We start from the raw sequence: 57,671 nt of genomic DNA on the forward strand, positions 1-57,671 counted from the left end.
TCAGAACATACTATAGCTTTAATGCTTGCCGTATCAAGAAATATAGTTCCAGCTGCTGTATCAACCAAAGAAGCTAAATGGGAAAGAGATAAGTTTACAGGTAATGAACTTTTTGGTAAAACTTTAGGAGTTATGGGATTTGGAAGAATAGGAAGAAAGGTTGTTCATATTGCTTTGGCTATTGGAATGAAAGTATTAGTTTATGATCCTTTTGCTACTGAAGAGATTGTACAAAAGTCTGGAGCTATTTATGAGACCTCTTTAGATGATTTTTTACCAAAACTTGATTATTTATCACTTCATATACCTAAAACTCCAGAAACTAATAATATCATAAATAAAGATAATATGAGCAAAATGAAAAATACTGCTATAATTATTAACTGTTCAAGAGGCGGACTTGTTAATGAAGAAGATTTAAAAAATGCATTGGAAAATGGAACTATAGCAGCTGCAGCAGTAGATGTTTTTGTAAATGAACCTAAAATAGAAACTTGTCCTCTAACACAGTATAAAAATAATAATTTAATACTTACTCCGCATCTTGGTGCAAGTACAAAAGAGGCTCAGATAAACGTTGCTTTAGATGTTGCTAAACAAATAAAACAGGTACTTTCTGGAGGATATACAGAATCAGCAGTTAATATACCTTCTCTTAATCCAGAGAAACTAGAACCAGTTAAAGACTACATGAAAATAGCAGAAAATGCCGGAGAGATGATAATGCAGCTTGCTAATGGTAAAATAAAATCATTAGAGATAACTGCTCAAGGAGATTTAATTGATTTAGATATTCAGCCTCTTGAAGTAGCTATACTAAAAGGTGCATTATCTTATATGTTCCAAGATGTTAATTATGTTAATGCTCCTTATCTTGCTAAGCAAAGAGGAATTGAAGTAAAAACTGTTAAATCAGAAGCTCCTTCTACATTTACTGGAATACTTAAAGTAAAATTAATTACGGATAAAGATGTAACAAGCGTATCAGTTTCATTAATAGCTAAAAATATTGCGAGAATAGTAAAACTTAATGATTATGATGTTATAATTAAGCCTCAGCCTCATATATTGGTTGTTCCTCATATAAACCAGCCTGCTATGATAGCTAAAGTTGCAACTTTGCTTTCAGCTGATGGTATTAATATTGGTTCTATGAGTGTATCAGAAAATATTAAAGGAAGTAATATGTCCATAATGGCTATAAATGTTGATAGAAGTATAGGAAATGATGTTATAACAAAAATTTCTAACATAGAAGGTGTTCATGAGCCTAAATATGTAAGACTTGCAGCAGAGTATACTTTATAAAATATAAGGATAAATAAAATGAAATTAGCAGTTTTTGATTTTGATTCTACTTTAATGGACGGAGAGACTTTAGATATCATTGCAAGAGAAACCAATTTTGCAGATAAAATTTCCGATATTACAGCAAGAGGAATGAGAGGGGAGATTGATTTCTTTGAAAGTCTTCAGATGAGAGTATCTTTGCTTAATGGAATAAAATTAGAAACTGTTAATGAAATTTGCAGTTCTCTTCCTGTAATGAACGGGGCTAAAGAAACTATTGATGAGCTTCATAAAAAAGGATATAAATGTGTATGCTTTTCTGGAGGATTCAAAAATGCTACTGTTTTATTTGCTCAAAAACTTAATTTAGATGCTGAGTTTGCAAATATTTTTCATGTAAAAGACAATGTACTTACAGGAAAAGTAGGCGGAGAGATGATGTTTTCTGACAGCAAAGGAAACATGCTTTTAACTCTTCAAAAACTTCTTAATGTTTCTTATGATGATACTTTAGTAGTTGGTGATGGGGCTAATGATTTGAGTATGTTTAAGTATGCTAAAAATAGGGCAGCTTTCTGTGCAAAAGAAGTTCTTAAAAAAGAAGCTAACATCATAATAGATAAAAAAGATTTAAGACTTATATTAGATAATATTTAATTAAAAATTAATTGTTTGACAAAAAGTTTAAAGAGGCTTAAATATTTTAAGTCTCTTTTTTATTTTTTAATTGAGATAAATATAATATATCAGATTAATCATTCTTGTTTTATAAAAAAAGGAGCTATATATAAAATAAAGCTCCTTTTAATTTTTCATTATTAATTTTTTATTAACTATATTTTAATAATTATCTTTTATCCATAGTAATAAACTCTTGAGGCTCTATAACATTTTTATATGCAGGTCTTATTATTCTTCTGTCATCGAAATTAAGCTCTTCTATTCTATGTGCACACCAGCCTACTATTCTTGACATAGCAAATAATGGAGTGTAAATCTCTTTAGGTATTCCTAGCATATCGTATATAAAACCAGAATAAAGGTCTACATTTGCACAAACTCTTTTTTTATCTCCTTTTACTTTTATAAAACATTCAACAGCTCTTTCTTCTATTAACTCTAAAAATTGAAGTTCGCATTCTTTTTTCTTTTCTTTAGCAAGCTGACGAGCTAAATCTTTTAATATAACAGCTCTAGGGTCTGATAAAGTATAAACTGCATGTCCCATACCATATATAAGCCCGCTTTTATCGTATGCTTCTTTATTTAGCATTTTAGTAAGATAATCATCTATTTCATTTTTATCTTCCCAATTATCTATTGCATCTTTTAAATGAATAAACATATCCATAACTTTTGCATTAGCTCCTCCATGCAAATCTCCTTTAAGAGATCCTATTCCAGCAGATATACTTGAATAGGTATCAGTTCTTGATGAGCTTGTAACACGTACTGTAAATGTGGAGTTGTTACCGCCGCCATGATCTGCATGAAGAATTAATAATAAATCAAGCATTCTAGCTTCTAAAGGTGTAAACTCCTGTTTAAGCATGTATAAAAAGTTTTCAGCTATAGAGTATTTAGGTTTAGGAAGTGTGATAGTTAAGTATTTTTGGTCTACACTATATTTATACATATTATAGGCATAGGCAATAACTGCTGGGAATCTTGCTATTAATTGTATAGACTGAAGCATTAAATTATCTAATGATAAATCTTCCGGATTTGGATCATGAATATACATTTCGAGAACACTTCTTGATAAAATATTCATAATATTCTGACCTTCCAAATCTATTATATTCATAATAGTTTTTTTATCCAAATACATATTTTCAGCTATGAGTTCTCTGAAAGATTGAAGTCTTTCTGCATCTGGAAGTTTTCCAGAAAGAAGAAGATAACAAACCTCTTCATAACCGAAACGTTTATTTTTTAAGATGTCTTCGGCTATATCATTTATACTATACCCTCTATAATATAGTTTTCCATCTATAGGGTATACATTGCCGTTTTCATCTTTATCATATCCTACAACATCGCCTACATTTGTAAGCCCTACAAGCACACCAGTACCGTCTTCATTTCTAAGCCCCTTTTTTACATTATATTTCTGAAAAAGTTCGCTATCAATTTTTATACGTTTGCTCGAATGGTCGTATAGTTTGTATAGTAGGTATTCTTTTTTCATAATAAACTCCTTTTGTTATTAATTTTTTAGTTTATAAAATATAATGTTTATTTTTAAATAAAATTATTTTAATATAAAAATAAATTATAATAGAGAAACTATTTTTTCTCCAAACTCTTTAGTACCAAGCGATACTCCGTCATTCATAAAGCTAGCTAAATCTTCAGTAGCATATCCGCTTTCAAAAGATCTTTCTAATGCATTTATAATTAGCTCTGAAGCCTTATTCATATTTAAATACTCTAATGCCATAACAGAAGAAAGTATCAATGAACAAGGATTAGCTTTATTTTTTCCTGCTATATCAGGTGCTGTGCCATGAGTAGCTTCAAAAATAGCATGACCTGTTTTATAATTGATATTTCCGCCCGGTGCTATTCCTATTCCTCCGACCATTGCTGCTAATTGGTCTGATATATAATCACCATTTAAGTTTAATGTAGCTATTACAGAGAAGTCTTCAGGTTTTAATAATGTGTTTTGTAGAAAAGCGTCTGTAATATTATCTTTTATTATAATTTTTCCATTTTCTTTAGCTTCTTTTAATTTTGCTTTTGCCTTATCTTCGCCTAACTCTTTTTTTATCTCGGCATACTCTTCCATAGTGAAAGTTTCATTAGCAAATTCTTTTCTTGCGAGTTCGTATCCATATTTTTTGAATCCGCCTTCAGTAAATTTCATTATATTTCCTTTATGTACTAATGTTACAGAAGGAAGTTTGTTTTCAATAGCGTATTCTATAGCAGAGCGTATAAGTCTTTTTGAACCTTCTTCTGATACTGGTTTTACTCCGAAAGATGAAGTTTCTGGAAATCTTACCTTTGTTACTCCCATTTCATTTTTTAGGAAGTTATAAAATTTTTTAGCTTCTTCTGTGCCTGTTTTCCATTCTATACCAGCATATATATCTTCTGTATTTTCTCTAAACACTACCATATTAACTTTATTAGGTTCTTTTATAGGGGAAGAAGTGCCTTTAAACCATCTTACAGGTCTTAAACATACATATAAATCTAAAGTCTGTCTAAGTGTTACATTTAAAGAACGCATACCCTCTCCAACAGGAGTAGTTAAAGGTCCTTTTATACCTATAAGATATTCCTTAAAAATATTTATAGTGTTATCAGGAAGGGGAGTGCCTAATTCTCTTTGTGCTTTATCTCCTGCAAGTACTTCTTTCCATTCAATAGATTTTTCTCCGTTATATGCCTTTTTCACAGCTTCATTTACTATCATTTGAGAAACAGGTGTGATTTCTGCTCCTACTCCGTCACCCTCTATAAAAGGTATTGTTACTTGATTTGGTACTATTAATTTACCGTTTTTCATTTCTAATTTGCTCATATAAAAATCCTATTACTTTTAATTTTTTTATTGTATAAATGAAATTGCTTTCATTATCCTATAACAACTAAATATTTATATTTATTAATAATATTTTACAATTTTTCTATTTCTTCTACACTTAATCCTGTATATTTAGAAATAGTATTGAAATCTATTTTATCATTTTTCATATTCCTTGCTGTTGTTATTTGGTTTTCTTTAATGCCTTCTTTAATGCCTTCTTCCTTTCCTAATCTTCGTTCTTCTTCAAGCATTATCTGATTTCCATATAGATATGCCTGTCTTTTATCATATTCATTCATCATTAACCTATCTTTTATGAAGTTATTATATCTTTTTTGTACTTCTTCCATTATAGGTTTTTCTTTAACCAATTCAGACATAATTGCCTCCTTATTATCTTTCATAGTAAAAAATTTAAGCCAGCAATTTAAATCAGGCTTGAGTAAATTATATTTAAACTTTTTTAACTCTATTATATGTATCTGCAAATGATCTGTAAGCAGTCTTTTATTGTTAGTATCATAAATCATATAGCATGAATGTATATTATCAAAGTCATCTAAATTGAAATCAAGTAAATTAATACTTATTACTGGGGTAAGAGCATCATATTTTTCACCATGTTTTAATAATTTACTATAATTAGAAGCCCAATAATATAGTATGCGTTCTGGAAACCTTGAATTGCCTTGTAATTGTATTTCTATAATAACAACAGTTCCATTTTGAGTAATGCATTTAACGTCTGCGATAGTTTCTTTATCTTCATAGTTCTCTTTATAATTAAGGCGACTGCCCGCCTTTGGCGACGGTGTTAAAATCTCAACACTTCTAAAAGTTTTCATACCAGAATCAAGCATTGTTGAATTAATAAAATCTAGTAATATAAGATTACTGTCTTTAGATGAGAATAGATATCTCACAAAATAATCATTTAATACATTAATATTTTTTGTTTCGCTCATAATTTCATTATATTATAATTTATTGTTCTTTTATTGTTGCTATGCTCGAAAAAGCCTATGAGACCCTCGATAATGACTTATCGAGGCAGCTTTTTCTCACTTTATTATTTTTATCTTACAAGTAAGAGTGCCTACTTGGTCGCCTACGCCTATAATCAGCAAATAAATAAATTTATTTGCTGGCTACCCAAAGGGTACCTACTAGGTCGGCTCGCTTATATTATTTCTCTAAAGCTACAATATCATCATAGCCTTTTTCTCTAGCTATATCGAATACTGTCTTCTTTTCCTTATTTACAACTGTAGTGTCTGCTCCTTTCTCTATTAAAAGTTTAACAAGCTCGGTTTTTCCATTATCAATAGCCTGAAGCAGTAAAGGATAACCATCTTCTGAAGGTGTAGGAGTATTTACATCGGCACCTTGCTCTATTAAATACTTTGCCATTAAAGTATCACTATTATAAAGAGTTCCAGCCAATAATGAGATATTTACATTTGGATAGTATTCTTCAAGTTCATATTTCATAGGAGGATCAATGCCTTTTTCAACTAAATATTTTACTATATCTAAACAGCCTGACTGAACAGCATAATTAATTAAAGGATAGCCATAATTATCAACATAATTTATATCAGCTCCATATTCAGCAAGCATTTTAAATTTTTCTAAATAACATTTTGATTCTCCAACATATCCAATTGCTTCAAATAATATAGGGGTAATTTCTTCATAGCCGTACCCTACATCTACTTCAGCACCTGCATCCAATAATTCTTTCATTATTTTTAAACTATTTTCATTTGTAGACATTACTGCTGAAAATAAAGCATCAAACTTTCCTTCTCCTCTAAAATTAACATTTGCCCCTCTTTTTATAAACTCTTTTACAAGTTCTAAATCTCCCTTTGCAGAAGCTATTTTTAATGGACTATCATTATCAACATAAGTCTGATCAACATTAGCACCGTAAGAAAGTAATTCTGTAACCATTTTTTTATCACCGTATTGTAATGCCATTATTAAACTTCTTTCTTCATGTTTCTCTTCCCAGCTTTTTAAAGATTGTGCATCTTTTACATTTTTAAGCTCATTAAAAGCCTCCAAATCCCATTCTGGCACTTCAGTATCAGTATTAATTTCTCCAGTATTATTATATTCAACATATTCATCATTATTAGATATTTCTGTATTATTGGTATTAACGGCATTAGTATTTGTGGTTACTTCTGTATTATCAGTTTTTTTAGAATTACAGCTTATTATACTGATTAATATTAAAGCCATTATAATTATTTTTTTCATAAAACACTCCTTAATCATTATTTTTTATTATAATATCACAACTAAATATAAAAGTAAATAAAATACTAATTTCTTATTGCTGCTAGCGATAAACTTATTATTATATATAAAAAATCTAGCTTTAAAATCTCTATCAGCTTTTAGCTGATAGACGCTCGATTTTTTATTTTTAATATAGCTGACAACTAAAGTTATCAGCTGCTCGATTTTTTATTTATTGCTGCTATGCTCGAAAAAGCCTATGAGACCCTCGATAATGACTTATCGAGTCGGCTTTTTTCTTATTTATATATTAAAAAATCTCGCTTATAAAGAGCTAATAACTTCCTTCGTCAGTTATTAGCTGCTCGATTTTTTAATTTTTATTATTTCTCTAAAGCCGCAATCTCATCATAGCCTTGTTCTTTAGCTAAATCAAAAATTGTTTTTCCGTCTTTATCAACAACAGAAGTATCTGCACCTTTCTCTATCAAAAGTTTAAGAAGTTCAATATTTTCAGCTCTAAGAGCAATAAATATTAAAGGTAAACCAGAAACACTATCAGTTTGAGTATTAATATCAGCACCTTGTTCTATTAAATATTCTGCTATTTCTGTAGTTTTATTTCCTACTGCAGCATTAAGTAATGAATAACTTTTACCTGAATATGAATAACCATTGGTATATGTCATAGCAGGGTCAGCACCTTGAGAAACTAAATATTTTACTATATCAATACATTCTTGAGAAATAGCATAAGCAATTACAGGACCGTACTCAAAATTTGAATAATTTATATCTGCTCCATGTTCAGTAAGAAGTTTAACCTTTTCTAAATTGCATCTTTTTATAGCAGGATATAATATATTATCTTCATTTTCTTCTTTAGTACCATAAATAATATCAGTGTCTGCTCCTGCATTTAATAATTCCTTTACTACTTCCAAATGATAATTTTTTTCAGACTCTACAGCAGAATATAAAGCGTCTATATTTGCTTGATATTCTTCTCTAAAATTAACATCAGCACCTTGTTTGATAAGTTCTTTTACAAGTTTCAAATATCCCTTTTCTGAAGCTAATTTTAAAGGAGTCCTATTATCATCTTTCATATTTACATCAGCACCATAAGATATTAATTCAATAGCCTTTTCTTCTGTAGGAAATTTATCAATAGCAAATACTAAAGAAGATTTACTCGGATTTTTTGACTGCCATTCATCGAAAGATTTTTTATCTTTTATAGAATCAATTTCATTAAATAATTTTTCTTCATCTTCTAACATTGTAGTTTTATATATATCCCACATATCATTAGAAGCATATCCCTGATAGATTTCATTATTATTATTTAATTTATTTTCATTATTTACTTCTGAATTATTTGTATTTTCACTTTTACCAGATCCGCAGCTTATTATATTTATTATACTGATTAATATTAAAGCTGTTATAATTACTTTTTTCATTTAATTACCCCTTAATCATTATTTTTTATTATAATATCACAACTAAATATAAAAGTAAAGAAAATACTAATTACCACTATATCGTATATAACAAATCAATTAAAAATGTGTTGTTAATAAAAAACAGCTGACAATTGCTCGATTTTTTAATTTTTATTATTTTTCTAAAGCTAATATATCATCATAGCCTTGTTCTTTAGCTAAATCAAAAATTGTTTTTCCGTCTTTATCAACAACAGAAGTATTTGCACCTTTCTCTATCAAAAGTTTTACGAGTGATGTATTTCCATTTTCAATAGCAGCTAATATTAAATTTACAGCTTCTTTGCTATTATCTTTATAATTTGAAGTCATACCATTTTCCATATAATTATCAATAATAGCTTTAGTATTTACATCAGCACCTTTATCTATTAAATATTCTGCTATTTTTGTATCATTATTATTAACTGCAGCAGCTAATAAAGAAAATGGTATATTTCTATAATCTGTATATTTCATTGTAGGATCAATGCCTTTTTCAACTAAATATTTCACTATATCAAAACGTTCTCGTCTAATAGCATCAACAATCAAAGGCTCTCCTCTATCATTAACTTTGTTTATATTAGCACCATTTTCTACAAGTGTTTTAAATATTTCAAAATTATTATAATATAAACTTCTATCTAATATAGTAAAACTGCCTTCTTCAGGATCTGAATAAACAATATTAGGATTTGCTCCAGAATTTAGTAGAACTTTAACTAATTCTAAACTATTATTAGCATTAACAGCATAAAATAAAGAATCTGCAGATGTATTATCTTTTGCATTAACATCAGCATTATGCTTTATAAGTTCTATAGCTAATTTTACATATCCGTTAAGTGAGGCATTCATTAAAGGAGTAAGCCCTCTAAAATCTTTTTGATTAACATCAGCACCATAAGATATTAACTCAATAGCTTTTTCTTCTGTAGGATAATAATCAATAGCAAACGTTATAGGTGTTTGATCTGTATATTTTGACTGCCATTCATCTAAAGAGGCTTTATCTTTTATAAGATTAAAATCTGCAATAGCTTGTGCATATTCTTCAACTGATGAAGCACTATAATAAATATTAGCGGCATATCCTTCATACTCTTTTGTATTGGTTTCTAGTGCATTGGTATTAATTACAGAAGTTAATTTAGTATTGGTTTCTGCATTATTTGTATTAACGGCATTAGTATTTGCAGTTACTTCTGTATTATCAGTTTTTTTAGAATTACAGCTTATTATATTTATTATACTAATTAATATTAAAGCCATTATAATTATTTTTTTCATAAAATGATCCCAATTTTTATATTACTAATTATAGTAAAACATTTTTGCTTTGTCAATTTTTTAATATAGTCTATAAATAACTTACTATGTTTTATAAACTGACATTTAAGATATGCCATAATTTAATTAACTCTATAAATTAGACTTAATTTTTCATTAAAGTATTCAAAGCCCCGCCGTTTTTAAACCATTCAATCTGTGCTTCATTGTATGTATGCATAACCTCAAATGTATCTTCGCTTCCGTCTTTATGAATAAGTTTAACAGTTAAGTTTTGTTTAGGCTTAAAATTATCAAGTCCTAATATAGTTATTTTGTCTTTTTCCTGTATTTTATTATAATCATCTTTATCTTTAAAAGTTATGGCAAGCATACCTTGTTTTTTTAAGTTTGTTTCATGTATCCTAGCAAAACTTTTAGCAAGTACAGCCTTAACATTCAAAAATCTAGGCTCCATTGCAGCATGTTCCCTGCTTGAACCTTCTCCATAATTTTCTTCTGCTACTACTACTGAGGATATATTTTTTTGCTTGTATTCTTTTGCTGTTTTTGAAACTTCTTCATAATTGTTATTTAATTGATTGAATACAGAGTTTGTTTTGTCATTAAAGAAATTAACAGCTCCCATAAGCATGTTGTCTGATATATTTTCTAAATGTCCTCTGAATTTTAGCCAAGGTCCAGCCATTGATATATGATCTGTAGTGCATTTACCTTTAACTTTTATGAGTAGGGGCATATTATTAAAATCATTAATATTGAATTTATCAAAAGGTTTTAATAATTGTAAGCGTTTAGAATCTTTATCTATTACAATTTCAATTTTTGGGTCTGGATTATTTTGTCTTTTTTTATTTTCTGTGTTTAATCCATTTTTTGGCAAAGCTATTCCTATAGGGGCATCGAGTTTAACTTCTTTTCCTTCTTCATTTATAAGAGTATCTTTAAGTGGATTAAATCTCAAATCTCCTGCTATACTCAAAGCCATTACAGTTTCTGGAGAAGCAACGAATGCATGAGTATTAGGATTGCCATCTGCACGTTTTGCAAAGTTTCTATTAAATGATGTTACTATAGAATTTGCTCTTGTATTATCTTTTTCTTGTCTGTTCCATTGTCCTATACAAGGTCCGCAGGCATTAGTCATTATAACAGCATCTATTTTTTTGAAGTCATCTATTATGCCGTCTCTTAATGCAGCATTATATGACGCTTCAGAACCGGGATTAATAATTATTTTTGATTTTACTTTTAATTTTTTATCTATAACCTGACGTGCTATTGAAGCAGCTTTACTTAAATCATGATAGGAAGAATTTGTACAAGAACCTATTAAACCAACTTCCATAGCAGTAGGGTATTTATTTTCTTCCACTTTTTTTGCAAACTCACTTATAGTGCATGCAGCATCCGGAGTAAATGGTCCGTTTAAGTATGGTTCTAATTCGGATAAATTAATTTCTATTATTTTATCATAATATTTTTCTGGATTATCATACACTTCTTTATCAGCTTTTAAGTTGTCAATATTTTCTTCTGCAAGTTTTGCAACTTCTTCGCGTCCTGTAGCAATCAAATATTCTTTTATATTATTATCATAAGGAAATATTGAAGTAGTAGCTCCCACTTCAGCACCCATATTGCATATAGAAGCCTTTCCAGCAGCGGATAGGGTAGAAGCACCTTCTCCGAAATATTCTATAATAGAATTAGTTCCGCCTTTTACTGTTAAAATGCCTGCCAATTTTAATATAACATCTTTAGCACTAGCCCAGCCGTTTAAAGAACCTGTTAATTTTACTCCTATTATATTAGGTATTTTTAATTCCCATTCCATACCAGTCATAACGTCCACTGCATCAGCTCCTCCCACACCTATGGCAAGCATTCCAAGTCCTCCAGCATTTGGAGTATGAGAGTCTGTACCTATCATCATACCAGCAGGAAAAGCGTAATTTTCTAGCACTATTTGATGTATTATACCAGAACCTGCTTCCCAAAAACCAAGTCCGTATTTTTTTGCAACGCTTTCCAAAAAATTATAAACTTCTTTATTTATATTAAGTGCATTTTTCAAATCTTCTTCAGCACCTTTGCATGCTTCTATTAAGTGATCGCAGTGTATTGTAGCAGGTACGGCAGAAGATGTTTTTCCAGCATTCATAAACTGAAGAAGTGCCATTTGAGCTGTAGCGTCTTGCATTGCAACTCTGTCTGGTTTGAAATCTGCATAGTCTTCTGCTCTTTTAAAATCTTTTATACTTTTTTCATCGTATAAATGAGCGTATAATATTTTTTCTGATAATGTTAATGCTCTGTTTAATTTTTGTTTTACATTATTAACTTTATGAGAATAGTTTGAATAAAAATTTCTTATCATTTCAATATCGTAAATTTCCATGATTAATACCTTTTATAATAATATTGCTATAAAGTATTACTATATAACAATATCCATTTTTTATCAATAGCATTATAATTTTTTTATTTTTTTAGGAACTTTTATTTATACTGTTCGTCTAATAAATCAAATAGAAACAATCAAATAACAAATTGAAAATTAGGAGATTAATCAATGAAAACAAAAATATTATTAACAACACTTATTATAACTTTAATGTCATCTATGGTTTTTGCCCAAGTACCTCCTCCAGATCCTGGTGCTGGTGATAGAAGAAGATATGAAGCTGCCCCAAGAGAAAGAGAACCTAGAGTCAGAGAAGCAAGACCTAGAGCCCCTAAAGGTGATATATACAGGATGTGCAGAAATGCCGGTATATATCTATCTGATGAACAGATTAATCAAATTAGTTCCATTAATTATGAATATGAACTAAAAATTAATGATCTAGAATATCAGAAAAGAAATATAGATTACAAGTTAAAAATGGAGAGAGAAAAAATAGATATAGATTTAAACTTGGTAAAAGATTTAATTAATCAAAAGAAAGACTTAGAAAAAGAAATAGACTATCTTAGAGTAGAAAAAGATGTTTCTATGCTTGATGTTTTAACAGATGAACAATTACAGCAGTTAAACACATATAGAATGAGATATTACTATTACAGATAATATAATTACATAAAATATAATATACGAGGTTAAAAAGAGGCAGTATTAACTGCCTCTTCTTTTTTATATAATAAATATCATTATGTGCATGACTCACAAACTTCTTCTAGTTCAAAGTTGGATTTAGGAGTTTTCATGTAGTATAATGTTTTAAGTCCCAAATCCATAGCATATTGAATATCGTCCCAAAGCTCTTTAGCAGAATCGGGTTTTACATAATAAAGATTTAATGACTGAGACTGATCTATATATCTTTGTCTTACAGCAGCAAGCTCTATAATAGTTTTAGCAGGTATAGCCCAGCATCTTTCATAGTATGCTCTGTTATTTTTTATGTTAGGCACTAAACTAGGGAGAGTTTGTATACCTTCTTCTACAAAGTATAAATCTACTATAGGCTCTATTGATTCTGTTGCGGATACGCTTTTACCTGATGTAGCAGTTGGTGCTATGGCTCCATGAAATGAAAAACGTACTCCGCTTGTTTTTATTTCTTCTGCAAGTTTATCCCATTTTTCTTTATCTAATGAAACATTAAGTTTATCGCTTTTATTTAATAATGAGATATGAAAAGGAGTAAGTCCGTCTTTCCATTTTGATTCATTAAATGTTTTATACGGTCCTCTTTCTTTTGCGAGTAGGTTTGAAGCTTGGTATATATGATAATATAAATCATCAAATACTTTGTTTGTAAACTCCAAAGCCTCTCTGTCAGTATATTTTAATTTATTAGAGGCAAGAAGATTGGCATAATTTATAACACCTATACCGATAGGTCTGTTTTTCTTATTTGCTATCTCACCCTCTTTAACTGGATAAAACTGAGTATCTATTATATTATCGCAGCCTCTTAAAAGAGTATAGCAGAATGATTTTTTCTTTTCTTCATCAAAGTTTACCCAAGACATTAAGTTTATAGATACCAAATTACATATGCCTATTTCGCCGCTCTTTTTTCTTTGTATGATTTCATATTCTCCTTCCTCATTTATGACATATTTTTCATCTATAAGTTTTGAAGGATATGATGGTATAACAATTTCCTGACAAAGATTAGAAGCTCCTACAAATTTATTAACCATATTTTGTTCATTGATATTATCTACGAATGTTAAATATAAATTTCCAGTTTCCTGTCTTACCTTTAATATTTGAAACAGTAAATCTTTAGCTTTAATTTTCTTTTTTCTTATAGAAGATTTACTTTCATAATACATATAAGCAACATTAAATTTTTCACCATATTCTTCATTAAGAAGAGGAGTTTCTTTAGGGTCAAATAATGTTACATATCCATCTTTATTAACACGTTCTCTGAATATATTACTTATCCTAATAGAATAAACTAATTTTCTAGCTCTGGTATCCTCAGTTCCGCCAGCATCTTTAAGCATAATTAGGTCTAATACATCTAAATGCCACCAAGGAAAAGTAATAACGCAGGCTCCTTTGCGTACTCCTCCCTGATTAAATGATGATATAGTTTGTTCTACTCTTTTAATAAAAGGTATAGGTCCGTCAGAGCGTCCCCTATTAGTTTGTATTGTAGAGCCTGAAGCACGTATATATGAAGCATCATAAGCAATACCGCCTGAAAACTTTGAGTATAATGCCATATTTCCGTCAGTTTGATTCAAACTCCAAGTATCATCATCTGGAGTATTTAATATACAGCTTGCTAATTGTGCTTTTATAGTCATACTGTTTGCTATTCTTGGTGTTGCAAATGTAACTTCATGTCTTGAAAGCATATCATAAGTTTTTTTTATGTATTTTAATCTTTCAGCTTTACTTATTTCAAGTTTATCTTTATTTTCACCTTTATAATAATCATTATAAAAAGAAAACATAGCAGCAGTCATATATGTTATTTGAGGAAGTTCTAATTTTTTATTACCTATATTTTTGCAGTATTTTTTATAAAATATAGCCAAGCCTTTATATGTGAAAAGCAAATCTCTATTGGGATCTATCATAGAGTTAATTTTATCGAGTTCTTTATCAGAAAATAATTTTACTATATCTTTATCGTATATTTTGTATTTTATTCCTTTTTTTAGGAAATTTTTTATATGAGGATATGAACCGATTTTTTTAAGCCCGCAGGTTTCTTTATATATTTTCATTAAATATAGTTTCTCTGCTATAGTATCATATACAGGATAAAGAGGACTTATCATATTAACAGCAGTATTAATAAGCTCATCATATAATACCTCTATTTTCATTTTGTCATTTATTTTAATATTTAGCCCTTCCAAAAGCTGATTTGTAAAAGCTTCTATTCCTCCAGTAGCCCAATTAGTAACTTTTCTCAATTTTTCTTCATTAAAAGGTTCTTCTCTCCCGTCCCTTTTTATAATGATGTGCTTTTTATCTTTTGTAAGTTCTACCATAATTTTTTTCCCATTAGTTTTGCTATTAACTATAATAAATATAAATTGATATTATAAATCGTTTTTTAATGCCCCTTTTTGATATGAGGTATTAGTAGTTTCCTGCAAAGCTGCATTTTGCTTATTTATATCTCTATAGCTGTTAAACCAATCTATTATATCAGATTTCTTCTCAGATAAATATTCGGTTTCTACATCTATATCTTTTAATCTTATGCCTGCCCAATATTTAATAAAATGCTCGCTTACAGATGAGTTAATGCCTGAAACTTCTTTACCGTCAAATAGGTACTTAGCCCATTTTATCTCTTCATTAACTGTATATTCTGTCATTGCTCTCGCTGTATCATAAAACCAGCCGTTTTTAAATAGGTGAGAAAATCCCTGATGAGCTTCTTTTCTTAATATTGTCATTAAATTTTTACCAGTAGGTACATGAACATTAAGTTCATCATGTGCTATTAGTTTAATAGTTTTTGTAAATCCCGCTATTGCATTATCATAACTATTATTTATTGTGAAAGTTACAAGAAAAGAGAATGGAAATTTTATACCTTCAAGTAAATATATTCCTATTAATAGTTTTAATACGGCTTGTTTTTTTTCATCTAGTGAAGCATTAGAGTTTTCAAGATTGCATAGTTCATCAACATTTCCGAATAATTCAACTTCTTTTTCCATTCTATGCTTTACAAACTCATCATTATATACTAAATCTAATGTCTCGCTTGCCTGATGTCCGAAAACTTCAGAAAGCCCATATGAATAACTTTCTGCATGTATATTTTCCTCTATAGCTATTCTAGCATAAAGTATTGACCATATGGAACTAGTTACTATTCTGTTTAGTATAGATGAAAATCCGCTAGTAACCCCGCTGTCCATTAAAGTTTGATATGCTATATTAAGTTTGAAAGCCCTTTGAGCATCTTCTGGAAGTGAAGAAAATCTAGTTTTATCTGATTTGTAGTCTACTTCTTTAGAAAACCAAGTATTGCCTTCGCTTGCCTCCTTCAATTTTCTGGCTATTTCATGGCTTACAGAATCAATTCTTATATAATGTCCAAAATCACCAAAAAATATTTTTTCGCTTTCTGGCTTTTTATCTATATCTATTACCTTCATAATTCCCTCATGAATTTTTATACGTATTTTGATTAGTTATTCTAATTTTCTTTTTTATATTTGTCAAGGAGTTTTTATTATTATAAATAGAATTATTTTTATATAAAAAAGCATATATATATTATATTTGTTTCAAAAGTACTTGACAATATTAAGTATTAAAATTAAAAAATTATAAATATGCAGTTTTTTTACATATATGTGCTGCAAAAGAAGTTGGTCTGAGAACTCACTTATAATTTAAAAAATACTAAAAATTAAAACAGTATAATTGTATTTTATTTAGTTATTAAACAACTCTATTAAAACTATTATTGACTGCATATTTATATTGTGATAAAATAGAACAATTAAATCTTATTTATGAATTATTTATATAATATAGGATTTTGAATAGTTGTATTAAAAGTATTAATTAATAGAAGTCAATATTAAAGAAAAGTATTTTTTATGATATATAGCTTTATATATCATAATTTAACAATGGCATGATATTATTGTTTTATAGTATTATATTAGATGTTTAATAAATTATTAATAATTTTAAGGAGTTTTTATGTGTTTAAGTAATTTTGACAGTCTTGATTCTAAAGAGGTTTTCAGGTGGTTTTCTGAACTTAGTAAAATACCTAGAGAATCTGGACATGAAAAAGAAGTAAGTGATTTTCTAGTAAAGTTTGCTAAAGATAGAGGGCTTGAAGTTTATCAGGATAAGGAAAATAATGTGATTATGAAGAAGAAAGCTTCAAGCGGATTTGAAAATGTTAAACCTGTTATAATACAGGGACATATGGATATGGTTTGTGAAAAAACAAAAGAATCTAAACATGATTTTAGAAAAGACCCTATAGAACTTATAGTTGAAGGCGATATTTTAAGAGCTAATGATACCACTTTGGGAGGCGATGACGGTATTGCTGTAGCTATGGGGCTTGCTTTGTTTGATTCTAAAGATATACCTCATCCTGCTTTGGAATTATTAATTACAACTGCTGAAGAAACAGGTATGGACGGAGCTTCTGCTGTTACTGCTGAACATTTAGATGGTAAAACATTAATCAATATAGACGGAGAAGAAGAAGGGATATTTTTGGTAAGCTGTGCCGGAGGGCTTAATACATTGGTATCTTTTGATATAAAAAAAGAAGCAAACAGTAATGATGCATTAAAAATTGAAGTTTCTGGTCTTAAAGGCGGACATTCTGGTATAGAAATTAATAATCAAAGAGCTAATGCTATTAAAGTGCTGGGAAGACTTTTATATGCTGTGAAAGATGATATAAATATAGCCTGTATAGAAGGAGGTGCTAAACATAATGCTATAGCAAAACATGCTGATGCTGTTATTACTGCTAAAGATACTGGAAAAGTACAAAAAATAATAGAATATATTTCAAATAATATAAAAGCTGAATACAGAGTAGAAGATCCGGATATGAAAATAATAGTATCAAAAGCTGATAATGTAAAAGAATGTTATAGCAAAGAATTGAGCAGTAATGTTATAGATTTTATTATGCTTTCTCCAGATGGGGTGCTTTATATGAGCAGAGATATTGACGGATTAGTTCAAACAAGTGCTAATAACGGTGTATTAAAAGAAGAAAATAATAAGTTAATTTTTACAATATCAATAAGAAGTTCAATATCAAGTTCATCAAATGAAATAGCTCTAAGAGTAGAGGCAGCTGCTAAAAGAACAAATGCCGATTATCAAAGAACAAGCGAATATCCTGCTTGGGAATATGATGCTAATTCTAAAGTAAAAGATATAGCTCTTAATGCATATAAAAAAATTACTGGAAAAGATGCTAAAATAGAGGCAATACATGCAGGCTTGGAATGCGGAATATTAAAGAAACCTTTAGCTGATGTTGATATGATTAGTATGGGACCTAATATATATGATGTTCATACTCCTAAAGAGCATTTAAGTATATCTTCAGTTGATAGAATGTGGAAAGTTTTAAAAGAACTAATTATAAATATAAAATAATTATTTTTTATTTTAATTTATCTCTAAAATTATTATTTATGAAAATTACTGCAAAAATAATTTTTAAGGAAATATTATGTCAGATTTAAACAAAGAGGCTAGAAAGTTATCAAAAGATGCTTACGGAGGTATAAAAGGGGAGGATTATATACCATTTATTCCATCAACTGTAGTTATGCCGGAGATGACAGGATACTCAATAATATTAGGTATTTTGTTTGCTGTCCTTTTTGCAGCTGCTAATACTTATTTAGGTCTTAAAGTGGGACTTACAATATCTGCTGGTATACCGGGTGCTATACTTGCAACAGGTTTATTTAAAGCCATTTTCAAAAGAAATAATATTCTTGAAGCAAACTTTACTGCATCATTGGCAGCGGTAGGAGAATCAATAGCAGGAGGTATTATATTTATACTTCCTGCTTTAATATTATTTGGAATGGGTCTTTCTATGCTTACTGTTATTATAGTTACTATAGTAGGCGGTTTTATGGGGTGTTATTTTATTACGCCAGTTAGAAAATATTTAATAGTAGAAGAGCATGGAAGTTTGATTTATCCTGAAGCTATGGCACAGTCAGAAGTATTGGTTATAGGAAGTGAGGGCGGTAAAGGTTTTAAATATATGATAACAGGTATAGCAACTGGAATGCTTTATAAACTGTTTTCAGGCGGATTTGGATTTTGGAAAGAGAGTGCAACTTATATAATAAAGCCTTATGAAAAAACTATGCTTGGTATAGATACATTAGCCTCACTTTTAGGAGTAGGTTTTATTATAGGGCTTGAAACATCATCTCTCATGTTTGCAGGAGGTATTGTTGCATGGCTTGGACTTATACCTTTGATAAAATACTTTGGAAACTTTATACCTACAGCAGTTTTTCCTTCATCTGTACCTATAATTGATATGTCAGCTCAGGAAGTTTGGGGAAGCTATATAAGATATATTGGGGCAGGTGCCGTTGCTATGGGAGGATTTATTTCTTTGGCTAGATCTATGCCTACAATTATTAGTTCTTTTAGAAAATCTTTAGCAGGTATGTTGGAAGGCGAACATGGCTCTTCTAAAAAGGCAGATAGAATAAATCAGGATGCACCTATTATATGGCTTATAGCGGCAGCTGTATTTGGATTTTTAGCTACTTGGCTTATACCTAGTATTGGAGGCGGAATAATAGGCGGTATATTGGCTGTAATATTTTGTTTTTTCTTTGCTGTTGTATCTGCAAGAATGGTTGGCGTTATAGGGGCTAGTAATAATCCAGTTTCTGGTATGACTATAGCTACACTTTTAATAGTGGCTACAATATTTAAATTAACAGGTAATGTAGGCGATGATGGTATAAGAATGTCTCTTTTAGTATGCGGTATAGTATGTGTTTCTACTGCTGTTGCTGGCGGTGTTGCTCAGTCATTAAAGGCTTCATATATTATAGGCGGAACACCTAAAAAAATTCAATTTGGTATGTTTATAGCATTAGGTATTGCTTCTATAGGTGCTGGTGCCACTGTTATACTTATGCAAAACGCTTATGGTATAGGTTCTGATGCAGTTCCAGCTCCTCAGGCTACTTTAATGAAACTTATAGTTGAAGGTATAATGACAGCCCAGCTTCCTTGGACTTTGGTTATAATAGGGGCTGCTATTGCAATATTTTGTGCTATAGCAAAACTTCCTATACTTGCTGTTGCTTTAGGACTTTATTTGCCTATTACATTAAGTACTGCTATATTTATAGGCGGAATTGTAAGAAAGTTAGTAGAAATAAAGTTTAAAGACAATGAAGAAGGTAAAAATGAGGCTTCAGAAAAAGGTATACTGCTTGCTTCCGGGTTGGTGGCTGGAGATGCTATAGTAGGTATATTTATAGGTATAATGGCGGCATTGAATATTTCTATAAATTTCGGAGCAAAAATAGTTCCTCAAAGCAATTTAATAACATTTATTATATTTGCTTTATTCTGTGCTTGGGTATACAAATATACCACTTCTAAAGATAAAAAATAATTATAATACTCAATTCATAAAAAGTCATAATGCTTTACTTTTTGGTATTGCATTATGATTTTTTTATATATTTTTAATATTGTTAATAGTAATTTATTATTTTTTTGATATAATATAAGTATTAGAGAGAAAATTATATGGATGAAAAAAAAGATAATATATTAGAAAGTTTTTTTAAAGAAAAAGATGAGCATAATTTTGTACTTTATGTTCCAGAGATAATTCATAATAATTGGAAAATTAATGATAATGGGAAGGTACTTCTTATATTAGAAACTAATAACCCTATAACAAAAATTTCTGCTTGGCTTTTAAAAAAGAAAATTAATAAAGATATAGAGTTTGATGAGCTTTCAACCTCTGCTTGGCTTAGTATAGACGGAGAGAGATGTATATTTGAAATAGCAAGACTTCAGAAGGCAAAAACTGATGACAGCTTTAAAGATGCTCTTATAAGGCTTATACGCTTTATGCATTATATACAAAATAGAGGGTGGATAAAGTATAAAAAAGTAAAAAGTAAAGAAGATGTTGATATAAGCAAAGTTTAGTTTATAGGTATTGTTTTTATTAAGATATTAATATATATTAGATGTATATATTATTTTGGAGATTAAATATGGTATATAACAGCATACTTGATTTAATAGGAAATACTCCTATATTGAGACTAAGTAATATAGAATCAAAATTTAATTTAAATAAAAATGTAGAATTATACGGAAAAGTTGAAAAGAGTAATCCAGCAGGTTCTATAAAGGATAGAGCTGTAAAGCAAATAATATTAGATTTATTTAAAGATGGCAAACTAAAAGAAGGTTCTACAATAATAGAGCCGACATCTGGTAATACTGGAATTGCTATGGCTGCTATTGGAAGATATTTGAAGCTTAATGTTATAATAGTTATGCCTTCATCTATGTCTGAAGAGAGAAGAAAACTTATAAGAGATTATGGAGCTAAACTAGAATTAGTTGACGGAGGAATGGATGCGGCAGTTGAAAGGGCCAATCAATTAAATAAAAAAATACCTGATTCCGTAATACCGGGTCAGTTTGTTAATGAGTCTAATGTTATGGCACATTATCTTACAACAGCACCTGAAATATTTAGAGATATAATTAATTTGGATTATATATTTGCAGGTATAGGTACTGGCGGTACTATAACAGGTATTGGACAGTATGTAAGAGATAATAAAAAAAATACAAAAGTTATTGGAGTAGAGCCGGAATCTTCCCCGCTTTTAACTAAAGGACGTGCTGCTCCTCATAAGATACAGGGTATAGGTGCTAATTTTGTACCTCAAATTTTGGATTTGAGTGTAGTAACAAAGATAATAGATGTATCAAATGATAATGCCGTAAATACAGCTAGAGAAATTTGTTTTAATGAGGGTTTATATGTAGGAATATCATCTGGAGCTAGTGTTTATGCAGCTATTCATTTGTCTAAAGAATTGGAAGAAACTGATAAGTCAGATAAAAAAATAAAAATGCTTTGTATTCTGCCTGATACAGGTGAGAGATATTCTTGGAATTAAGGATATATTTATGAAATTAAAAACTTTTAATGAACTTCCTAGTCAAAAAGATATAAAAGATATTGTTAAACTTATTAGAGATTATGCTTTCCCTAATTTTTTTAGAGAGAGTCCTAATAAAGATATTGTAAAGAAGAGTATAGCAAAACTTTATATGAATATAGTTACTAATGATTCTTATTTACTTGATTTTATAGAGCAGCTTGATGATATTACATTGAGTTTGCAGAAAGATTTAGAGTTTTTTTATCAGTCTGATCCTGCTTCAAAATCTTATGATGAAATAGTATTAACTTATCCCGGATTTAGAGCTATTTTTCATTATAGAATAGCACATATATTTTATAATCAAAATGAGTATTTAGTAGCGAGAACTATATCAGAATTCGCCCATTCAAAAACTGGTATAGATATTCACCCGGGTGCTTCTATAGGGGATTATTTCTTTATAGATCATGGTACTGGAATTGTTATAGGAGAAACTACTGTTATAGGTCATCATGTTAAAATATATCAGGGTGTAACTTTAGGGGCATTATCTTTAACTAATGGAAGAAGTTTGGAAGGACAAAAAAGACACCCTACAGTTTGTGATTATGTTACTATATATGCTAATGCTTCTATATTTGGAGGCAATACTGTTATAGGAGAAAATGCTATAATTGGTGCTAACTGTATAGTTTTAGAGTCAGTTGAGGAAAACAAAAGACTTACGCTTAATAATGATATGTAAATAAGATTTAAATAAAGCCTGAATTTTATTTGAATTTAGGCTTTATTTAGATTTTGTTATCAGAATTTAGGTCCGTATCTGTATCCTAATTGTAGACCTATATCTATATTGCCGAATGTTTCATCTTTAACTACATTTAAATATTCACTTGTCTGTGCCCAGTAATTTCCAAAGTCATATCCTATATAAAATCCTAGATTTATTGCAGAATCTATACCTACAACAAAAGAATAATCAAAAGTTCCTCTAATATAAAGTCTTGCATATGTATCATGTTTTATTTCAATATTACCTATTTCAGCAGTATAATATATTGAGTTTGGGGTAAGCGTTATTTTATATCCTATATTTAATCCTATTGAGCATGAGTAAAAATTAAATTTAGGCATTATTCCAAAATAAAAATCATTATCAATAAATTTATACCGTACTGTATTATTAAATTTAGAATATTTAGTTTCTGTATAACTATATCCAATTACAGCTAATAGGCTAATTCCCATTCTCTCTTTTATTTGAAACATATATCCTAGATTTGCTTCAATACCTCCCTGAAAATTTACATTACCTTTAGGATTTCCTTTAAGTTCGATATTCTTATGAATTATGGTAATACCCATACCTATAGGAACATTAACTATTGCCTCAAAACCGCCTTTTACTTCTGTAAATGTTGTTTTACATATTGTTATAAGTAATATTATTAATATAAATATTCTTTTCTTTATCATATATGCTCCAATAAAATTATTAATATTAACTATATAATACTAATAATTTTCAAATTATAGTCAATAAAAAAAATATTTTTAAAAAATACTTTACTTATTGTTCTTTTTTGTTATTTTTAAATTACTTATTTATAAAAAAATAGGTATTATATTTGTTTTATGGCGTATTAAAAATGAAAAAAAATATTTTATTTTGCTTATTTGTATTATTGTTGGTATTTTTATATTGACTGCTGTTTCATGTTCAAAAAGATTAAATCCTTTTAATCCAAGCATCAGTATAGATGGAAATGTGAGTGATGAAGATAATAATTCTGGCGGAGGCATAATAATATCTCCTATAGATCCTCCTATTAATCCGCCTATTGAACCAGATATTGATGAAGAAGAACCTGAATGGTTTTTACCTCCAGAAGAACAAATTAAGCCTTTTATGGAGCAGACTATAATTTTTAAAAGCGAAGTAAATAATAATAATCCAAATAGTCCTAAACATATATATAGAATACCCGGCATAACAGTTTCAGAAAAAAACACAATAATAGCTGTTGCAGATTATAGGAAAAACAGCTATGAAGATGTTGGTTTTTCTGGTTCAAAAGCAATAGACATTGTTGTAAGGAGAAGTACTGATGGAGGAATAAATTGGGGACCTGAAATAACTATACCGCCTATAGCTTCTGATAACAAAACTGCTCATGGGGATTCTTTATTCTTTTCATGTGCTAATGGTGATTTAGTTGTTTTGTGTGCTGCTGGCGGTGCTTATAAAAAAGATCCTGGATTTGGCGGGTCTAAAATTATGGTATCAAGAAGTACAGATGATGGTCTCAGTTGGAGTGAGTGGGAGCTTGCTCAAGGAAATGTTAATAGTTTTGGACAGGGGGTATTGTCTGCTTATGACAGAGGATTTGCAGCTTCAGGTACTGGAGCAAGGCTATTTGATGGTACTTTGATGGGGGCTATGCTTGTAAATAAAGGAACTGGAAATAATACAGCAGCTGCTGCTGTTATAGTTTCTACTGATAATGGTCATACTTGGACAGTTAGAAGTGTAGCTAAAAGAAAATCAGGAACGCAAGATGAACCAAAAGTTGTTACTCAATTAAATGACGGAAGAATTTTATTATCTGTACGTTCAGGAGCATGGAATGCCAAAAATAAGCAGAGAGTATGGTTTAGATCTGTTGCTAATATTGGATCTTCTTGGGAAGAATTTGTTCCTACTGGTAATTTTTATGATGGAGCTTGTAATGCTGAAGGTATTTTGTTTACTTCTACCTTAGAGGGGTATGATAAGAATAGGCTTATACATTTAGCATTAGATTCTAATTCAGATAGAAGAAACCTAACTGCTTTTATAAGCTATGACGAAGGAGATTCTTGGAAAAAATTAAGAGTATTAAATTCTGGAAGAGCGGGATACTCTGCTTTGGCAAGATTAAGGGATGGAACAATAGTATCTTTAGCTGAAGAACAGGGCGGACAAGGACTTCCTACAACAGGTAAAGAGCTTTATAATATTGTTTTTAGAAGATTTAATTTAAGGTGGCTTACAGAAAATTTGTCTGAAAGTGAAAAAGATTTTTATACTCCTCCCGATAAAACTGTTTTTAGAAGATGGTAATTTAATACTATATAAAACTATAAAAAGAAAGGAGGTTATTTCCTTTCTTTTTTATTTGCAGATTTTATTTACATAATTTCATTGAAATAATTATAAATATAATGTACTATTATGTTAATTAAATTATGTTAATTATGTGATTAATTAAAGGATTTTTTATGGCTTCAGTTATAACATTCGGGGAAATAATGCTAAGGCTTTCACCTCCTTCCAATTTAAGATTTGTTCAGGCTGATTCTTATGAGGCAAGATTTGGAGGGGGAGAGGCTAATGTATCTTTTGCTTTATCAAATTTTGGAGTTGATACTTCATTTGTAACTAAACTTCCTAAAAATGATATTTCTCAGGCTTGTATTAATGAATTAAGACGTTATGGTGTTGATGTGTCAAACATAGTTTTTGGCGGGGATAGAATAGGCATATATTTTTTGGAGAAAGGTGCTAGTCAGAGAGGTTCTAAAGTTATATATGACAGGGCTAATTCTTCAATATCAAAATGTACTAAAGATGATTTTGATTGGGATAAAATCTTTGAAAATGCAAAATGGTTTCACATTACAGGAATCACGCCTGCACTTGGAAAAAACGTTGCTGAAGTTTGTATTGAAGCTTGTAAAAAGGCTAAAGAAAAAAATTTAACTGTAAGTTTGGATTTGAATTTCAGGAAGAAATTATGGACATCAAAAGAGGCTAATGAGACTATGAGTAAATTAATGCCTTACACTGATATATGCATAGCTAATGAAGAGGATGCTGAAAAAGTATTTGGCATAAAGGCAAAAGACAGTAACATAATAGAAGGCAAACTCTCTCATGAAGGCTATAAAGAAGTAGCTAAAGAAATAGCAGATAGATTTAATATAAAAAAAGTTGGTATAACTTTAAGAGGCTCAATTTCTGCTAGTGAGAATCTATGGTCTTGTATGCTTTATAATGGCAGTGAATATTTTTTCTCAAAAGAGTATCTTATAAAAATAGTAGATAGGGTAGGAGGCGGAGATAGTTTTGCTGCTGGTCTTATATACTCATTTTTAAATGATAAAGATGATAGAGAAGCACTTGAGTTTGCAGCGGCTTCAAGCTGTTTAAAACATTCTATAGAGGGTGATTTTAATGTTGTAACTGTTGATGAAGTTATGACAGTTTATAATGGAGATGCTTCAGGACGCATACAGAGATAATTTTAATTTATTGTTGACAATTCGTATTATTGTACTAAAATAGTATAATAAATATAAATTAGGAGTATTAAACATGAAAGATGTTGTTATAGCTATAGATATAGGCGGCACTTCTATGAAAGGTGCTATTATAGAAGAAAACGGAAATATTTTATATAAAGATAATTTTGATGTTGACCCTAAACATACTACAGAAGAGCATAAAAAAGTTATTTCTGAGTTTGTAGAAAAATTAAAAAGTAATATTCCTAATAATTATAAAGCGGTAGGATTGGGTATAGATTGTCCCGGAGTGATGAACAGAGAAACTCTTCATATGGGAGGAGCGGAAAATATACCCGGACTTAAAGGATTAAAGTTTTCAGACATAGGAGATAGATTTAACCTACCTACAAAAACAGCTAATGACGCTAGTATGGCTGCTTTAGGAGAGGCTAAATATGGAAGCGGTAAAGAAAAGGCTTATCAGTCCGTGATGTTTGTTACACTTGGAACAGGTGTCGGAGGCGGATTTGTACTTAATGGACAGTTATTCACAGGTTCTTTAGGCGGAGCTGGAGAGATTGGTCATGTATTTGTAGTTCCAGATGGTGATAAATGCAACTGCGGTTCAAGCGGCTGTATAGAGCGTTATGCTTCTGCTACTGGTTTTATTGCTATGGCTAAGCAAAAGATTCATAAAGGCGTTATTCCTACTTCACTTACTTATGAAGAGTTAGATAAAGGTAAGGCTAAGGCTTTATTTGATGCTGCCAAAAAAGGCGATGAACTTGCTAAAGAAACTATTGCAGAATGTTCTTATTATTTGGGTATGTCTATAGCACAGGCTTTGAATATGCTTGATTTGGATTTGGTACTTATAGGCGGAGGGCTTTGTAAGGATTTTGATATGATGATAGAGCATATTAAAAGAGGTGTAAGAAATTATGGACTTAGAATGATGGTTAATAATGTTGAAATAAAACCTGCTTCTTTGGGTAATGATGCGGGTGTTTTGGGATGTGCCGCTTTATTTTTCAGAAATAATTAAATTTTGAGTAAAAATATTTTAAAATAAATTAAGGCTTACTAATTATCATATATTAGTAAGCCTTTTATTAAATAATTAAAATAAATTATATTATTAGTATAGTTGACTTATATGATTTTTGTATTATAATATTACAATGATGTATTCTGATTATATAATAAAGACAAGACAAGACAAGACAAGACAAGACAAGACAAGACAAGACAAGACAAGACAAGACAAGACAAGACAAGACAAGACAAGACAAGACAAGACAAGACAAGTAAAATATTTAAAATTTTTTCTATCTTTATTGGAGCTTAAATATGTATAAAGATAGAAAGATTTATTTATGTGCATTTGCTAATTTGGATTTATATCCTTCAGTTTTGAGATTAAAAAAACAAGCAGAAAGTTTTAATATATTTGATGAAATTTTGATATATAATGAATATAATTTACCTTATGATGAAAAATTTGAAACTTTACTTCGTAATAAATTAGTTCCTAGCAGAGGATTCGGATATTGGTGTTGGAAACCATTTGTTGTATTAAAAACACTAGAATCTATGAATGATAATGATATTTTATTATATGCAGATATAGGTTGTCACTTGAATATAGAAGGAATGAATAGGTTTTTAGAGTATTTGGATATAGTTATTGATAATGGAAGTTTATGTTTTGAATTGCCATATCTTGAAAAAGAATGGACAAAGTCTGATTTATTTAATTATTTTAATGTTATTAACGATAAAAACATAACAGATACTTTTCAAAGAGCAGCAACATCATTTTTTTTTATTGAGAAATGATATTAATATTAAATTTGTAAATAAATGGATTCAAGTTTATTATGATGATTTTTCTTTATCTGATGATACCCCTTCAAAAATAGCAAATGCTGATATATTTAGAGAACATAGACATGACCAGAGTATTTTTTCTATACTATCTAAAATATATAATTTCTATACTATTTCTTATAAAGAATTTGAAGTTAATGATAAAAAATTTCCTATTAATGCATTGAGAGATAAAAAAAATATATATAATTTTATTGCTTCAGATGCATGTAATATTTTTATTGATAAATTAGTTTGGTATATTCCAATAAAAAAAAACAGAGATAATATTAGGTATAATTTAAAAATATATGCTGTTCATTCAGTAAAAAAATATTTAGGTATTAAAGAAGATAATGATATAGTTATAACTAATGTTAATATAATGAATAGTTTTTTGAAACATATAATTGATAAGAAAATAATAAAATATATAAAAATTAATAAAAAAGAAATAAATTCTATTATAGATTATATGAATCAATATCAAAAAGTTATTAATAGATTATAATAATATTAAGGCTTACTAATTATATATTATTAGTAAGCCTTTTATTAAATTAAATAATTAAAAGTTATTTTTCAAATACTAAACTATCTCCTGATTTTTTTACTTTTATAGCATCTCCTTCTAAATATTTGCCTGCTAACATTTCTTTAGCTAAAGGATTTTCTATATAGTTTTGTATAGCTCTTTTCAATGGTCTTGCTCCAAATTGAGGATCATAACCAATATCAGCAATATAATCTATAGCTTCATCGCTTACATCTAAAGTTATTCTTCTGTCTTTAAGTCTGTTAGCAACTCTTGCTATTTGATTTCTTACTATCTCAGCAATATATTTTTTGTCAAGTCTAGTAAATGTTATTATCTCATCTATTCTGTTTAAGAACTCTGGTCTAAATGACATTTTAAGTAGTTCCTGAATTTTTTCTTTTATATCTTTTATATCATTAGCTTCAAGAATCAAATCAGAACCCAAATTACTAGTCATTATTATAATAGTATTTTTAAAATCTACTATTCTGCCTTGTCCGTCTGTAAGCCTTCCGTCATCTAATACCTGAAGAAGTACATTAAATACATCTGGGTGAGCTTTTTCTATTTCATCAAAAAGTATAACAGAATAAGGTCTTCTTCTTACAGCCTCTGTTAATTGTCCGCCTTCATCATAACCAACATATCCCGGAGGAGCTCCTATAAGTCTAGTAACTGAGAATTTCTCCATATACTCACTCATATCTATTCTTGTCAAAGCATGTTCATCACTAAATAAGAAGTCAGCAAGAGTTTTAGCAAGCTCAGTTTTACCAACTCCAGTAGGTCCTATGAATAAGAAACTTCCAAGAGGTTTATTTTCATCAGAAAGTCCAGCTCTATTTCTTCTAATAGCATCAGCAACAGAAGTTATAGCCTCATCTTGTCCTACAACTCTCTTATGTAATACTTCTTCAAGCTGTAAATATTTTTGTTTTTCACTAGCAAGCATTTTACTTACAGGTATTCCAGTCCATACTGATATAACTCTCGCTATATCATCTTCAGAAATCTCTTCTCTTAATAGTCTTTTTTTATCAGAGTTTTTAGCATCTTCCATTGCTTTAGAAGCCTCATCAAGTTTTTTCTGAAGTTCTGGAATTTTACCGTATTTTATTTCGGCAGCTTTTGCTAAATTTCCTTCTCTTGTATATTGAGTTTCTTTTATATTAAGCTCTTCAAGTTCTTCTTTTAATTTTCTAGTCTCTTCAATTCTTCCTTTTTCATTATCCCATTGAAGTTTCATTGCATTACGCTCTTCAGAAAGTTCGGATAATTCTTTTTCTAGTTTTTCTAATCTTTCTTTAGAAGCAGGGTCATTTTCTTTTGAAAGAGCTTGTTTTTCTATATTAAGCTGTAATATTTTTCTCTCCAATTTATCAAGTTCAGTAGGCTGACTGTCTATTTCTATTTTTAATTGGCTTGCAGCTTCATCTACCAAGTCAATAGCTTTGTCTGGCAGGTATCTGTTAGTTATATATCTGTTTGACAATACAGCAGCAGCAACTAATGCATCATCTTTTATTCTTACACCATGATGAACTTCGTATTTATCTTTTAATCCTCTTAATATTGAAATAGTATCTTCAACGCTAGGCTCTTTACAATAAACTTGCTGGAATCTTCTTTCAAGTGCTTTATCTTTTTCTATATATTTTCTATATTCATCTAAAGTAGTAGCACCTATTGCTCTTAATTCACCTCTTGCCAATGCAGGTTTTAATAAATTAGAAGCGTCCATTGCTCCTTCAGTGGCACCTGCTCCTACTAAAGTATGAAGCTCATCTATAAATAATATTATGTTACCTTCAGATTTTTCTATTTCAGTAATAACAGCTTTTAATCTCTCTTCAAACTCGCCTCTGAATTTAGCACCAGCTACTAATGCTCCCAAATCCAAAGCTAATAATCTTTTGTTTTTAAGTCCTTCAGGTACGTCTTGAGAAACTATTCTCCTAGCAAGCCCTTCAACAATAGCCGTTTTACCAACACCCGGCTCACCTATAAGTACAGGATTATTTTTTGTTCTTCTTGATAATACCTGCATAACACGTCTTATTTCTTCATCACGTCCTATAACAGGGTCTATTTTTCCTTCTTTGGCCAATTCTGTCAAATCACGGCAGTATTTATCAAGTGCCTGCATTTTTGCTTCTGGGTCTTGACTATTAACTCTCTGTCCGTTTCTTAATGCTTTTAATGCACTCAAAACTTCTTTTTTAGATATTCCGCTTTTTCTTAGCATGTCTCCTGCTTTATTGTCAGCTTCAACGAGTGCTAAGAATATATGTTCTGTAGATACATACTGATCTTTTAAAGCATTGGCTTCTTTTTCTGCTTTCGCTAAAATTTTACCAGCATTAGATGATAAATGTAATTGAACATTTTCTCCTGTTACTTTTACATTTTCATCAACTAGTTTTTGAGTTTTATCTATTAATGTATTTATAGGAACACCTATTCTTTCTACTAAAGGCTGAATAAGTCCGTCCTCTTGTTTTAATAATGCTAGAAGTAAATGTTCACTTTTTATTTCATTATGATCTTCGCCGTTAGCTATATTTGCAGCTTCATTTATAGCTTCTTGGGCTTTTATTGTATATTTATTATAATCCATATTCTAATTAATAGACGGCTTTTTTAATACCGCCTTACTCCTTTAAGTTTAATTAAATAATTTGTTTTTAGCATTTAACTGCTATGTTTATATGTATGCAAGAAATGTGCCAAATAAATACTGCACTATGTATTGTTTTTATGCTATTTATTTTACTTTTATATATTCAATTTTGTATTAAAATAAATATGATTGTATAAATTTGATATATGTAAAAATCTATTACTGTATATAAATAATACATTTTTTATTTGTTTTATTTAAGTATTAAACTTGTTTTAATACCTATTTTATAATTATATTATTTTAATATAGATAGTTTTTTATGTATTTGTTTTTTTGTCTTTATAAATAATTAAAATAATTCTTAAACAATACATTATATACTTGCTATATTATTAATTTAATACTTTTATATAATAATGGCATATCTTTTATATTAATATCATAATTTCCTTTATATGATTAGTGTATATATGTATCTGATATTTTTATATTATTTTATAATAAAAATATTTTGTGATATATAATTCATTTTTTAGTATATTATAATTGTTTATTTATAGTAATATTGTTAAAAGTAATACTTTATACTAATTGTAAGTAAATATATTTTACCTATAAAATCATAAAAAATAAACAAAAAAGTATTATTTATGTTCTTATTACTTGAATATGAATAATATATTTATTATAATTAAACTATATCAAAATATTGGAGTTAATATGAAACCTATAATAGGAATAAGCGGAAGTATTTTAAGTAATGATAATGACGGGGTATTTTCTGGATACGAAAGGGCTTATGTTAATGATGATTATGTTCTTTCTGTGTCTAAAGCAGGCGGAGTTCCTTATATTGTACCTATGATAGACAATGATGAGGATATAAAGGAGCAGGTATTGCATGTTGATGGGGTTTTGTTATCTGGTGGATATGATGTTGATCCTATTTACTGGGGTGAAGAAATTCATTCCAAATTAGGCAGAATATTTCCAAGAAGAGATAATCATGAATTAAAGATAGTCAAATATGCTTTAGAAATGAAGAAACCTATACTCGGTATATGCAGAGGTTGTCAGATTATTAATGTTGCTTTCGGTGGAAGTTTGTATCAGGATTTATCACTTATAGATAATTGCTATATAAAACATTCCCAAAGTGCCAAACCTTATGAAGCTACACATAGTATGACAACTAAAGAAGGAAGCATTATCAGAGAGATAGCAGGTGAGAGTGTAAGAGTTAATTCTTTTCACCATTTAGCTATCAAAGATTTGGGTAAAGGATTAATTGCCACAGGATATTCTAAAGACGGTATAGTTGAAAGCATAGAATATATGGAAGATGGTAATTTTGTGTTTGGTGTGCAGTTTCACCCGGAAATGATGCATGCCCATTATGATTTTGCTTTAGATATTTTTAAGAAGTTAGTTTCAAAGTGTAAGAAATAGTGTTAATAAAGGAGTTTTTATATGTCATCAAATAAATTAGGATTATTTAGTATAGTATTATTAGGTATAAATGCAATAGTAGGTACTGGTATATTTCTGCTTCCAAATCAGGCATATGCTGAAGTTGGAGTAACTAGTATAGGTGTAATAGTTTTTGATGCTTTTTTGGTTATCAGTATAGCATTATGTTTTGCTGAAATGGGAGGAATGTATAAGAATAATGGAGGTCCTTATCTTTATGCTAAAGATGCATTCGGAGATTTTGTAGGTTTTGAAGTTGGTATAATGAAATGGGCTATAAGTATAATTGCTTGGGCAGCTATGGCTATGGGTTTTCCTACCGCTTTAGGTGCTGTTTGGGCTCCTGCACAAAATCCAGCAGTTCAAAAGATTATAGCTATAACTATACTTGTGCTTCTTGGTATAATGAATATAATGGGAGTAAAAATATCCAAAATAATGAATAATATAGTAACTACTGGTAAATTAATACCTTTAATATTATTTGTTACTGTAGGTATTTTCTTTATAAAAGGCGAAAACTTTGTTAATCCGGTTTCTGAAAGCGGAGAGGTATTATTAAAAGGTACTTTTGGAAGTGCGGCACTACTTATATTTTATGCTTTTACAGGTTTTGAATCAATAGGTGTTGCGGCAGGAGATATGGATAATGCCAAAAAGAATGTTCCATTAGCTATATGTATAGTTTTAATATTGGTAGCTATAATATATATACTTATACAGGTAAATAGTATAGGTATATTAGGAGCTTCTCTTGCTACAACAAGTACTCCAGTTGCAACAGCAGCAGAGAAGTTTTTAGGAAAATGGGCTGGTGCTATGGTAACAGCAGGTACTTTAATATCTATAGGGGGTATAAATATAGCTTCTTCATTTTTGACTCCTCGTGCTGGCGTTGCTATGTCAGATGAACATCAGCTTCCAAGTATAATTTCAAAAAGAAATTCAAAAGATGTTCCATATGTAGCAGTAATAATATCAGTAGTATTGACAGCTTTAGTAACATTAACAGGAAGTTTTACTACATTAGCAGCTATAAGTGTAGTATCACGTTTTGCTCAATATATACCTACATGTTTGGCAGTTCCAGTGATGAGAAAGAAAGCACCCGATATGGAAAGAGGATTTGTACTTCCTTTTGGTCCGGTTATACCAATAATTGCTACGGTTGTTAGTTTGTGGTTATTATCTCAGTCAGATTTGAAGAAGATAATATTTGGTTTGGGCGGTTTGGTTATAGGAGCTGTAGTATACTTTATAATGAAAATATCAAATAAAAAATAATAAAAAATGTACTTTTTACGGTATATAATATTGTTTTTAAGAACTGAAAAACAGTTATATACCGTAATATTATATATAGTAATATATTGTTTTATTTTAATATTTTTTAAATAAAATTAAATATTGTTTAAATAATATCTTGACAAATATTTAAAATAATATAACATAAGTATGTAATATGAACGCAAATATCAATAAAAAAAATATTTTAATAACAAATAATCCTAAATTTAAAGAGGTAAATAGTCATAATATAGAGATAATTTATTTTCCTGATTTAGATTTTATGGGTATACTCTATAAGGCTAGAGATTATATACATTTATATTATAAACTCTTAACTCACCCAATAGTGAGCAGTATAAAGCCTTATGAGACTCCGTATAAAAGTATAGCTCTTTCTAATAATAATGGAGAACTTGATTTGGAGTCATTGGAGCTTATAGAGAATTCTATAGCATTGACCAATAATTTTTTGGATAAGCCTAGAAGAAAACTTACTGAAACTATAGATGAGGATTTCAAGTTAATAGATTACAAACTTGTTTCGGGAGCCATAGAAAGTATTTTATAGTATGAATTTTAAGGAGATTATAGATGAGCAATTTGTATGATTGTATTATAATAGGCGGTGGTCCGTCTGGTTTGGCTGCTGGTATATATTCTGCTAGAGCTAGATTAAAAACTGTTCTTTTTGAAAAAGGAAGTTTCGGGGGGCAGATTAGTATAACTGATGAAATAGCTAACTATCCGGGTTTTTATGAAGCGTCAGAAGAAGGAAGACACCCAAAAAATCTTATAAATAAAATGATAGAGCAGGCTAAAACATTTGGTGCTGAAATAGAACATAAAGAAGTTACAGATGTTAAGTTGGATGGAAAGATTAAGGAAGTAACATTATCTGACGGAACTGTTTATCAGTCTAAGGTAGTTATAATAGCTACAGGTGCTCAGCCTAGAAAATTGGGCTGTAAAGGCGAGTTGGAATATACAGGTAAAGGAGTTTCTTACTGTGCTACATGCGATGCTAACTTTTTTGAAGGTATGGAAGTATTCTGTATAGGAGGAGGCGATACAGCGGTAGAAGAAGCTATGTATTTGTCTAAATTTGCTAGAAAAGTAACTCTTATAGTGAGAAAGGATTATGTACGCTGTGCTAATTCTATAGAAGAAAAAGCTAAAGCAAATCCAAAAATAGAAATAAAATTTAGAACAGAACTTTTAGAACTTAAAGGCGATGGAATAGTTGAATCTGCTATATTCTTAAACAATGAAACAGGCGAAAAATATGAATATAAAGCAGATGAAGAAGATGGAACATTCGGAGTATTTATTTTTGTAGGTTATGTTCCTTTGACAAAATTGTTTGAAGGTAAAGTAGCTATGCAGGACGGATATATTCTCACAGATGAAGAGATGAAAACAAATGTTGAAGGTGTATTTGCCTGCGGAGATTTAAGACCAAAAATGCTTAAACAAGTTATTACTGCTGCTGCAGACGGAGCAATAGCTGGTATTTCAGCAAACAAATACATAGAAGAAAAATTTGCTGAATAATTTTTTTTGAATAGTGAAAAAGTATTGACAATAATACAAAAAATGTTATATATTATATAGTATAAATAAAAATATTAAAAAGGATATATGTTGATGAAATTTAGTATCTGAGTGAATAATTTATCTTGCGGTGCAATGAATAATATGTTTTATAATTCCTTGGCTGAATTATATGATTTGCAGACAGTAAATTTCTCAGGGATTAAAGTTTATGTATATCGATTATTGTGTAATTATAAGAGCGGAATACATGTTTTTTAATATGTTTCTGCTCTTTTTTGTTGATATAATTTAATTTATATAAATTATATAAAAATAAAAACTATAAAGGAGACTATATGAAGTTAGAGATAGGCGAGATTTATATTAAAGATATAAAGCTTGACAAAATTTCAAAAGTCGAGAATGGCGTACTCTATGTAAACGCAGATGAGGTTACAAAGATTGTACTTGAAGACGATAAGTTGAAAAGTGTAAAAATTGATGTGGCTCGTCCTGGAGAATCTGTACGTATTACTCCAGTAAAAGACGTAATTGAACCTAGAGTAAAAGTTGACGGCAGAGGCGGTATATTTCCGGGTATGATATCTAAAGTAGATACAGTTGGAGAAGGTAAAACTCATGTTTTAAAAGGTGCTGCTGTAGTTACTTGCGGTAAAATAGTAGGTTTCCAAGAAGGTATCATAGATATGACTGGACCTGGAGCTGATTATACACCATTCTCAAAACTTAATAATCTATGTCTTGTTATAGAGCCGGTAGAGCCTATAGAAAAACATGATTATGAAGCAGCAGTAAGAGGAGCTGGTTTAAGAGTAGCTACTTATTTAGGAAAATTGGCTAAAGATTTAAAACCTGATAATACTTACAGCTATGAAACTAAACCTATATTTGAACAAGCAGCAATGTATCCTAACTTACCAAAAGTAGGCTATATATATATGCTTCAAACTCAAGGTTTATTGCATGATACTTATGTTTATGGTGTAGATGCTAAGAAAATAGTTCCGACATTCATTTATCCAACAGAAGTAATGGACGGTGCTATAGTAAGCGGTAACTGTGTATCAGCTTGTGATAAAAATACTACTTATCACCACTTAAATAACCCAGTAATTAAAGCTTTATATGAAAAACATGGTAAAGATATTAACTTTATGGGTGTTATAATAACAAATGAAAATGTATTTTTAGCAGATAAAATGCGTTCATCAGATTGGTCATCAAAATTGGCTAAATACTTCGGATTAGATGCAGTAATCATCTCAGAAGAAGGATTCGGCAACCCAGATGCTGACTTAATAATGAACTGTAAAAAAGCAGAAGCATTTGGTATAAAAACATGTATCATAACAGATGAGTATGCTGGAAGAGACGGAGCTTCACAGTCTTTAGCAGATTCTGATGTATCAGCAAATGCAGTAGTAACAGCAGGTAATGCTAATGTAGTTATTAACTTGCCAAAAATGGATAAAGTAATAGGTATGTTAGACTTTACAGATAAAATAGCAGGCGGATTTGACGGATCATTAAAAGCAGATGGTTCTATTGAGGCAGAATTACAAGTTATTACTGGTGCTACAAACGAATTAGGTTTTAATAAATTTAGTGCTACAGGACTATAAGTTTTTGTAATGCTGATTTTTTAAAATATAAACAAAATTTTTTAGGAGGAAAGCCATGAGTATTTTAAATGGTAAAAAAGTAATTATCATTGGCGATAGAGACGGCATTCCTGGAGAAGCTATCAAAGCATGCGTTGAAACAGTACAAGACGCAGAAGTTTTGTTTGCTGCTACGGAGTGTTTTGTTTGAACAGCCGCAGGAGCGATGGATTTAGAGAATCAAAAGAGAATTAAAGAATTTGCAGAAAAATTTGGAGGAGAAAATATAGTAGTATTATTTGGTGCAGCAGAAGCAGAAGCAAGCGGTTTGGCAGCTGAAACAGTAATGTTAGGCGATCCTACATACGCAGGAGCTTTGGCTAATGTTGCTTTACATTTAGATGCCTATCATGCTGTAGAACCAGAATTCAAAGAAGCAGTAGATCCTGCTGTTTATGATGAACAGGTTGGTATGGCAGAAATGACATTAAATGTAGATGAAATCATCGCAGAAATGAAAAGAATGCGTGAAGAAAATAAAAACTCATAATACACTATATAAACTTATAAATTTTTGATAAAAAATAAATTCTCTAAAAAATAAAAATCCATTGTAATTAAAAACCAGTTTGGTTTTTTAAAAAATCGGCAGCCTTATATTTAATATTTGGTTGCCTTATATTAAAAAATTAGGAGGCTTAAATGCCAGAATATAAAATAGTTCATTATATCAATCAGTTCTTCGCTAATATCGGCGGAGAGGAAAAGGCTGATATAGCTCCGGAGAAAAGAGACGGAGTTGTAGGTCCTGGTGCCGGATTACAAGGCGAGTTTAAAAAACTAGGTATTGATGCACAAATAGTAGGTACTGTTATATGCGGTGACTCTTACTTTAACGAAAACCTAGATAAAGCTAAAGCTGAAGTTTTAGATATGATAAAAAGCTTCAGTCCAGATTTGGTTATAGCAGGTCCTGCTTTCAATGCCGGACGTTATGGTACAGCTTGCGGTACTGTTGCCAAAATGGTACAAGATGAGCTTAAAATCCCAGCTATTACTGGTATGTATATTGAAAATCCAGGTGCAGATATGTTTAAGAAAGATGTTTATATCGTTTCTACTAAAGATTCTGCCGCAGGTATGAGAAATGCTTTGCCAGTTATAGCTAAATTAGCTTCTAAACTTCTTAAAAAAGAAGAACTAGGAACTCCGGAAGCAGAAGGTTATATACCAAGAGGAATACGTAAAGTATTATTCAGAGAAAAAAGCGGTGCTGAAAGAGCTGTTGACATGCTTATACAAAAAATTAAAGGTGAAGCATTTACTACAGAATATCCAATGCCGGACTTTGACAGAGTAACTCCGGGCGAAGCTATTAAAGATATCACTAAAGCTAAAATAGCATTGGTAACAAGCGGAGGTATAGTGCCTTCAGGAAACCCAGACCATATAGAATCTTCTTCAGCTTCTAAATACGGCAGATACTCTATAGATGATATGGGAGAAACTGCTCACGGAGGTTATGACCCTACTTATGCTAACCAAGACCCTAACAGAGTATTACCTGTCGATGTATTAAAAGATTTACAAAAAGAAGGTAAAATAGGAGAGCTTTATCCTTATTACTATACTACTACTGGTAATGGTACTTCAGTAAAAAGTTCTAAAGCATTTGCAACTGAATTTGCTCAGACTTTAGTCAAAGATGGAGTTCAAGCTGTTATATTAACATCAACCTGAGGAACTTGTACTCGTTGCGGTGCAACGATGGTTAAAGCAATAGAAGCTACTGGAATACCTGTAGTCCATATTTGTACTATTGTTCCTATATCTTTAACAGTTGGTGCTAACAGAATAGTTCCGGCAGTTGCTATACCTCACCCTCTAGGCAATCCTAATTTGTCTAAAGAAGATGAGAAAAAATTAAGACGTACATTAGTTGAAAGAGCATTGAAAGCTTTAACAACTCCTGTAGATACACAAACAGTTTTTGAAGATTAATTTGAAAATTGAGAATATTTATATATACTATTATATATAAATAAAAAATAATTTATTAAATAAAAATAAAGGGGGAGTACAAATATTTAACTATACTTGTATGTCCCCCATTATTTCATTTGTATAAATAAAAATAAATATTGGAGATTAAAAAGATGAGTTATGCTGTATTAAAAGCTGCTGCTTATGCTATAGTACATGCACCTGATATGGTGGTTAATAATGGTACTACGCAGACAGTTGAAAGAGAAGTTAATCCTGATTCGGACTATTTGAAAAAACTTAAAGAACATCTCAGACCTTTTGAAGATGTTGTAAATTATGCTCCTAACCAAACTTATATTGGTAATCTTCACCCTGAAGAATTAAAAAAACTTGCATCTCAGGTTTCTGATGAAGTTAAAAAAGCTGGAGGAAGCTGGATAGGTGTGCCTTGTAAAGGTGAAAGAAACGGTAAATTCGGTGAAATTTTTGCTGAAGATGAATTCATTTTTATGATGAAAATATCTGATGTATTTGAATTGGTATATTTGGAAGCTGAATTTGAGAAAAAAATGAGAGATGCTTATATTGCTTCGGAATCTAAATATAAAACAGAAGAAGAAATTAAAAAAGATTTAGCTCAGGTAAAATGTGAGACTAAAATCGATGAAATAGAAAGATTAATAAAAGAGGAACATGCTGAAGGTTTATATTTCAATGAAAAATTAGTAGGCTGTATTAAAAGAGCACATGATGTTGATATTAACTTAAGTGCACATGTTATTTTTGAAAACTTAGCAGTTAAAGCTTCTGGTATTATGGCTTTAAAAGAACTTATCAGAAAGAAAAACATTGATCCTAAAACAATTGATTTGGTTATAGAATGTTCTGAAGAGGCTTGCGGCGATATGAACCAAAGAGGAGGCGGTAACTTCGCTAAAAGTATAGCTGAAATTGCTGGAATACCTAATGCTACAGGTTTTGATATTAGAGGATTCTGTGCTGCTCCTTCACATGCTTTGGTAACTGCTGCTTCTTTAGTTAAAGCTGGTTCTTATAAAAATGTAGTAATAGTTGCAGGCGGTGCTACTGCTAAATTGGGTATGAATGGTAAAAGCCATGTAACTAAAAATCTTCCTATCATCGAAGATATATTAGGTGCTTTTGCTGTACTTATCAGTGAGAATGACGGAGTACACCCTATAATAAGAACAGATGTACTTGGAAGACATACTGTTGCTACTGGTTCTGCTCCTCAGGCAGTTATGACATCTTTGATAGTAAATCCGCTAGAAAAAGCAAACTTAAAAGTTACAGATATAGATAAATATACCGTAGAAATGCAGAACCCTGATGTAACTAAACCTGCAGGTGCTGGTGATGTTCCAGAGGCTAATTATAAAATGATAGCAGCTATTGGTGTTAAGAAAGGCGACTTAGAAAGAAGCCAAATAGCTGAATTTGTTGATAAAAATGGTATGTCTGGCTGGGCTCCAACTCAAGGTCATATACCATCTGGAGTACCTTATTTGGGTTATGCTATTGAAGACATTATGGCTGGTAAAATTAATCGTGTAATGCTTATAGGTAAAGGTTCATTATTTTTAGGAAGAATGACTAATCTTTTTGACGGTATATCTGTTATTATCGAAAAAAACAGCGGTGATAAAGGTACAAGCGAAGGTGTTTCAAAAGAAGAAGTTAATAAACTTATTGCTAATGCTATGAGAGATTTCGCTAAAAGTATGTTAGGTGAGTAAGGAGGTATTAGATGAGTGATGCTTCTAATTCAGCTATAAAATCTATGATAGGTGAAACCTTCCTTTCACTTGCTAATGCTTTAGAAACAGGACAATTCGGAAAAAAAGTACGTGTTGGTATTACAAATAGAGGTTCTGAGCATGGGGCAGAGGCTGTATCTCTTGGCGGCGTTATAGCTATGAACAGAAACAAAAATGTTGAAGTTGTTTTAATTGGTGAGAAAAATTCTACTGGACTTCAAACAATAGAAACTGACTGCGATGAGAAGGCTCATAAAATAATGGAAGAAATGCTCTCTAAAGGAGAATTAGATGCTTGTGTTACTATGCATTATCCTTTCCCTATAGGAGTATCTACTGTAGGAAGAGTTATATCTCAGGCTAATGGAAAAGAAACATATATAGCTACTACTACAGGAACTTCTGCTACTGTTAGAGATCAGGCTATGTTTAAAAATGCTATTTACGGAATAATAACAGCAAAAGCATGCGGTATTAAAGAACCAACAGTTGGTATACTTAATATTGATTCTGCACGTACTGTAGAGAGAGCTTTGAAAGAATTGGCTTCTAATGGATATAATATAAAATTCGGAGCTTCTAACCGTGCTGACGGCGGTGCAGTTTTAAGAGGAAATGATCTTATAACTGGTGCTGTTGATGTTGTTGTATGTGATTCTCTTACTGGAAACATACTTATAAAAATGTTCTCATCATTTAATAGCGGCGGAAGTTATGAGGCTATAGGATATGGTTATGGTCCGGGTATAGGATTTGGATTTAAAACTCCTATATTCATTATTTCTAGAGCTTCTGGTTCTAATGTTATTGCTGGTGCTATTGAATATGCCTATCAATGTATAAGCGGTAATTTAATAGATGTTATGAATAAAGAAGAAGAAGAAGTAAAAAAATATGGTTTTGATTCTATTTTAGATAGTTTAAAACCTAAAGCAAACGCTTCTTCTGGCAGTGAAAAGTCTAAACCTTCTATAGCTAAAGAAGTTGTAACTGCACAAATTGCTGGTGTTGAAGTTATGGACTTGGATGCAGCTGTAGATTTGGTTATGGAAAATGGTATATATGCTGAGTCTGGTATGGGATGTACTGGACCTATCATATTAGTGAGTGATAAGAATAAAGAAAATGCAGAGAATATTTTGAGAAAAGGCGGATTTATATCTTAGGTTAAGATTATCCCAAGCGAAGACTAACTATAATAATAGTAACTTTTTTTACTAGATTTTGTAAATTATGGAAACATTAGATATAAAAAATAATATCTAGTGTTTCCATTTTTTATATTCATTAAAAATATTAAAATCATAGGAGTTTATTATGGAAGTTATATCAAACATAGTAGCTAAAGTAAACAGTATTTTATGGGATTATTTGCTAATAATTCTGCTATGCGGAACAGGTATTTACTTTACTATTAGACTTAAGTTCGTTCAAATACTTAAGTTTAAAGATGGTTGGAATAGAACTTTCGGAGGTCTTTCTTTAAAAGGTAAGGCAGCGGACAAAGAGGGTATGAGTTCTTTCCAATCTTTAGCAACAGCAATAGCCGCTCAAGTAGGTACTGGTAATTTAGCAGGTGCAGCAACAGCTTTGATAGCTGGAGGACCAGGTGCTATTTTTTGGATGTGGATGTCTGCATTCTTTGGTATGGCAACAATATTTGTTGAGGCGTCTTTGGGTCAGAAATACAAAACTACAACAGAAGATGGACATGTTATAGGAGGACCTGCTTACTATATACGTGCTGCTTATAAAGGAGCTTTCGGTAAATTTTTAGCTGGTTTATTTGCTGTATTTATTATACTAGCTTTAGGATTTATGGGAAATATGGTTCAGTCTAATTCTATAAGCGGTGCTTTTGTTAATGCTTTTCCTAGTGTTAAACCTATTTATGTTGGTATAGTATGTGCTGTAATTGCTGCATTTATATTTATTGGCGGATTAAAAAGAATAGCATCATTTACAGAAAAAATAGTTCCTATAATGGCTTTATTCTATATTATAGGTTCTGTAATTATTGTAATAATGAATATTAAGAATCTTCCTAGTTCTATAGCTTTAATATTTACAGGTGCTTTCAATCCTCAGGCTGTTATAGGAGGCGGATTAGGTATAGGAATTCAGCAGGCTATGCGTTTTGGTGTTGCAAGAGGTTTATTTTCTAATGAAGCTGGTATGGGTTCTACTCCTCATGCACATGCTTTGGCTAAAGTTAAACATCCTTGCGAACAGGGTGTTGTTGCTATGATAGGTGTATTCTTTGATACATTTGTAGTTGTAACTTTAACTGCTTTAGTAATACTTACTTCCAATATATTACAAACTCAAATATATCCTTTAACTTCTGCTGCTGATATACCTGAAATATTGAAAGGAGTAGGTTTGCCTCAGGAAGCATTCAGAATGGGATTTGGATTCTTTGGAGTAGTTTTTGTTGCTGTATGTTTGTTCTTCTTTGCTTTCACTACAATAGTAGGCTGGTATTTCTTTGGAGAGCAAAATATTAAATATCTATTTGGTGTAAAAGCTACTAAAGTATATGCTGTATTAGTAGTAGCATTTGTACTTTTAGGTTCAGCATTAAAAGTTGATTTAGTATGGTCTTTAGCAGATACTTTCAATGGGTTAATGGTTATACCAAACCTTTTGGGACTTTTGGCTTTAGGCGGAGTTGCTTCTGCTTTATTCAAAGAATATAATAATTTTAATAAAAAATAATAAATATAATTTCTCATTAATTCAAAAAATTATACTTTATTAATTTTAAGGTGTCTGACATGTTTTTATCTTGTCAGACACTTTAAATCTAATTTTACATTCTATTATTTTTTACTAATAATGTTATTAGTAATATTTTTTATCTTAATTTATTTATAAATGTAAGAAAGGATATTTTTTGCATTTATTATAGGAGAGTTGATGTACATTATTGAACAATTAGTCTCGAGAATTAATTCATTTTTATGGGACTATACACTACTTATATTTTTATGCGGTACAGGTTTATATTTTACTATACGTTTAAGATTTATACAAATAAGAGAGTTTAAAGACAGTTTCAAATCTACATTTGGTTCAGTATCATTGAAAGGAAATGCAGCTGATGAACATGGCATGAGTTCTTTTCAATCATTGGCAACTTCAATAGCAGCTCAGGTTGGTACTGGAAATTTGGCTGGTGCAGCAACAGCTTTGGTGGCAGGAGGACCGGGTGCTATATTTTGGATGTGGGTATCTGCTTTTTTGGGAATGGCTACAATATTTGCTGAAGCTACTTTGGCTCAGAAGTTTAAAACATATAAAGATGGCTATGTTATAGGAGGACCTGCATATTATATACAGGCTGCTTATAAAGGAACTTTAGGTAAAGTAATATCAGTTGTATTTGCTGTACTTATTATTTTTGCTTTAGGGATAATGGGAAATATGGTGCAGTCTAATTCTATATCATCAGCATTTTCAAATTCTTTTCCTGTTAATACAAAAGTTATAGGTGTAATTGCAGCAGTACTTTCTGGATTTATATTTTTGGGCGGAGTAAAAAGAATAGCTTCTTTTACAGAAAAAATAGTTCCTATAATGGCTATATCTTATTTAGTTGGTGCTATTGTATTAATAATGCTTAATATAACAAAAGTTCCGCATGCGTTTTACATGATATTTGTATCGGCATTTAATCCTCAGGCTGTTATTGGCGGATCATTAGGTATAGGAATTCAGCAGGCTATGCGTTTTGGTATAGCTAGAGGATTATTTTCTAATGAAGCAGGTATGGGTTCTACTCCGCATGCCCACGCTATTGCAAAAGTGGATCATCCTTGCGAACAGGGTGTTGTTGCTATGATGGGAGTATTTTTTACTTTTATAGTATTAACATTAACCGCTTTGGTTATATTAACTTCTGGAATATTAGAAGAACAAATTTATCATTTGAGTTCTCCAAGTTTAATACCAGAAACTTTAAAAGGAATAGGATTAGCTCAGAAAGCTTTTGAAATGAAATTCGGACATATTGGAGTAATATTTATAGCTTTATGTCTGCTATTTTTTGCTTTTTCTACAATTATTGCTTGGTATTTTTTTGGAGAGCAGAATATAAAATATTTATTTGGACAAAAAGCTGCTAAAGTATATGCATTAGTAGTTGTTGTATTTATATTTATAGGTTCTACACTTAAAGTAGATTTAGTATGGGCTTTAGCAGATTGTTTTAATGGATTAATGGTTATACCAAATCTTCTTGGTATATTGGCATTAAGTCCTTTAGTTTCATCGCTTGCAAAAGATTATAAAAAGTTTAAAAAAGAAAAAGAAAGTAAAAATAAATAATTTATAAGTTATTTGATATTATATAAGAGGGCTTATATTTTGCTGTAAGTCCTCTTTTATGTATCAAACTATTTTTTAGGTTTAAATATTAATGATATAGAATTTACACAATGTCTTGTATTTTTTTCAGTAAAATGTTCTCCCTGAAATACATGACCTAAATGTCCGCCGCAATTACTGCAGGTTATCTCTATTCTGTAGCCGTCTTCATCTAATGATCTTCTTACAGAACCTTTTATCTCATCATCAAAACTAGGCCAGCCGCAATGTGATTTGAATTTATCTTCTGAACGGTATAATTCTGCACCGCATTGTTTGCAGCAGTATACTCCTTCTTCAAAAAAGTCATTATATTTTCCTGTAAACGGATATTCTGTGCCTTTAAAAATTATTACATTTTTTTCTTCTTCTGTTAGCTCTCTTTTTTCCATAGTATATTTTACCTCTTTTTTTATATTTGCTGTATTTAAATTATAAGAAATTATTGATAATAGCTGTTAATTTTTCATTTTCAATATCTTTTATATTTATAATATCTTTAGGTTTATCAAGACTTTTAGAAATCTCTTTTTCAAATAGTCCTACATTGTACCAATTATTATTTTTGTATCCTACATTATGATAAGTACCTATAAGATTAAATCCTAAAGAATAATGAAGTTTTTCGCTTTTTTCATTAGGCAGTGTAACTTTTGAATATATATTTCTTATTCCCTGATATTTTAAAATATCTATAATTATATAGCATAATTTTTTACCTATGCCTTTAGAAGTGCTGGAATTATCTATATATACTGAAAGCTCAGTATTCCAATTATACGCTTCTCTTTCCATAAACTTATTGGCATAAGCATATCCTATTATTTTACCGCTTTCATCTTCGCATAATAAGTACGGATATTTTTTAGTTATATTTTCTATTCTTTTTTTGAACTCTTCTTCAGTTGGAAGTTTGTATTCAAAAGTAATAGGCATGTCAATATACTGAGAGTATATTTTAAGTATTGGTAAAGTGTCTTCTACATTAGCTAATCTTATTTTCATTTTTATTTCTTTTTTAATTTATTTTAAGTTATTATATACTGCAATTATATTTTTTGGAATATCAGTTAATTCTTAATTACAAAAGATTTACTCATAAAATCATTGACTTTTTTTTATACTATGATATTATATATAAGACCGATTATATTGGTAAACTTTTCCGTAATAGCAAAACGCTCTTAAATTATTATTAAATATTTTTTATAATAATTAAAAAAGACGTTGTTACTTTAATTTTAAGTAATCAAAGCATTATGATTTTTAATAATACTAATGTTTTTTAATAATGTATGAAATTTATGGATAGGGTGCCGTAGTCGGTACTCTATTTTATTTTAAAGGATATGATTATGTCATTACCAGTTATGAAAGACCTTTTAGAGGCAGGCGTACATTTCGGACACCCAACTAGAAAATGGGATCCTAGAATGAAACCATTTATTTTCCAAGAGAGAAATGATATCTATATCATCGACCTTATGAAAACTTTGACTTACGTTAAAAAAGCATATGATGCAGTTAAAGAAATGGCTAGAAACGGCGGAAATGTTCTTTTTGTAGGAACTAAAAAACAAGCTTCACAAAGCATAAAAGAAGCTGCTGAAAAATGCGATATGTACTATGTTAATAACAGATGGCTTGGCGGTATGCTTACAAACTTTGCTACTATCAAAAAAAGTATTGCCAGACTTAAAAGAATAGAAAAAGAAGAAGTTGACGGTACATTTGATAAACTTCCTAAAAAAGAGGTTATTTTACTTCTTAAAGAAAAAGAAAGATTAGAAAAGAACTTTGCTGGTATTAAAGATATGGAAAACTTACCAGATATGCTTTTTGTAATAGATCCTATGCAGGAAGCTATTGCTGTAAGCGAAGCTAGAAAATTAGGAATACCTGTAGTTGCTGTAGTAGATACTAACTGTAACCCAGAAGTTATTGATCACCCAATACCAGGTAATGATGATGCTATCAGAGCTATAAGTTTATTTGCTGGCGTTGTTGCTTCTGCTGTTATAGAAGGACAAAATGAAGCAGGTAAAGAAACATTGGCTAAACATGATTCTTCAAGTGAGGTACCAGAAGAAGAAGTTTATGACAATAGTGCTACTGAAGCTGCTGAAGCTATTGCTGAACAATACGGTGTTTCTCAAGAAGATGATGAGTAATTAAACTAAAAACAATAAAATTAAATATATAAGGATAATTTTCAATGGCAAATATTAATATGGATATTATTAAGGAGCTTAGAGAACGTACAGGCGTAGGTATTATGGACTGTAAAAAAGCTCTTCAAGAGACTGACGGTGATATGGATAAGGCTATTCGCCTTCTTAAAGAAAAAGGTGCTGCTGTCGCTGCTAAAAAAAATGAGCGTACAGTTAAAGAAGGTTCTATAGGCTTTTGTGTTAATGATGATAAAAATAAACTTGCATGCATAGAACTTCAATGCGAAACTGATTTCGTTGCTAAAAATGAATTATTCATCAATTTAGCTAAAGAAATTGCTAATACTGCTATGGGATTTGATGATGTGTCAGTAGATTCTCTTTTGAATGCTAAGGTAGCTAATGGCGACACTATTCAAGGTATGATAAATGAGGGTATACAAAAATGGGGAGAAAAAACAGTACTTGCAGAAGCTAAAGTTATGAAAACTGACGGTTTCTTTGGTACTTATTGCCACTTCAATAATAAACTTGTTGCTATAGTAGAATTTGATGTTAAACCAAAAGGAAAATGTCAGGAAATAGCAGATCAAATAGCTATGCATGTTGCTAGTGAAAAGCCTTTAGCTTTAAATAGAGAAGGAATAGATCCTAATGCTGTTAAAGAGCAGAAAGAAATATTTGAAAAACAAGTTAGAGATGCTGGCAAACCAGAAAACATGATAGAAAAAATAGTTGATGGTAAAATGAGTGCTTGGTATTCTGAAAGTGTTCTTATAGACCAAAAATTATTTACTGACAATAAAATCTCTATTAAAAGTTTAATAGATGAAATCTCTAAAGAAGCGGGTTCTGAAGCATCTATCAAAAATTTTGTAATTGTTTCATTAGGTTTATAATTAAATAATTACTTAAAAATAAAATATAAGCGGATTACTATTTTTTTATAGCAGTCCGCTTTTTTATTATCATATTATAATGCATATAAAAATAAAGGCTATGACTTATAAAAAATCACAGCCTTTTATTAAATAAAAGAGTATAAATATAAATGAGTTAATCTTACTAGTCGCTGAATGATATTACACCTTCAATAATAGCTTCAAATCTGTCTGGTTCAATAATCATTACGGTATCATCTACTTTCAAATTAGGTGCAAAATCTCCTATACTTATTAAGAAAGAGTGAGCACTTTTGTACTGTCTAGCATATTCCATAAACTGATCTACTGTTTCCTGACGCATAGGATATCCGGAAGTATCTAAAGCAAATGTACTTTTGTACGACTGACCTTCAGAACCAAATTTCTTAATAGTAACAAAGAATACCAAAGTATCAGATTTTTTAGTATGATCTGTAACTACGTATCCGTTTAATGTTAATATTCTGTAGAAATATTTTTCCAAATATTCTATAATATCCATTTCCAAGGCGGTTCTGAATGCATTGTTTGCTATGATAGAACTGTATGTTTTTAATTTTTGGTCTACGTCTAAGTATATATTTCTTACTGATTTAATTATTTCCCATTGTTTAACAGCAGCTTCAAACTGTTTGTTTTTTACCAAAGTTTCAGCATATCTGTATCTTTCATCAACAACTTTTTCATTAGGTATATTTTCTTTAGTAAGTACTTGTCCATAATATTCTCTTGCTTTTGTATAGTTTCCAAGCTCATAGTATGAGTTAGCAAGGTTTAAAGATATTGCATCTTTATCAGATACTTCATTACTTTCATATGCTATTTCTAGTTCTTTAATAGCATTTTGGAAATCTCTGCTTGAAGATAATATTTCACCTAATAATAAGTGGTATGAAGGGTTAGTACCATCTAATGCAATAGCTTTTTCTATTTGCTGCTGAGCTGCATGGTAAGAACGTATTTTATAAAAACATTCAGCAAGCATATACAATAACTGCGGATTGCTGTCATTCTGAGCTGCAGCTGAAGAAAGATATTTTTGAGCCTGTACCCATTCTCCATATTGATAACAAACAGAACCAGCTTTGAATAAAGAGTCATAATCATTATCTCTTATTTTTGTAATCATATCATATTCATCTATAGCTTTCTTTGTATTTCCTGTTTGTTCGTATATTCTAGCTAAAAATTCTCTTACAGTTAATTCGCTTAATTCTTTAGTAAAATATGCTCCGTCTATCATATTTTGTAATGCTGCCATAGCAAGTATGTACTGCTGCTGTTTATAATACATATTAGCCGTCATCCATAATATATTGGCATCTTTTTTATATTTAGGATCTAGAGTATTAATTTCTCTCATGGCTACATCATAATTTTGTTCATTGTAGGCCTGAACTATTTTTTTTAGTTTGATAGGGTATGAGCCGCTTTTAATAACGTACTGAGTGGCAAAACCTAATAAAACAATTAAAACTAATATTACGATTAATGAAGCTTCCACGATTCTAATCCCTTTTATTCATAATATATAACTGGACTTCCAGTTTCTTCTGATTCATTTAAAGCATCTTTAATTTTTCTCATCATACTATCTTTTACAACGAATACAGACATTTTGTTTGATCCATTACTAGAAAAATCAAAGCCGCTTACAGCCATAGATACATTAATATCTACACTTTCTCCATTATATTCAAAATTATAATTTTTTAATGCTTTAAAATATCTTTTAGTAGCTTTCCAAGCCTCGTCCTCATTTGCAAAAATTACAGAGTATATAATATTATCATAAAGCAAACATTGATTTTCACCTATTCTGGCATTCTTCTTTATTGCTTTTATTAGCTCCTCTTGCATCTTTCTATAAGCAGAGTTTCCATATTCATTTATAATAGAGTTACTATTTGATATTTTAAATGCTATAATACCTATAGCATGTTTATATCTTTGAGAAAATGCTATTATATTTTTTATAGTGCTGGAAAATATTTCATATTCTGATTTATTAATTTTTATAACATTATCATTTTCTGTTTTATATTCATCTTCATCATAATCATCTATTACTTCATCTTCAATAGTATATCCCAAATTATATAATATAGTTTTATACATAAATATTGTAAATTTCTTTATGCAGTATGATAATTGTATTGATATAAAGAATAATCCAACAGCTAATATTGTACTGTAAAAAGTATAATCCTTTTTATATAAAAGTTTTTGTATTTCCGGCACATAGCTAAGAGATAGTATAAGTATTACAGAAGTAACTATAAAGAAAAGTAAGTTTTCTATAGTTTTGGATAAACTAGTATATTTTTTAGTAGGCTGCATCATTACTATGATAAAAGCATATAATATAGAAATGCCTATCCATATCCATACCCAAACATCAAGAGCATAAAGCAAATACACGAAAAAATTCTCAGGGTTTGATGATATTAAAAGTATATAAAGAGGAATAATAACAGCACTGTATATTAAAGTGCATATCATAGCAGCAAAAAAGCCGTATATATATGATTTAGATAAGTTTATTTGTTTATCTTCCATAAATAGTACCTAGTTCTTTCGCCATATTGCATTGTTATATTTTAAAGCAGTTTGTCCGAATATTTTCATTATTTTTTCTAATTCCAATTTATTAGAGTATAGTGCATATTCAAGACCTTTTTTGCCTTTACTTATAGCAGCAATAAAGCTTTCTTCTGTTATACAAACAGCGTTAGCTCCTAACATAAAATATTTAAAAGTATCAGCTCCATATCTAGGAGACTCTGCCAGCAATGTTAATTGCATTTTATGATTATTATGCAAATTACATGCTGCTCTGTTTATAGTATCGGCAACTTTTTCCATACCTTTTAATGCATACTTATTATTATTTGAAAAATATATACTATTTGCATGTGAAGAATTGACATTATGAATGTCATTTTCATTTGATATTCCCTTAATTATTATAGGAATATCTATTTCCTTTATAATTTTTGATAATTCTTTTTCGCTTTTTACATATATTTTATTATGAGATGTGATGTTATAGCAGTATGATAAATCTATTCCCACAGCACAGGCACCATTTTTTTCTGCAGCTCTTAATCTTTGTAAAATAACTTCATGAGGATTATTACCATCTATCATGATAATTCCTCTTTTACTTCCTTTTATAGTTCTTATTGAAAGCTCAAATAATTCCTCATTATTAAAATCATTTAATATAGCCAATACTTCGCAGTTAGAAGCAGCATCTAATACTATTTCATAATATTCTCTTATATCCATTATACCATCTATTACTTCAGGAAGATTGTATATAGTATCTAGTATAATTGGCTGTGATAAATGCATATTAAATATATTAGTTTCTAAATTAACTTGTTTTTCTTCATGAATTATACTAGGATTAAAAGAGTAATGAGAAAGACCTGTTTTTTCGTCAGTATCACCTTTAAATAGATAATTGGCACTTTGTTTTGAAGCTAGTTTTTCATGTGCTATTCTATTTATTTCTTCAGCTGTAATACTTTTTTCATCTGTCAATTTAAAATGTACGCAGTTCATAGCTTTATTTGCTATTGCTATTGCTTCATCTCTGGTATTTCCTACAGCAATAATATTACCAGCTTTTTCCAAATTATTTGTAGGAGTAACAAGTATGTCTCCAGCTTTTGTTTTTATAAATACTTCTTTTATTCCTTCAACTTTTTTAGCGTTTTCAACACCTTCAATTGATTCTATAATGCCAGTACCGGGTAAAAATGCCCTTTCAATAGAAACTTTATTCCATTTTGGTTTTAAATCGCTTGGAGGATTACCCAATGCTATTTCTATGGCATTTTTTATCAAGTTTACACCAGTAGAAAGAGGGTAGGTATAGGCACTCATAAATCCGCCCGATAGTCTTGCAGCAATTTCTCCTACCATAGCACCATTTTTTGTAACTTTTATATCGCCTTTAGCAGCACCTATTTTTAAATTTAATGCCTTTATACCAGCTTTCATTACATTAACAGCATCATCTAATTTTTCTTTTTCCAAAGCAGAAGGCATAATATGTCCAGTCTCTATAAAAAATGGAGGAAACTCTATTATTCTGTCGGCTACTCCAGTAACATATATTTCATCATTATATATAAGCATATCTATAGATAGTTCTGGACCGTCCATAAACTCTTCTATGATAACTTCCCCTGAAGGAGATGCACTTTTTGCCCTATTAAATGCAGCAAGTATATCATTTTCATTTGAAACCTTCATTACACCGCGAGCTCCCATATTATCAGCAGGTTTTACTACAACAGGCGTATTTAAATGTCTATAAGCATCTATTGCTTCATCATAATTCCATACTGGAAAGAAATTAGGCTGAGGTACATTATTTTTTTTAAATCTTTCACGCATTCTTATTTTATTTGAAGCAGCATATGCATCTTCAAATCTGTTTCCCGGAAGCCCTAAAGCATTAGCAACAGCAGCCACAGTTGTAGAAGCATCTGTACCTACAGTGATAACTCCGTTAATTTCCATTTTTTGACTCAAATCTCTGGCTGCTCTTACACTTCCATCTACATCTCTAGTAGAAACTACCATAGGATAGTCAGCTATTTTCATTCCATGTGCATCTTTATTATAATCAAATACTATCGTGTAAAGTCCCATTTCCTGAGCTATTTGTATAGCAGGTACTTGTAATAGTCCTGCTCCTATTATTATTATGCGTTTACCTTTCATTTTAGTATTGCCTTTTTTATTCAGTTTAAAATATTCCATTATATATAGTGCTATTAATATCGAAATTTAAACAGCAAACTAAAGAATTTTAATTTTTTTTTACTATGTTAAAAATATTATTTGTTAAAAATATTATTTTCTTATTATTTATTTTAATATTACTAATTGACAATTTTTTATATGCAAATAAAATATTGTCAGATAATTGTTTGGAGATTATAAAATGGAAAATAATATTAAAGATGAAACCTCATTTGATAACTTTATGGCACTTGATATTAGAACAGGTACTATAATAGAAGCTGAAGATTTTCCTAAAGCTAAAAGACCAGCATATAAATTAAAAATTGATTTTGGGGCATTAGGTACAAAGGTATCATCAGCACAGATAACAAAATTATACAAAAAAGAAGATTTAATAGGAAGGAAGATCGCAGCAGTTGTTAATTTTCCTAAAAAACAAATAGCTAATTTTTTCTCTGAATGTTTAGTTTTAGGTGCTGTAAAAGATAATGGGGAAGTGGTATTATTAACTACTAAAGAAGACTGCGAAAATGGTACACCAATAGGATAAATTATTTTTTAGTATTATTACTTTATCACTGACTCTAATAAATAATTATTTTTTGAATATTATTATGTAGAAATAATCATTTTTAATTAAAGTTTAATAATAATATATTTTTAATTATTAAATTCAAGTTCTTCAAAAGAATCTTTATCAAGAAGTTCATAATGATAACCCTGCTCTGTAAGAAATAATTGTCTTTTATGAGCAAAGTCTTCTTCTTTTGTATCTGTAGTAATAATAGAAAAGAAATAGCTTTTATTTTCACCTTTTTTTGGTCTTAAAACCCTTCCAAGCCTTTGAGCTTCTTCCTGCCTTGAACCGAAAGTTCCTGATATCTGTATTAATACATTAGCATCTGGTAAATCAACTGCTAAATTAGCAACCTTACTTACTATAAGTATTTTTATTTCACCTGTTTTAAATTTTTTATATATAATATCTCTTTCAGCCTGAGGAGTTTTTCCAGTGATAATAGTATATCCAGTTCTTTTTTTCATCTCATTTAATTGATCCAAATACTGACCTATTATAAGTATATTTTTACCCTGAAGTTTTTCTATAATCTTTTTTACTACTGTGTATTTAAGAACATTCTCACTTGCTATTCTGAATTTTACTTTATCGCTTGATACCACATAATCAGACCTATGACTTTCATCTAAAGGTATTCTTATATCATAGCAGTATGCTTCAGCAATAAACTTTTTTTCTTCAAGCTCTCTCCAAGGTATATCAAATTTTTTGGGACCTATTAGACAGAAAACATCTTTTTCAAGCCCATCTTCACGTACTAAAGTAGCAGTAAGACCAAGTCTTCTCATACTTTGAATTTCGCTTGTAAGTTTTATAATAGGAGCTGGAAGTAAATGAACTTCATCATATATTATAAGTCCCCAATTATACTGGAAAAATAGTTCAAAATGCACAAAAGGAGATTCTTTATTTTTTCTATATGTAAGGATTTTATAAGTAGCTATTGTTATAGGCTTAATTTCTTTATTTAGTCCGTTATATTCGCCTATATCTTCTGGAGGTATATCTGTTTTATCAAGTATTTCATCTCTCCATTGCCTGCATGCAGTAACCCCAGTAACTATAATAAGTGTTCTAGTTTGAGTTTTGTACATTGCCGCAATACCTACAACAGTTTTACCAGTACCGCATGGAAGTGCTATTACTCCCGCACCTCCTTCTGGCTTGCCGTCTGCATAAAATGCTTCAACAGAGTTTTTTTGATAATCTCTTAAAGCAAAATCTTCACCGTTAGAAGGTAATTTTGTTCTCATATTAAAATGATAAGGCTCTCCTGTTTTATAACCTGCCAAATCCTGTACTGGATATCCTATATTTATAAGTGCTAATTTTATATGACCTCTGTATGTGGCATCTATCTCTAATTTGTTATTATTAATTTCTGCTTTTATATATTTAGTCATAAGTTTATAGTGCAGAATTTCATCTATTATGTTCTTGTCTTCACTTATAAGATAATATTTTTCATTTTCTTTGATAATTTTTATTCTTCCATACTTTTCAATACTTGTTTCTATTTGTTTTATTATGTTCTTTGGTATTTCATAAGAGGTATATTTTTTTAAAAATCCAATTATCTGTTCTGAAGTGTAGTTTAAACTTGCTGCATTCCATAATGATACTAATGTTATTCTGTAAGTATGTATATATTCAGGACTTTTTACAAGTTCGGCAAATACAAGCATAAAATTTCTAATTTCTTCAAAATGTTTTGTACTAACATCTAAAAGAATAGTACCATCGCCCTGAACTATGAGAGGAGCATTCTTGTTCAATTTTTTTTCCTTTAATTAAAGTATGGATATATTTGTATATATTTATTTAATAAATTTATTAACATTAAATATTAATAAACATTATTTTCTATTAATGAAATAGTTTCTCTAAATATATTAAGATATTCTATATTATTAGTGTTCTGACTAACCCATGATTTTAACACATTTAATGCTTTAGTTTTATCATTCTGTGCCAAATAAACATCAGATAATGTTAAAGCAGCTTGAGGTATCAAATAGCTTTTAGGATATGCTTTAGTGAAGTTTTCTAAAGTAGAAGCAGCCTGAGTATAATTTGTTAATTCTATCTGGGTATTTGCCAAATTATACATTGCACTATCTTGTAAATAAAAACCTCTTGCATTTGCCACTTCCTGATAGTATTTTTCAGCTTCTGTGAAATTTTTTATATCATAGTAAACACAGCCTAAAGCATATGCACTTCTTAATCTTAGTGTTTTTCCTTTGGCAGCTGAGTATACTTTCTGAAATCTTGAAGTAATATCAATAATTAATGCAGGATCATTTAATTGCTCTTTTGGTAATTGAGCATTTTGATATACATTATACAATGCCAAAGCAGATTCAAACTCAGTGTTTCTGGCGGAATCCTGACTTTCTATATTAGCTTTATATATTAAAACACCAGCTATTATTACTATTAATAATACAAAGCCCGATATAAATATTATTCTATTATTGTATATGTATGTGAATATTAACTCAGCATTTTTTTGTATTTTATTTGTGTTTTCAGACATAAAGATCCTCTTAAAATTAATTGTTTCAATAAACGCTATTTTTAATAATCCATTATAATAATTAAACTTAAAAAAATCAAGTGTTTATTTCATAATTATTTTCTATGATATGGTTGAAATTTTATTATTGTTTATTTATAATTACTGTTAAAATTTCTATATAGGTAATTAATATATGTCTCCTCAAAAAATAGATTCCGGAAAAGAAGTATTGGCTATAAAAATATTAGCAGAATATAGTGATTTAAAAAAATATATATATATGGTGTTTTTTATAGATAAATATGACAGCAAACTTATGGATGCTGCTTTTGTTATTTCTGATGATAATAAACTTCTAAAATTTTTAAATTCATATACAGATTTGCTAGAGCTGTATAAACATATAAAAATATATAATAAGCTTAATAATGAAAATAATAAATTATTTGAGAAATTTAAAAAAGTCGTTGATGATATTTTTAATGATAATAAAAATATTAATAATATTATAATATATCAAAGCAATAATAATATTATTTCTATTATTGATATATTTGCAAGCAGTATGAATAGATTTATGGATTTTCATATTGGTACTTTTGATATAGCACATAAAATACTTAATTTTGATGAAGTTTATAATGGTTTGGATAATGTAGCTAAAGAATTAGAAAATACTGCTGCTATGCATGCGTCATATAGTTCTGATTCTAATTCATTAGAAGAAAATACTGATGCAGCTAAACAGTCTGAAGCTCCCAGCTATAAGTTAATTAATGCCTCATTTATAGTTGATCCTATAGGAGGAAAATCTATTAATGATATAAATGTAGGCGATAAAGTTATGGTAAGCATTAATTCTAATACTGTTGAAGAAAATATAATATATCTTGAGCTTAAAGGAAAGAAAGATAAATATTCAAAATATATAGTACCTGCTGAAGTTTTAGAAAAACATGTTGAAGAAAAGTCTATTAAGATATTATTAAAGTTAATAGACGGATATTGCTGTTTAATAGAAGAATTAGAACCTATTAAACTGAAGGTATTTAATCCTACTCAAGATGTATATATTGAAGGTGAGGATAATGATGCCGATAAAAAACCTTCATTAATAAGCAGATTATTTTCAAAAATTAATACATTTAAGCTTGTGATGTTTGGAATGGCTGCTGTTATACTTATTCTTTTTGCTGCTATAATATATGTATTCTTTTTTCAAGTTTGATTTTATTGAATTAAATTTTTTGTATATTTTATAGTTTTTATGTTTATATAGATTTATTATTTTTGATAATTAATAAGGAAAATAACTATGAAAATAGCAGTATATTCTCTTTTAGATGATGAATTAGAGTTTTTTCAATTAATGG

The 57,671-nt window shown here is 29.8% G+C and carries 47 protein-coding genes (2 of these 47 cut by a window edge); 29 read left to right on the forward strand and 18 right to left on the reverse strand.

Features of this window, described 5'->3' with window-relative positions; translation table 11 throughout:
* Window positions 1-1,308 carry the 3' portion of a phosphoglycerate dehydrogenase gene (serA, locus tag BMUR_RS13485; protein ID WP_013115097.1) on the forward strand. Its footprint begins 297 nt before the window's first position, so the window shows 1,308 of its 1,605 coding nt (coding positions 298-1,605); its start codon lies beyond the left edge, outside the window; the stop codon is at window positions 1,306-1,308.
* Between the two features lie 18 nt (window positions 1,309-1,326).
* Entirely contained in the window at window positions 1,327-1,947 is a 621-nt protein-coding gene (gene serB, locus BMUR_RS13490) for a phosphoserine phosphatase SerB (protein ID WP_013115098.1), read from the forward strand.
* Between the two features lie 190 nt (window positions 1,948-2,137).
* Here the strand turns inward: serB and BMUR_RS13495 are convergent, their stop codons facing one another.
* The 7 genes from BMUR_RS13495 to BMUR_RS13525 all read right to left on the reverse strand — a co-directional run bounded on the left by BMUR_RS13495 (window position 2,138) and on the right by BMUR_RS13525 (window position 12,262).
* Entirely contained in the window at window positions 2,138-3,481 is a 1,344-nt protein-coding gene (locus BMUR_RS13495) for a citrate/2-methylcitrate synthase (RefSeq protein ID WP_013115099.1), read from the reverse strand.
* 84 nt (window positions 3,482-3,565) lie between these two features.
* On the reverse strand, window positions 3,566-4,825 hold the full coding sequence (gene icd, locus BMUR_RS13500) for an NADP-dependent isocitrate dehydrogenase (protein WP_013115100.1): 1,260 nt from the start codon (window positions 4,823-4,825) through the stop codon (window positions 3,566-3,568).
* A 95-nt stretch (window positions 4,826-4,920) separates the two neighbouring features.
* Complete coding sequence (locus BMUR_RS13505) at window positions 4,921-5,796, reverse strand: Rpn family recombination-promoting nuclease/putative transposase (RefSeq protein ID WP_013115101.1); 876 nt, start codon at window positions 5,794-5,796, stop codon at window positions 4,921-4,923.
* A gap of 220 nt (window positions 5,797-6,016) precedes the next feature.
* Window positions 6,017-7,099 (reverse strand): ankyrin repeat domain-containing protein, encoded by a 1,083-nt coding sequence (locus tag BMUR_RS13510; protein ID WP_013115102.1) that lies wholly within the window; start codon window positions 7,097-7,099, stop codon window positions 6,017-6,019.
* Window positions 7,100-7,464: 365 nt separating this feature from the next.
* A complete protein-coding gene (locus BMUR_RS13515) occupies window positions 7,465-8,547 on the reverse strand; it encodes an ankyrin repeat domain-containing protein (protein ID WP_013115103.1) in 1,083 nt (360 codons plus the stop codon).
* A 156-nt stretch (window positions 8,548-8,703) separates the two neighbouring features.
* A complete protein-coding gene (locus tag BMUR_RS13520; RefSeq protein ID WP_013115104.1) occupies window positions 8,704-9,861 on the reverse strand; it encodes an ankyrin repeat domain-containing protein in 1,158 nt (385 codons plus the stop codon).
* A 145-nt stretch (window positions 9,862-10,006) separates the two neighbouring features.
* Complete coding sequence (locus tag BMUR_RS13525) at window positions 10,007-12,262, reverse strand: aconitate hydratase (RefSeq protein ID WP_013115105.1); 2,256 nt, start codon at window positions 12,260-12,262, stop codon at window positions 10,007-10,009.
* A gap of 174 nt (window positions 12,263-12,436) precedes the next feature.
* Between BMUR_RS13525 and BMUR_RS13530 the strand changes: the two genes are divergently transcribed.
* Complete coding sequence (locus BMUR_RS13530; RefSeq protein WP_013115106.1) at window positions 12,437-12,934, forward strand: Spy/CpxP family protein refolding chaperone; 498 nt, start codon at window positions 12,437-12,439, stop codon at window positions 12,932-12,934.
* Window positions 12,935-13,014: 80 nt separating this feature from the next.
* Here the strand turns inward: BMUR_RS13530 and BMUR_RS13535 are convergent, their stop codons facing one another.
* Both BMUR_RS13535 and BMUR_RS13540 read right to left on the reverse strand, forming a co-directional pair.
* A complete protein-coding gene (locus BMUR_RS13535) occupies window positions 13,015-15,330 on the reverse strand; it encodes a ribonucleoside-diphosphate reductase subunit alpha (protein WP_013115107.1) in 2,316 nt (771 codons plus the stop codon).
* A gap of 51 nt (window positions 15,331-15,381) precedes the next feature.
* Entirely contained in the window at window positions 15,382-16,455 is a 1,074-nt protein-coding gene (locus BMUR_RS13540) for a ribonucleotide-diphosphate reductase subunit beta (protein ID WP_013115108.1), read from the reverse strand.
* A 556-nt stretch (window positions 16,456-17,011) separates the two neighbouring features.
* On the opposite strand from BMUR_RS13540, the gene BMUR_RS13545 reads away from it, so the two are divergent.
* From BMUR_RS13545 to epsC, 5 genes are all read left to right on the forward strand, one after another.
* Window positions 17,012-18,451 (forward strand): aminoacyl-histidine dipeptidase, encoded by a 1,440-nt coding sequence (locus BMUR_RS13545; protein WP_013115109.1) that lies wholly within the window; start codon window positions 17,012-17,014, stop codon window positions 18,449-18,451.
* Between the two features lie 76 nt (window positions 18,452-18,527).
* Entirely contained in the window at window positions 18,528-20,462 is a 1,935-nt protein-coding gene (locus BMUR_RS13550; protein ID WP_013115110.1) for an OPT family oligopeptide transporter, read from the forward strand.
* A gap of 137 nt (window positions 20,463-20,599) precedes the next feature.
* Complete coding sequence (locus tag BMUR_RS13555) at window positions 20,600-21,013, forward strand: PqqD family peptide modification chaperone (RefSeq protein ID WP_013115111.1); 414 nt, start codon at window positions 20,600-20,602, stop codon at window positions 21,011-21,013.
* A gap of 68 nt (window positions 21,014-21,081) precedes the next feature.
* Entirely contained in the window at window positions 21,082-22,005 is a 924-nt protein-coding gene (locus BMUR_RS13560) for a PLP-dependent cysteine synthase family protein (RefSeq protein WP_013115112.1), read from the forward strand.
* A gap of 10 nt (window positions 22,006-22,015) precedes the next feature.
* Window positions 22,016-22,738: a serine O-acetyltransferase EpsC gene (gene epsC, locus BMUR_RS13565; RefSeq protein ID WP_013115113.1), complete on the forward strand. Its 723-nt coding sequence runs from the start codon at window positions 22,016-22,018 to the stop codon at window positions 22,736-22,738.
* 59 nt (window positions 22,739-22,797) lie between these two features.
* On the opposite strand, the gene BMUR_RS13570 is transcribed toward epsC, so the two are convergent.
* Window positions 22,798-23,469 carry a hypothetical protein gene (locus tag BMUR_RS13570; RefSeq protein WP_013115114.1) on the reverse strand — a complete coding sequence of 224 codons (672 nt, stop codon included), beginning with the start codon at window positions 23,467-23,469 and terminating at the stop codon, window positions 22,798-22,800.
* Between the two features lie 226 nt (window positions 23,470-23,695).
* On the opposite strand from BMUR_RS13570, the gene BMUR_RS13575 reads away from it, so the two are divergent.
* From BMUR_RS13575 to BMUR_RS15115, 5 genes are all read left to right on the forward strand, one after another.
* Window positions 23,696-25,096: a sialidase family protein gene (locus BMUR_RS13575; protein WP_244833463.1), complete on the forward strand. Its 1,401-nt coding sequence runs from the start codon at window positions 23,696-23,698 to the stop codon at window positions 25,094-25,096.
* A 158-nt stretch (window positions 25,097-25,254) separates the two neighbouring features.
* Window positions 25,255-26,277 carry a sugar kinase gene (locus tag BMUR_RS13580; protein WP_013115116.1) on the forward strand — a complete coding sequence of 341 codons (1,023 nt, stop codon included), beginning with the start codon at window positions 25,255-25,257 and terminating at the stop codon, window positions 26,275-26,277.
* Between the two features lie 73 nt (window positions 26,278-26,350).
* Window positions 26,351-27,307, forward strand: coding sequence for an ROK family protein (locus BMUR_RS13585; protein ID WP_013115117.1), 957 nt, complete (start codon window positions 26,351-26,353; stop codon window positions 27,305-27,307).
* 305 nt (window positions 27,308-27,612) lie between these two features.
* Window positions 27,613-28,101 carry a hypothetical protein gene (locus BMUR_RS15110; protein ID WP_013115118.1) on the forward strand — a complete coding sequence of 163 codons (489 nt, stop codon included), beginning with the start codon at window positions 27,613-27,615 and terminating at the stop codon, window positions 28,099-28,101.
* A complete protein-coding gene (locus tag BMUR_RS15115) occupies window positions 28,091-28,642 on the forward strand; it encodes a hypothetical protein (protein WP_013115119.1) in 552 nt (183 codons plus the stop codon). Before BMUR_RS15110 ends, BMUR_RS15115 begins: the two co-directional genes overlap by 11 nt.
* A 64-nt stretch (window positions 28,643-28,706) precedes the next feature.
* On the opposite strand, the gene clpB is transcribed toward BMUR_RS15115, so the two are convergent.
* Window positions 28,707-31,286 carry an ATP-dependent chaperone ClpB gene (clpB, locus tag BMUR_RS13595; RefSeq protein WP_013115120.1) on the reverse strand — a complete coding sequence of 860 codons (2,580 nt, stop codon included), beginning with the start codon at window positions 31,284-31,286 and terminating at the stop codon, window positions 28,707-28,709.
* Between the two features lie 726 nt (window positions 31,287-32,012).
* On the opposite strand from clpB, the gene BMUR_RS13600 reads away from it, so the two are divergent.
* The 11 genes from BMUR_RS13600 (at window position 32,013) to BMUR_RS13660 (ending at window position 45,300) form a co-directional block, all read left to right on the forward strand.
* Window positions 32,013-32,741, forward strand: coding sequence for a gamma-glutamyl-gamma-aminobutyrate hydrolase family protein (locus BMUR_RS13600; protein ID WP_013115121.1), 729 nt, complete (start codon window positions 32,013-32,015; stop codon window positions 32,739-32,741).
* A gap of 21 nt (window positions 32,742-32,762) precedes the next feature.
* Complete coding sequence (locus BMUR_RS13605; RefSeq protein WP_013115122.1) at window positions 32,763-34,046, forward strand: APC family permease; 1,284 nt, start codon at window positions 32,763-32,765, stop codon at window positions 34,044-34,046.
* Between the two features lie 178 nt (window positions 34,047-34,224).
* The gene (locus tag BMUR_RS13610) at window positions 34,225-34,620 is read left to right on the forward strand and encodes a GrdX family protein (RefSeq protein ID WP_013115123.1); all 396 of its coding nucleotides are present in this window, start codon (window positions 34,225-34,227) and stop codon (window positions 34,618-34,620) included.
* Between the two features lie 23 nt (window positions 34,621-34,643).
* Window positions 34,644-35,603, forward strand: a complete 960-nt coding sequence (locus BMUR_RS13615) for an NAD(P)/FAD-dependent oxidoreductase (protein ID WP_013115124.1) — start codon at window positions 34,644-34,646, stop codon at window positions 35,601-35,603.
* A gap of 338 nt (window positions 35,604-35,941) precedes the next feature.
* Window positions 35,942-37,228: a glycine/sarcosine/betaine reductase component B subunit gene (locus BMUR_RS13620; protein ID WP_013115125.1), complete on the forward strand. Its 1,287-nt coding sequence runs from the start codon at window positions 35,942-35,944 to the stop codon at window positions 37,226-37,228.
* A gap of 55 nt (window positions 37,229-37,283) precedes the next feature.
* Window positions 37,284-37,757, forward strand: coding sequence for a glycine/sarcosine/betaine reductase complex selenoprotein A (grdA, locus tag BMUR_RS13630; RefSeq protein WP_083771119.1), 474 nt, complete (start codon window positions 37,284-37,286; stop codon window positions 37,755-37,757).
* A gap of 152 nt (window positions 37,758-37,909) precedes the next feature.
* The gene (gene grdB, locus BMUR_RS13635) at window positions 37,910-39,208 is read left to right on the forward strand and encodes a glycine reductase complex selenoprotein B (protein WP_083771120.1); all 1,299 of its coding nucleotides are present in this window, start codon (window positions 37,910-37,912) and stop codon (window positions 39,206-39,208) included.
* Between the two features lie 155 nt (window positions 39,209-39,363).
* Window positions 39,364-40,950, forward strand: a complete 1,587-nt coding sequence (gene grdC, locus BMUR_RS13645; RefSeq protein WP_013115130.1) for a glycine/sarcosine/betaine reductase complex component C subunit beta — start codon at window positions 39,364-39,366, stop codon at window positions 40,948-40,950.
* A gap of 11 nt (window positions 40,951-40,961) precedes the next feature.
* Window positions 40,962-42,137 (forward strand): glycine/sarcosine/betaine reductase complex component C subunit alpha, encoded by a 1,176-nt coding sequence (gene grdD / locus BMUR_RS13650; RefSeq protein ID WP_013115131.1) that lies wholly within the window; start codon window positions 40,962-40,964, stop codon window positions 42,135-42,137.
* A gap of 151 nt (window positions 42,138-42,288) precedes the next feature.
* Entirely contained in the window at window positions 42,289-43,689 is a 1,401-nt protein-coding gene (locus BMUR_RS13655; RefSeq protein ID WP_013115132.1) for an alanine/glycine:cation symporter family protein, read from the forward strand.
* 201 nt (window positions 43,690-43,890) lie between these two features.
* Complete coding sequence (locus BMUR_RS13660; protein WP_013115133.1) at window positions 43,891-45,300, forward strand: alanine/glycine:cation symporter family protein; 1,410 nt, start codon at window positions 43,891-43,893, stop codon at window positions 45,298-45,300.
* A 68-nt stretch (window positions 45,301-45,368) separates the two neighbouring features.
* On the opposite strand, the gene BMUR_RS13665 is transcribed toward BMUR_RS13660, so the two are convergent.
* On the reverse strand, window positions 45,369-45,731 hold the full coding sequence (locus BMUR_RS13665; RefSeq protein WP_013115134.1) for a methionine-R-sulfoxide reductase: 363 nt from the start codon (window positions 45,729-45,731) through the stop codon (window positions 45,369-45,371).
* 40 nt (window positions 45,732-45,771) lie between these two features.
* Window positions 45,772-46,344, reverse strand: coding sequence for a GNAT family N-acetyltransferase (locus tag BMUR_RS13670; RefSeq protein WP_013115135.1), 573 nt, complete (start codon window positions 46,342-46,344; stop codon window positions 45,772-45,774).
* A gap of 350 nt (window positions 46,345-46,694) precedes the next feature.
* Here BMUR_RS13670 and rpsB point away from each other — a divergent pair, with 350 nt between their 5' ends.
* Both rpsB and tsf read left to right on the forward strand, forming a co-directional pair.
* Window positions 46,695-47,510 carry a 30S ribosomal protein S2 gene (gene rpsB / locus BMUR_RS13675; protein ID WP_013115136.1) on the forward strand — a complete coding sequence of 272 codons (816 nt, stop codon included), beginning with the start codon at window positions 46,695-46,697 and terminating at the stop codon, window positions 47,508-47,510.
* Between the two features lie 44 nt (window positions 47,511-47,554).
* Window positions 47,555-48,409 carry a translation elongation factor Ts gene (gene tsf, locus BMUR_RS13680; RefSeq protein WP_013115137.1) on the forward strand — a complete coding sequence of 285 codons (855 nt, stop codon included), beginning with the start codon at window positions 47,555-47,557 and terminating at the stop codon, window positions 48,407-48,409.
* 166 nt (window positions 48,410-48,575) lie between these two features.
* On the opposite strand, the gene BMUR_RS13685 is transcribed toward tsf, so the two are convergent.
* From BMUR_RS13685 to BMUR_RS13695, 3 genes are read right to left on the reverse strand one after another with little or no spacing between them, the layout of a single operon-like run.
* Window positions 48,576-49,937 carry a tetratricopeptide repeat protein gene (locus tag BMUR_RS13685; protein ID WP_013115138.1) on the reverse strand — a complete coding sequence of 454 codons (1,362 nt, stop codon included), beginning with the start codon at window positions 49,935-49,937 and terminating at the stop codon, window positions 48,576-48,578.
* Between the two features lie 14 nt (window positions 49,938-49,951).
* Window positions 49,952-50,992 carry a hypothetical protein gene (locus BMUR_RS13690; RefSeq protein ID WP_013115139.1) on the reverse strand — a complete coding sequence of 347 codons (1,041 nt, stop codon included), beginning with the start codon at window positions 50,990-50,992 and terminating at the stop codon, window positions 49,952-49,954.
* A 9-nt stretch (window positions 50,993-51,001) separates the two neighbouring features.
* Window positions 51,002-53,173, reverse strand: coding sequence for an ATP-grasp domain-containing protein (locus tag BMUR_RS13695; RefSeq protein WP_013115140.1), 2,172 nt, complete (start codon window positions 53,171-53,173; stop codon window positions 51,002-51,004).
* A 223-nt stretch (window positions 53,174-53,396) separates the two neighbouring features.
* Here BMUR_RS13695 and BMUR_RS13700 point away from each other — a divergent pair, with 223 nt between their 5' ends.
* Window positions 53,397-53,747, forward strand: coding sequence for a tRNA-binding protein (locus BMUR_RS13700; protein ID WP_013115141.1), 351 nt, complete (start codon window positions 53,397-53,399; stop codon window positions 53,745-53,747).
* Between the two features lie 110 nt (window positions 53,748-53,857).
* Here BMUR_RS13700 and BMUR_RS13705 read toward each other — a convergent pair whose 3' ends face one another.
* A complete protein-coding gene (locus BMUR_RS13705) occupies window positions 53,858-55,552 on the reverse strand; it encodes a DNA repair helicase XPB (protein ID WP_013115142.1) in 1,695 nt (564 codons plus the stop codon).
* 71 nt (window positions 55,553-55,623) lie between these two features.
* Window positions 55,624-56,316 carry a tetratricopeptide repeat protein gene (locus tag BMUR_RS13710; protein WP_013115143.1) on the reverse strand — a complete coding sequence of 231 codons (693 nt, stop codon included), beginning with the start codon at window positions 56,314-56,316 and terminating at the stop codon, window positions 55,624-55,626.
* A gap of 175 nt (window positions 56,317-56,491) precedes the next feature.
* Between BMUR_RS13710 and BMUR_RS13715 the strand changes: the two genes are divergently transcribed.
* Together BMUR_RS13715 and BMUR_RS13720 are read left to right on the forward strand one after the other, a co-directional pair.
* Window positions 56,492-57,526 (forward strand): hypothetical protein, encoded by a 1,035-nt coding sequence (locus BMUR_RS13715; RefSeq protein WP_013115144.1) that lies wholly within the window; start codon window positions 56,492-56,494, stop codon window positions 57,524-57,526.
* An 87-nt stretch (window positions 57,527-57,613) separates the two neighbouring features.
* Window positions 57,614-57,671, forward strand: the 5' portion of a protein-coding gene (locus tag BMUR_RS13720; RefSeq protein WP_013115145.1) for an NAD(P)-dependent oxidoreductase. 938 nt of this gene lie beyond the right edge of the window; only the first 58 of its 996 coding nucleotides appear in the window; the start codon lies at window positions 57,614-57,616; the stop codon falls past the right edge of the window.

This window comes from Brachyspira murdochii DSM 12563 (assembly GCF_000092845.1).
GTDB lineage: Bacteria > Spirochaetota > Brachyspiria > Brachyspirales > Brachyspiraceae > Brachyspira > Brachyspira murdochii.

Excerpts from the sequence above, each read along its gene's own strand:
- serB (WP_013115098.1), top strand. The coding sequence starts at position 1,327 with ATGAAATTAGCAGTTTTTGATTTTGATTCTACTTTAATGGACGGAGAG.
- BMUR_RS13495 (WP_013115099.1), bottom strand. The coding sequence starts at position 3,481 with ATGAAAAAAGAATACCTACTATACAAACTATACGACCATTCGAGCAAA.
- icd (WP_013115100.1), bottom strand. The coding sequence starts at position 4,825 with ATGAGCAAATTAGAAATGAAAAACGGTAAATTAATAGTACCAAATCAA.
- BMUR_RS13505 (WP_013115101.1), bottom strand. The coding sequence starts at position 5,796 with ATGAGCGAAACAAAAAATATTAATGTATTAAATGATTATTTTGTGAGA.
- BMUR_RS13510 (WP_013115102.1), bottom strand. The coding sequence starts at position 7,099 with ATGAAAAAAATAATTATAATGGCTTTAATATTAATCAGTATAATAAGC.
- BMUR_RS13515 (WP_013115103.1), bottom strand. The coding sequence starts at position 8,547 with ATGAAAAAAGTAATTATAACAGCTTTAATATTAATCAGTATAATAAAT.
- BMUR_RS13520 (WP_013115104.1), bottom strand. The coding sequence starts at position 9,861 with ATGAAAAAAATAATTATAATGGCTTTAATATTAATTAGTATAATAAAT.
- BMUR_RS13525 (WP_013115105.1), bottom strand. The coding sequence starts at position 12,262 with ATGGAAATTTACGATATTGAAATGATAAGAAATTTTTATTCAAACTAT.
- BMUR_RS13530 (WP_013115106.1), top strand. The coding sequence starts at position 12,437 with ATGAAAACAAAAATATTATTAACAACACTTATTATAACTTTAATGTCA.
- BMUR_RS13535 (WP_013115107.1), bottom strand. The coding sequence starts at position 15,330 with ATGGTAGAACTTACAAAAGATAAAAAGCACATCATTATAAAAAGGGAC.
- BMUR_RS13540 (WP_013115108.1), bottom strand. The coding sequence starts at position 16,455 with ATGAAGGTAATAGATATAGATAAAAAGCCAGAAAGCGAAAAAATATTT.
- BMUR_RS13545 (WP_013115109.1), top strand. The coding sequence starts at position 17,012 with ATGTGTTTAAGTAATTTTGACAGTCTTGATTCTAAAGAGGTTTTCAGG.
- BMUR_RS13550 (WP_013115110.1), top strand. The coding sequence starts at position 18,528 with ATGTCAGATTTAAACAAAGAGGCTAGAAAGTTATCAAAAGATGCTTAC.
- BMUR_RS13555 (WP_013115111.1), top strand. The coding sequence starts at position 20,600 with ATGGATGAAAAAAAAGATAATATATTAGAAAGTTTTTTTAAAGAAAAA.
- BMUR_RS13560 (WP_013115112.1), top strand. The coding sequence starts at position 21,082 with ATGGTATATAACAGCATACTTGATTTAATAGGAAATACTCCTATATTG.
- epsC (WP_013115113.1), top strand. The coding sequence starts at position 22,016 with ATGAAATTAAAAACTTTTAATGAACTTCCTAGTCAAAAAGATATAAAA.
- BMUR_RS13570 (WP_013115114.1), bottom strand. The coding sequence starts at position 23,469 with ATGATAAAGAAAAGAATATTTATATTAATAATATTACTTATAACAATA.
- BMUR_RS13580 (WP_013115116.1), top strand. The coding sequence starts at position 25,255 with ATGGCTTCAGTTATAACATTCGGGGAAATAATGCTAAGGCTTTCACCT.
- BMUR_RS13585 (WP_013115117.1), top strand. The coding sequence starts at position 26,351 with ATGAAAGATGTTGTTATAGCTATAGATATAGGCGGCACTTCTATGAAA.
- BMUR_RS15110 (WP_013115118.1), top strand. The coding sequence starts at position 27,613 with ATGTATAAAGATAGAAAGATTTATTTATGTGCATTTGCTAATTTGGAT.
- clpB (WP_013115120.1), bottom strand. The coding sequence starts at position 31,286 with ATGGATTATAATAAATATACAATAAAAGCCCAAGAAGCTATAAATGAA.
- BMUR_RS13600 (WP_013115121.1), top strand. The coding sequence starts at position 32,013 with ATGAAACCTATAATAGGAATAAGCGGAAGTATTTTAAGTAATGATAAT.
- BMUR_RS13605 (WP_013115122.1), top strand. The coding sequence starts at position 32,763 with ATGTCATCAAATAAATTAGGATTATTTAGTATAGTATTATTAGGTATA.
- BMUR_RS13610 (WP_013115123.1), top strand. The coding sequence starts at position 34,225 with ATGAACGCAAATATCAATAAAAAAAATATTTTAATAACAAATAATCCT.
- BMUR_RS13615 (WP_013115124.1), top strand. The coding sequence starts at position 34,644 with ATGAGCAATTTGTATGATTGTATTATAATAGGCGGTGGTCCGTCTGGT.
- BMUR_RS13620 (WP_013115125.1), top strand. The coding sequence starts at position 35,942 with ATGAAGTTAGAGATAGGCGAGATTTATATTAAAGATATAAAGCTTGAC.
- grdC (WP_013115130.1), top strand. The coding sequence starts at position 39,364 with ATGAGTTATGCTGTATTAAAAGCTGCTGCTTATGCTATAGTACATGCA.
- grdD (WP_013115131.1), top strand. The coding sequence starts at position 40,962 with ATGAGTGATGCTTCTAATTCAGCTATAAAATCTATGATAGGTGAAACC.
- BMUR_RS13655 (WP_013115132.1), top strand. The coding sequence starts at position 42,289 with ATGGAAGTTATATCAAACATAGTAGCTAAAGTAAACAGTATTTTATGG.
- BMUR_RS13660 (WP_013115133.1), top strand. The coding sequence starts at position 43,891 with ATGTACATTATTGAACAATTAGTCTCGAGAATTAATTCATTTTTATGG.
- BMUR_RS13665 (WP_013115134.1), bottom strand. The coding sequence starts at position 45,731 with ATGGAAAAAAGAGAGCTAACAGAAGAAGAAAAAAATGTAATAATTTTT.
- BMUR_RS13670 (WP_013115135.1), bottom strand. The coding sequence starts at position 46,344 with ATGAAAATAAGATTAGCTAATGTAGAAGACACTTTACCAATACTTAAA.
- rpsB (WP_013115136.1), top strand. The coding sequence starts at position 46,695 with ATGTCATTACCAGTTATGAAAGACCTTTTAGAGGCAGGCGTACATTTC.
- tsf (WP_013115137.1), top strand. The coding sequence starts at position 47,555 with ATGGCAAATATTAATATGGATATTATTAAGGAGCTTAGAGAACGTACA.
- BMUR_RS13690 (WP_013115139.1), bottom strand. The coding sequence starts at position 50,992 with ATGGAAGATAAACAAATAAACTTATCTAAATCATATATATACGGCTTT.
- BMUR_RS13695 (WP_013115140.1), bottom strand. The coding sequence starts at position 53,173 with ATGAAAGGTAAACGCATAATAATAATAGGAGCAGGACTATTACAAGTA.
- BMUR_RS13700 (WP_013115141.1), top strand. The coding sequence starts at position 53,397 with ATGGAAAATAATATTAAAGATGAAACCTCATTTGATAACTTTATGGCA.
- BMUR_RS13710 (WP_013115143.1), bottom strand. The coding sequence starts at position 56,316 with ATGTCTGAAAACACAAATAAAATACAAAAAAATGCTGAGTTAATATTC.
- BMUR_RS13715 (WP_013115144.1), top strand. The coding sequence starts at position 56,492 with ATGTCTCCTCAAAAAATAGATTCCGGAAAAGAAGTATTGGCTATAAAA.